Annotated in this window: 50 protein-coding genes, 1 tRNA gene and 2 pseudogenes (1 of these 53 running past the window's edge); 37 read left to right on the top strand and 16 right to left on the bottom strand. The window is 72.9% G+C overall.

Annotated features, from left to right (window positions below; all coding sequences use genetic code 11):
• From ACZ6S8_RS18545 to ACZ6S8_RS18515, 7 genes are all read left to right on the top strand, one after another.
• Window positions 1-45, top strand: partial view of a hypothetical protein gene (locus ACZ6S8_RS18545; protein ID WP_107084747.1) — the 3' portion only. It extends 114 nt beyond the left edge of the window; the window shows 45 of its 159 coding nt (coding positions 115-159); the start codon falls outside the window, past its left edge; the stop codon is at window positions 43-45.
• A gap of 23 nt (window positions 46-68) precedes the next feature.
• Entirely contained in the window at window positions 69-389 is a 321-nt protein-coding gene (locus tag ACZ6S8_RS18540; RefSeq protein WP_469456950.1) for a hypothetical protein, read from the top strand.
• 90 nt (window positions 390-479) lie between these two features.
• Entirely contained in the window at window positions 480-662 is a 183-nt protein-coding gene (locus tag ACZ6S8_RS18535; protein ID WP_469456948.1) for a hypothetical protein, read from the top strand.
• Window positions 662-889, top strand: a complete 228-nt coding sequence (locus ACZ6S8_RS18530) for a hypothetical protein (protein ID WP_469456946.1) — start codon at window positions 662-664, stop codon at window positions 887-889. Before ACZ6S8_RS18535 ends, ACZ6S8_RS18530 begins: the two co-directional genes overlap by 1 nt.
• A complete protein-coding gene (gene repSA / locus ACZ6S8_RS18525) occupies window positions 886-2,262 on the top strand; it encodes a replication initiator protein RepSA (RefSeq protein WP_469456944.1) in 1,377 nt (458 codons plus the stop codon). Before ACZ6S8_RS18530 ends, repSA begins: the two co-directional genes overlap by 4 nt.
• Window positions 2,255-2,467 (top strand): excisionase family DNA-binding protein, encoded by a 213-nt coding sequence (locus ACZ6S8_RS18520; protein ID WP_469456942.1) that lies wholly within the window; start codon window positions 2,255-2,257, stop codon window positions 2,465-2,467. Before repSA ends, ACZ6S8_RS18520 begins: the two co-directional genes overlap by 8 nt.
• Window positions 2,467-3,612: a tyrosine-type recombinase/integrase gene (locus ACZ6S8_RS18515; protein ID WP_266352708.1), complete on the top strand. Its 1,146-nt coding sequence runs from the start codon at window positions 2,467-2,469 to the stop codon at window positions 3,610-3,612. Before ACZ6S8_RS18520 ends, ACZ6S8_RS18515 begins: the two co-directional genes overlap by 1 nt.
• Window positions 3,613-3,663: 51 nt before the next feature.
• Here the strand turns inward: ACZ6S8_RS18515 and ACZ6S8_RS18510 are convergent.
• Window positions 3,664-3,737 (bottom strand) — tRNA-Gly (locus tag ACZ6S8_RS18510).
• 480 nt (window positions 3,738-4,217) lie between these two features.
• Here ACZ6S8_RS18510 and dcd point away from each other — a divergent pair.
• Together dcd and ACZ6S8_RS18500 are read left to right on the top strand one after the other, a co-directional pair.
• Entirely contained in the window at window positions 4,218-4,805 is a 588-nt protein-coding gene (gene dcd, locus ACZ6S8_RS18505) for a dCTP deaminase (protein WP_469456939.1), read from the top strand.
• Window positions 4,802-5,299 carry a phosphoribosyltransferase gene (locus ACZ6S8_RS18500; RefSeq protein WP_267721079.1) on the top strand — a complete coding sequence of 166 codons (498 nt, stop codon included), beginning with the start codon at window positions 4,802-4,804 and terminating at the stop codon, window positions 5,297-5,299. Before dcd ends, ACZ6S8_RS18500 begins: the two co-directional genes overlap by 4 nt.
• A 103-nt stretch (window positions 5,300-5,402) precedes the next feature.
• On the opposite strand, the gene ACZ6S8_RS18495 is transcribed toward ACZ6S8_RS18500, so the two are convergent.
• The 3 genes from ACZ6S8_RS18495 to ACZ6S8_RS18485 all read right to left on the bottom strand — a co-directional run bounded on the left by ACZ6S8_RS18495 (window position 5,403) and on the right by ACZ6S8_RS18485 (window position 9,880).
• A complete protein-coding gene (locus tag ACZ6S8_RS18495) occupies window positions 5,403-6,311 on the bottom strand; it encodes a Yip1 family protein (RefSeq protein WP_469456936.1) in 909 nt (302 codons plus the stop codon).
• Window positions 6,312-6,566: 255 nt separating this feature from the next.
• Window positions 6,567-9,239 (bottom strand): heterodisulfide reductase-related iron-sulfur binding cluster, encoded by a 2,673-nt coding sequence (locus ACZ6S8_RS18490; protein ID WP_469456934.1) that lies wholly within the window; start codon window positions 9,237-9,239, stop codon window positions 6,567-6,569.
• A 110-nt stretch (window positions 9,240-9,349) separates the two neighbouring features.
• On the bottom strand, window positions 9,350-9,880 hold the full coding sequence (locus ACZ6S8_RS18485) for a sugar transferase (RefSeq protein ID WP_469456932.1): 531 nt from the start codon (window positions 9,878-9,880) through the stop codon (window positions 9,350-9,352).
• A gap of 462 nt (window positions 9,881-10,342) precedes the next feature.
• Between ACZ6S8_RS18485 and dnaK the strand changes: the two genes are divergently transcribed.
• Genes dnaK through ACZ6S8_RS18465 form a run of 4 tightly spaced genes read left to right on the top strand, consistent with a single transcriptional unit; the run spans window position 10,343 to window position 14,563 of the window.
• Window positions 10,343-12,190: a molecular chaperone DnaK gene (gene dnaK / locus ACZ6S8_RS18480; protein ID WP_469456930.1), complete on the top strand. Its 1,848-nt coding sequence runs from the start codon at window positions 10,343-10,345 to the stop codon at window positions 12,188-12,190.
• Entirely contained in the window at window positions 12,190-12,873 is a 684-nt protein-coding gene (grpE, locus tag ACZ6S8_RS18475) for a nucleotide exchange factor GrpE (protein WP_469456928.1), read from the top strand. The genes dnaK and grpE overlap by 1 nt, the downstream gene beginning before the upstream one ends.
• Window positions 12,874-12,912: 39 nt before the next feature.
• Window positions 12,913-14,109: a molecular chaperone DnaJ gene (gene dnaJ / locus ACZ6S8_RS18470; RefSeq protein WP_469456926.1), complete on the top strand. Its 1,197-nt coding sequence runs from the start codon at window positions 12,913-12,915 to the stop codon at window positions 14,107-14,109.
• A 1-nt stretch (window position 14,110) separates the two neighbouring features.
• On the top strand, window positions 14,111-14,563 hold the full coding sequence (locus ACZ6S8_RS18465; RefSeq protein WP_469456924.1) for a heat shock protein transcriptional repressor HspR: 453 nt from the start codon (window positions 14,111-14,113) through the stop codon (window positions 14,561-14,563).
• 89 nt (window positions 14,564-14,652) lie between these two features.
• On the opposite strand, the gene ACZ6S8_RS18460 is transcribed toward ACZ6S8_RS18465, so the two are convergent.
• Complete coding sequence (locus tag ACZ6S8_RS18460; RefSeq protein ID WP_383916379.1) at window positions 14,653-15,645, bottom strand: helix-turn-helix transcriptional regulator; 993 nt, start codon at window positions 15,643-15,645, stop codon at window positions 14,653-14,655.
• A gap of 144 nt (window positions 15,646-15,789) precedes the next feature.
• Here ACZ6S8_RS18460 and ACZ6S8_RS18455 point away from each other — a divergent pair, with 144 nt between their 5' ends.
• Window positions 15,790-16,098 (top strand): 5'-nucleotidase, encoded by a 309-nt coding sequence (locus ACZ6S8_RS18455; protein WP_469456922.1) that lies wholly within the window; start codon window positions 15,790-15,792, stop codon window positions 16,096-16,098.
• A complete protein-coding gene (locus ACZ6S8_RS18450; RefSeq protein ID WP_351275361.1) occupies window positions 16,095-16,409 on the top strand; it encodes a (2Fe-2S)-binding protein in 315 nt (104 codons plus the stop codon). Before ACZ6S8_RS18455 ends, ACZ6S8_RS18450 begins: the two co-directional genes overlap by 4 nt.
• A 133-nt stretch (window positions 16,410-16,542) precedes the next feature.
• Here the strand turns inward: ACZ6S8_RS18450 and ACZ6S8_RS18445 are convergent, their stop codons facing one another.
• Window positions 16,543-16,956 carry a pyridoxamine 5'-phosphate oxidase family protein gene (locus ACZ6S8_RS18445; protein ID WP_469456919.1) on the bottom strand — a complete coding sequence of 138 codons (414 nt, stop codon included), beginning with the start codon at window positions 16,954-16,956 and terminating at the stop codon, window positions 16,543-16,545.
• 147 nt (window positions 16,957-17,103) lie between these two features.
• Between ACZ6S8_RS18445 and clpB the strand changes: the two genes are divergently transcribed.
• Both clpB and ACZ6S8_RS18435 read left to right on the top strand, forming a co-directional pair.
• A complete protein-coding gene (gene clpB / locus ACZ6S8_RS18440; protein ID WP_469456917.1) occupies window positions 17,104-19,704 on the top strand; it encodes an ATP-dependent chaperone ClpB in 2,601 nt (866 codons plus the stop codon).
• 120 nt (window positions 19,705-19,824) lie between these two features.
• Window positions 19,825-20,370 carry a type III secretion system chaperone family protein gene (locus tag ACZ6S8_RS18435; RefSeq protein ID WP_469456915.1) on the top strand — a complete coding sequence of 182 codons (546 nt, stop codon included), beginning with the start codon at window positions 19,825-19,827 and terminating at the stop codon, window positions 20,368-20,370.
• Window positions 20,371-20,380: 10 nt separating this feature from the next.
• On the opposite strand, the gene ACZ6S8_RS18430 is transcribed toward ACZ6S8_RS18435, so the two are convergent.
• The 3 genes from ACZ6S8_RS18430 to ACZ6S8_RS18420 form a co-directional block, all read right to left on the bottom strand.
• Window positions 20,381-21,571, bottom strand: a complete 1,191-nt coding sequence (locus tag ACZ6S8_RS18430; RefSeq protein ID WP_469456913.1) for a glycosyltransferase family 39 protein — start codon at window positions 21,569-21,571, stop codon at window positions 20,381-20,383.
• A 163-nt stretch (window positions 21,572-21,734) separates the two neighbouring features.
• Complete coding sequence (locus ACZ6S8_RS18425; protein WP_469456911.1) at window positions 21,735-22,916, bottom strand: pyridoxal phosphate-dependent aminotransferase; 1,182 nt, start codon at window positions 22,914-22,916, stop codon at window positions 21,735-21,737.
• Window positions 22,917-22,991: 75 nt separating this feature from the next.
• On the bottom strand, window positions 22,992-23,429 hold the full coding sequence (locus ACZ6S8_RS18420) for a hypothetical protein (RefSeq protein ID WP_469456909.1): 438 nt from the start codon (window positions 23,427-23,429) through the stop codon (window positions 22,992-22,994).
• A 241-nt stretch (window positions 23,430-23,670) separates the two neighbouring features.
• On the opposite strand from ACZ6S8_RS18420, the gene ACZ6S8_RS18415 reads away from it, so the two are divergent.
• The 6 genes from ACZ6S8_RS18415 (at window position 23,671) to fbaA (ending at window position 29,691) form a co-directional block, all read left to right on the top strand.
• Window positions 23,671-24,225, top strand: coding sequence for a DUF2617 family protein (locus tag ACZ6S8_RS18415; RefSeq protein WP_469456907.1), 555 nt, complete (start codon window positions 23,671-23,673; stop codon window positions 24,223-24,225).
• A 168-nt stretch (window positions 24,226-24,393) separates the two neighbouring features.
• A complete protein-coding gene (locus ACZ6S8_RS18410; protein ID WP_469456905.1) occupies window positions 24,394-26,037 on the top strand; it encodes a polyamine aminopropyltransferase in 1,644 nt (547 codons plus the stop codon).
• A 33-nt stretch (window positions 26,038-26,070) separates the two neighbouring features.
• The gene (locus ACZ6S8_RS18405) at window positions 26,071-26,973 is read left to right on the top strand and encodes an SRPBCC domain-containing protein (RefSeq protein ID WP_469456903.1); all 903 of its coding nucleotides are present in this window, start codon (window positions 26,071-26,073) and stop codon (window positions 26,971-26,973) included.
• A 27-nt stretch (window positions 26,974-27,000) separates the two neighbouring features.
• On the top strand, window positions 27,001-27,786 hold the full coding sequence (locus ACZ6S8_RS18400) for an aldose epimerase family protein (RefSeq protein WP_469456901.1): 786 nt from the start codon (window positions 27,001-27,003) through the stop codon (window positions 27,784-27,786).
• A gap of 30 nt (window positions 27,787-27,816) precedes the next feature.
• Window positions 27,817-28,356: an orotate phosphoribosyltransferase gene (gene pyrE / locus ACZ6S8_RS18395; RefSeq protein ID WP_469456899.1), complete on the top strand. Its 540-nt coding sequence runs from the start codon at window positions 27,817-27,819 to the stop codon at window positions 28,354-28,356.
• Window positions 28,357-28,668: 312 nt separating this feature from the next.
• Window positions 28,669-29,691 carry a class II fructose-bisphosphate aldolase gene (gene fbaA / locus ACZ6S8_RS18390; RefSeq protein WP_383916419.1) on the top strand — a complete coding sequence of 341 codons (1,023 nt, stop codon included), beginning with the start codon at window positions 28,669-28,671 and terminating at the stop codon, window positions 29,689-29,691.
• 193 nt (window positions 29,692-29,884) lie between these two features.
• Here fbaA and ACZ6S8_RS18385 read toward each other — a convergent pair whose 3' ends face one another.
• The gene (locus tag ACZ6S8_RS18385) at window positions 29,885-30,880 is read right to left on the bottom strand and encodes a ScbA/BarX family gamma-butyrolactone biosynthesis protein (RefSeq protein WP_469456896.1); all 996 of its coding nucleotides are present in this window, start codon (window positions 30,878-30,880) and stop codon (window positions 29,885-29,887) included.
• Between the two features lie 377 nt (window positions 30,881-31,257).
• Between ACZ6S8_RS18385 and ACZ6S8_RS18380 the strand changes: the two genes are divergently transcribed.
• The 4 genes from ACZ6S8_RS18380 (at window position 31,258) to ACZ6S8_RS18365 (ending at window position 34,927) form a co-directional block, all read left to right on the top strand.
• Entirely contained in the window at window positions 31,258-31,986 is a 729-nt protein-coding gene (locus ACZ6S8_RS18380) for an HAD family phosphatase (RefSeq protein WP_469456895.1), read from the top strand.
• A 106-nt stretch (window positions 31,987-32,092) separates the two neighbouring features.
• Complete coding sequence (locus tag ACZ6S8_RS18375) at window positions 32,093-32,884, top strand: SDR family NAD(P)-dependent oxidoreductase (RefSeq protein ID WP_469456894.1); 792 nt, start codon at window positions 32,093-32,095, stop codon at window positions 32,882-32,884.
• A gap of 182 nt (window positions 32,885-33,066) precedes the next feature.
• Window positions 33,067-33,792 carry a ScbR family autoregulator-binding transcription factor gene (locus ACZ6S8_RS18370; RefSeq protein ID WP_469456892.1) on the top strand — a complete coding sequence of 242 codons (726 nt, stop codon included), beginning with the start codon at window positions 33,067-33,069 and terminating at the stop codon, window positions 33,790-33,792.
• Window positions 33,793-34,141: 349 nt separating this feature from the next.
• On the top strand, window positions 34,142-34,927 hold the full coding sequence (locus ACZ6S8_RS18365) for an AfsR/SARP family transcriptional regulator (protein ID WP_469456890.1): 786 nt from the start codon (window positions 34,142-34,144) through the stop codon (window positions 34,925-34,927).
• A gap of 25 nt (window positions 34,928-34,952) precedes the next feature.
• Here ACZ6S8_RS18365 and ACZ6S8_RS18360 read toward each other — a convergent pair whose 3' ends face one another.
• Window positions 34,953-35,360 carry a RidA family protein gene (locus ACZ6S8_RS18360; RefSeq protein ID WP_469457002.1) on the bottom strand — a complete coding sequence of 136 codons (408 nt, stop codon included), beginning with the start codon at window positions 35,358-35,360 and terminating at the stop codon, window positions 34,953-34,955.
• Between the two features lie 105 nt (window positions 35,361-35,465).
• On the opposite strand from ACZ6S8_RS18360, the gene ACZ6S8_RS18355 reads away from it, so the two are divergent.
• Window positions 35,466-35,846 (top strand): winged helix-turn-helix transcriptional regulator, encoded by a 381-nt coding sequence (locus ACZ6S8_RS18355; RefSeq protein WP_469456888.1) that lies wholly within the window; start codon window positions 35,466-35,468, stop codon window positions 35,844-35,846.
• A gap of 15 nt (window positions 35,847-35,861) precedes the next feature.
• On the opposite strand, the pseudogene ACZ6S8_RS18350 reads toward ACZ6S8_RS18355, so the two are convergent.
• Window positions 35,862-36,446: pseudogene (locus ACZ6S8_RS18350) on the bottom strand (FAD/NAD(P)-binding protein); the annotation flags it as partial.
• A 194-nt stretch (window positions 36,447-36,640) separates the two neighbouring features.
• Here ACZ6S8_RS18350 and ACZ6S8_RS18345 point away from each other — a divergent pair.
• Complete coding sequence (locus ACZ6S8_RS18345) at window positions 36,641-36,787, top strand: hypothetical protein (RefSeq protein ID WP_469456886.1); 147 nt, start codon at window positions 36,641-36,643, stop codon at window positions 36,785-36,787.
• Between the two features lie 146 nt (window positions 36,788-36,933).
• Window positions 36,934-37,377, top strand: a pseudogene (locus ACZ6S8_RS18340) (transaldolase family protein); the annotation flags it as partial.
• 472 nt (window positions 37,378-37,849) lie between these two features.
• Here the strand turns inward: ACZ6S8_RS18340 and ACZ6S8_RS18335 are convergent.
• Window positions 37,850-38,800, bottom strand: a complete 951-nt coding sequence (locus tag ACZ6S8_RS18335) for a methyltransferase domain-containing protein (RefSeq protein ID WP_469456884.1) — start codon at window positions 38,798-38,800, stop codon at window positions 37,850-37,852.
• Window positions 38,801-39,056: 256 nt separating this feature from the next.
• Here ACZ6S8_RS18335 and ACZ6S8_RS18330 point away from each other — a divergent pair, with 256 nt between their 5' ends.
• Window positions 39,057-41,084, top strand: a complete 2,028-nt coding sequence (locus ACZ6S8_RS18330) for a GAF domain-containing protein (RefSeq protein ID WP_469456882.1) — start codon at window positions 39,057-39,059, stop codon at window positions 41,082-41,084.
• A gap of 129 nt (window positions 41,085-41,213) precedes the next feature.
• Here ACZ6S8_RS18330 and ACZ6S8_RS18325 read toward each other — a convergent pair whose 3' ends face one another.
• On the bottom strand, window positions 41,214-42,467 hold the full coding sequence (locus tag ACZ6S8_RS18325) for an IS701 family transposase (protein ID WP_469457000.1): 1,254 nt from the start codon (window positions 42,465-42,467) through the stop codon (window positions 41,214-41,216).
• Window positions 42,468-42,821: 354 nt separating this feature from the next.
• Between ACZ6S8_RS18325 and trpC the strand changes: the two genes are divergently transcribed.
• The 5 genes from trpC to ACZ6S8_RS18300 all read left to right on the top strand — a co-directional run bounded on the left by trpC (window position 42,822) and on the right by ACZ6S8_RS18300 (window position 47,707).
• Entirely contained in the window at window positions 42,822-43,766 is a 945-nt protein-coding gene (trpC, locus tag ACZ6S8_RS18320) for an indole-3-glycerol phosphate synthase TrpC (protein WP_469456880.1), read from the top strand.
• 118 nt (window positions 43,767-43,884) lie between these two features.
• Window positions 43,885-44,298, top strand: coding sequence for a DUF3151 domain-containing protein (locus ACZ6S8_RS18315; protein ID WP_469456877.1), 414 nt, complete (start codon window positions 43,885-43,887; stop codon window positions 44,296-44,298).
• A 190-nt stretch (window positions 44,299-44,488) separates the two neighbouring features.
• Complete coding sequence (locus tag ACZ6S8_RS18310) at window positions 44,489-45,334, top strand: tryptophan 2,3-dioxygenase family protein (protein ID WP_469456876.1); 846 nt, start codon at window positions 44,489-44,491, stop codon at window positions 45,332-45,334.
• On the top strand, window positions 45,327-46,607 hold the full coding sequence (kynU, locus tag ACZ6S8_RS18305; protein ID WP_469456874.1) for a kynureninase: 1,281 nt from the start codon (window positions 45,327-45,329) through the stop codon (window positions 46,605-46,607). Before ACZ6S8_RS18310 ends, kynU begins: the two co-directional genes overlap by 8 nt.
• A gap of 221 nt (window positions 46,608-46,828) precedes the next feature.
• Complete coding sequence (locus ACZ6S8_RS18300; protein ID WP_469456873.1) at window positions 46,829-47,707, top strand: alpha/beta hydrolase; 879 nt, start codon at window positions 46,829-46,831, stop codon at window positions 47,705-47,707.
• A gap of 77 nt (window positions 47,708-47,784) precedes the next feature.
• Here ACZ6S8_RS18300 and ACZ6S8_RS18295 read toward each other — a convergent pair whose 3' ends face one another.
• Complete coding sequence (locus tag ACZ6S8_RS18295) at window positions 47,785-51,777, bottom strand: hypothetical protein (RefSeq protein WP_469456871.1); 3,993 nt, start codon at window positions 51,775-51,777, stop codon at window positions 47,785-47,787.
• A 232-nt stretch (window positions 51,778-52,009) separates the two neighbouring features.
• Between ACZ6S8_RS18295 and ACZ6S8_RS18290 the strand changes: the two genes are divergently transcribed.
• Window positions 52,010-53,635, top strand: coding sequence for a hypothetical protein (locus tag ACZ6S8_RS18290; RefSeq protein ID WP_469456869.1), 1,626 nt, complete (start codon window positions 52,010-52,012; stop codon window positions 53,633-53,635).
• Between the two features lie 78 nt (window positions 53,636-53,713).
• Here the strand turns inward: ACZ6S8_RS18290 and ACZ6S8_RS18285 are convergent, their stop codons facing one another.
• Window positions 53,714-55,021: a hypothetical protein gene (locus tag ACZ6S8_RS18285; protein ID WP_469456868.1), complete on the bottom strand. Its 1,308-nt coding sequence runs from the start codon at window positions 55,019-55,021 to the stop codon at window positions 53,714-53,716.
• Window positions 55,022-55,451: the final 430 nt, after the last annotated feature.

Genomic DNA, 55,451 nt, shown 5'->3' with positions numbered 1-55,451 from the left:
GACAGCTTCCTCGCCCCCGCCATCGACACCGCGATCAACAAGTAACCCGCCCCGGAAGGAGAACAGCCGTGTTCAAGCCCAAGTACCCCAGCCCCGACACGTACACCCCGGCGACCATCCGTCCCGCCCCGGCGCCCACCGAGTACGTGGTGCCCGCGCCGGTCCCGGTCCCCGCCAAGGCTCCGACCGCCCTCGGCGGCCTGGTCCAGAACTCGCCCGGAACCGCGCTCGCCCTCGCCGCCGGCGGAGTCGCCGGAGTCCTGGCCCTGGCCTCCGTAGCCGTCTCGCTGCTCTTGGCCGTCGCCGTCACCGCGGTCGCCCTGTCCGTCAGCGCCGTCGTCCTGCTGTTCCTCGTCCGAGCCCTGCGCCAGGAGTTCAAGAGCCGTTGACCGGCCCCGGGACGGCCTCAACCGCCAAGTTTCCGCCGTCCCGGCGCCGTACTCCTGCCCGAACCGAACGATCCGGAAGGAAGCACCATCATGAACCAGCACGACCACACCCCGCGGCAGGTCTGCCCGCACTGCGACGGTTTCCCCGCCGTCGCCGTCACCCTTGGCGGCCGCGACCACACCGGTGCCCGGCGCACCATCACCGCGCACTGCTTCGCCTGCCAGGGCACTGGCACGGTCCTCGGCACCAAGCGCGCGGGGGTGACCGCGTAATGGGGATCTTCACCCGCCGGACCTACGGAGACGACCCGTACGACCGCGACATGGACCAGGTGTACGACCGCCTCACCGGCGAGGCCCGCCACCAGGAGCGCGTCACAGAAGCCCACTCGGTCCACGACTCCCGGCGATCCTCCAGCACGCGGAAGAGCCACAGTCAGCCTGCGTCCGGACCCACGTCCCGCGACGCCAACACCCCGAAGCGGGGGCGACACTCGTGACCCAGTCCGCGACCGTCGCGGACCTGGACCCCGGCCTCCTCGGCGACATGCTGAGGGTGGCCGGGGCTCCCGGTTATGCCCGCTGGGAAGACCAGATCCGCCGGACCGGCGGCTGCTCCGACCCCATCCACATCACCGGCTGGACCGTCGCCAAGGACAAGATCACCGGCGAGACCCTGCACCGATACTCCACCGCCGACGAACCCGGCGCCCGCCTCCGCATCGCCTGCGGAAACCGACGCGCCTCTCGCTGCCCCGCCTGCGCCTGGACGTACTCCGGCGACACCTACCACCTGATCCGCGCCGGACTCGCCGGAGACGACCGCCGCGACATCCCCGCCACCGTCCGCGAACACCCCCGCGTCTTCGCCACCCTCACCGCCCCGTCTTTCGGCCCGGTCCACAACCGCCCCGTCGGCCGCCCCTGCCGCTGCGGCAAGCACCACCAGGAGGACGCCGCCGAGCTCGGCACCGCACTCGACCCCGCCACCTACGACTACGCCGCCGCTGTCCTCTTCAACAACCACGCCGGACAGCTCTGGCAGCGCTTCACGACCCGCCTGCGCCGTGAGATCGCCGCGTACGCGGGACTGACCCAACGCGAGCTGAAGGAGGGAGCCCGGATCTCCTACGGCAAGGTCGCCGAGTTCCAGAAACGCGGCGCCATCCACTTCCACGCCGTCATCCGCATCGACGGCCCCGCCGGCCCGACCAGCCCGCCGCCCTCCTGGGCCAGAACCGAACTCCTCGACCGCTCGATCCGCGCGGCCGTCGCCCACACCTACACCTCGGTGTCCGTCCCTGCCGCCGCCGACCAGCCCGCCCGTACGTTCCGCTGGGGCACGCAGCTCGACGTACGCCCCATCAAGGCCTTCGGGGACGGCTCCGACATCACAGAGCAGGCGGTCGCCTCGTACGTGGCCAAGTACGCGACGAAGGCGGCAGAGAACACCGGCTCCCTCGACCGCCGCATCGGCAACCGCGAAGCCCTCGTCCTCCTCGACGTCCCCGACCACACCGCGCGCCTGATCGGTGCCTGCCTCGACCTGGACCTGCTGTACCCGGACCGCCGCCTCGCCGCTTGGTCGCACATGCTCGGCTTCCGCGGCCACTTCTCCACCAAGTCGCGCCAGTACTCCACCACGCTCGGCGCCCTCCGCCAGACCCGCGCCGACTACCGCGTCGCCCAGGAACGCGAAGCCCGCGGCCTGGACGATGTCGAGCCGGACACGGTGCTCGTCCTCGCCTCCTGGCAGTACGCCGGCCACGGACACAGCCCGGGGGAGTCGGTACTCGCCGCCACCATCGCCCGGGACATTCAGCTGAACCGTCAGACCGCCCGCGAAGCCCTGCAAGGAGAGCAGCATGAATGAGCGTTTCCTCAGCGTCGTCCAGGTCGCCGAACTGCTCGGCACCACCGTGCGGTTCCCGCGGCGCCTGGTCGCCGAGCGGCGCATCCGGTACGTGAAGGTCGGCACGCACGTGCGGATCCCGGAGAGCGCGGTGCAGGACTACATCAGCGCGAACACCGTCGATCCTCGCCGGTTGCAGCGCTCGCGCTTCCGGAGGGCGGCCTGATGGGTAACCGCAAGGGCAAGAAGCGCACGTTCGGCGCCATTCGGAAGCTGCCGTCCGGGCGGTTCCAGGCCCGGTATCCCGGACCCGACGGGGTCATGCGCCCGGCGCCCGAGACCTTCGCTACCTCGCGGGACGCGGACGACTGGCTCGCGGAGCAGCAGACCGAGATCAAGAAGGGGGATTGGCGGGACCCTGACGCCGGTGCCGTCAACTTCCGGGAGTACGCGCTCCAGTGGGTGGAGGAGCGAGGGCTCGCCGCCACGACCGATGAGCTGTACCGGCGGCTCCTGCGGCTGCATCTCCTGCCGGCCTTCGAGGAGTACGACCTCGACGAGATCACCCCGCCCCGGGTGCGGACCTGGCGGGCCGAGCGACTCAAGGAGACCGGGGCCACCACCGTGGCGAAGGCGTACCGACTCCTCAAGGCGATCATGGAGACCGCTGCCGACGACGAGTTGATCCGCCGCAACCCCTGCCGGATCAAGGGCGCGGGCAAGGAGTCGCCCGCTGAGCGGCAGACCGCCACCGTGGAGCAGGTCGACGCGCTCGCCCGGGAGCTGGGCCGGCGCTGGCGGCTGCTCGTCTACATCGCCGCATACGGTCCCGCCCGGCCCGAGGAGCAGGCGGCCCTGCGGCGGCATGACGTCGACCTCGTCAACAACGGAGTCTGGGTGCGCTCCGCCGAGCCTGAGCTGAACACCGGCAAGCGGGCTCCCGGCGAGACCAAGTCCGAGGCAGGCAAGCGGTTCATCGTCCTGCCGGACTTCATGAAGGGTGATCTCAAGCTCCACATGTATCTCTACGCGGAGCAAAAGCCGGACGGGCTGCTCTTCGTGGGGGAGCGGGGCGGGCCCTTTCGGCGGACGACCTTTGGACGGAAGTGGAAGAAGGCCCGGAAGAAAGTGGGACTGCCTGATGGGTTCACGCTCTACGACCTTCGTCACACCGGGCACACGCTCTCGACGCAGTCCGGGGCGACGCTGAAGGACACGATGGTGCGGGCCGGCCAGTCCTCCGAGAAGGCCGCCATGATCTACCAGCACTCCAACCTGGAGCGGCAGCGGGAAGTCGCCGCCGGGATCGACGCCCGGGTGCAGGCCATGCGTGCCAAGGCATCTGGCACGGATCTGGCACGCGAGGGGTAGAGAGGTCTAGGCAACACAAAAGCCCCAGGTCGATGACCTGGGGCTTCGTTATGGAGCGGATGACGGGAATCGAACCCGCGCTATAAGCTTGGGAAGCTCATGTTCTACCATTAAACTACATCCGCATAACGGGCCAGTTGCCTGGATCCGTCTCGTTCGTCACTCTACCCCATCGTCGACCCCCGGTGAATTTGCCGCGGGGTCGTTGTCGTGCCCCGCGGGTACGGGGGCGTGTGGGGGCGGGAGTTGGGGCGTACCGTGTGGGGGCGGAGCGGCGGCTGGAGCAGGTCGCGAACATCCCCTAATGTGGCGATTCGTCGCAGTACGCAGTACAGCTCGTTGGGGAAAGGGACTCGATGGAGCACACCGTCGTCCGTTGTGCCGAAGGGCACGTTTTCAGTACCGCCTCGTTTCCGCTGCAGCACCTCGGTGCCGGCCGGATCGGGCCGGGGCGGCTGCTGCGGTGTCCGCGGTGTGCGCGGCTGAGGCAGTCCGTGCCCGTGGGCGGGGGCGCCGGCAAGCGGTAGCCGTGGGGGACGTACGGCCGGGCGCGCGGGTACCGCTCCGATTGGGGGAGGTCCGCGCGCTCTGCGTATCCTCGGGACGTGCTTCTCTCTGACAAAGACATCCGGGCCGAGATCGACAGCGGACGGGTCCGCATCGACCCGTTCGACGAGTCGATGGTGCAGCCCTCCAGCATCGATGTACGTCTCGACCGGTTCTTCCGGGTCTTCGAGAACCACCGTTACGCCCACATCGACCCCGCCGTCGAGCAGTCCGACCTGACCCGGCTGGTCGAGCCCGAGGGCGACGAGGCGTTCATCCTGCATCCGGGCGAGTTCGTCCTCGCCTCGACGTACGAGGTCATCTCGCTGCCCGACGACATCGCCTCCCGTCTGGAGGGGAAGTCCAGCCTGGGCCGCCTCGGCCTGGTGACGCACTCGACCGCGGGGTTCATCGACCCCGGCTTCTCGGGTCACGTGACCCTGGAGCTGTCGAACCTCGCGACCCTGCCGATCAAGCTCTGGCCGGGCATGAAGATCGGGCAGCTGTGCCTGTTCCAGCTCAGCTCGTCCGCGGAGTTCCCCTACGGCAGCGACCGGTACGGGTCCAGATACCAGGGGCAGCGCGGGCCCACCGCCTCGCGCTCCTTCCAGAACTTCCACCGCACCCAGGTGAGGCACGACGCATGAGCGAAGTACGCGAGAACCTCAACTACGAGGGGTTCGGCCGCGCCGTCCGCGAGCTGGCGCAGACCATCGCCGACGACGGCTACGAGCCCGACATCATCCTGAGCATCGCGCGCGGCGGGGTGTTCGTCGCCGGCGGGCTGGCGTACGCGCTCGACTGCAAGAACATCCACCTCGTGAACGTGGAGTTCTACACCGGCGTCGGGACCACGCTGGAGATGCCGGTCATGCTGGCGCCCGTGCCCGAGGCGATCGACTTCACGAACAAGAAGGTCCTGATCGCCGACGACGTCGCCGACACCGGGAAGACGCTCAAGCTGGTGCACGACTTCTGCCTGGGGCACGTCGCCGAAGTGCGCTCCGCGGTCGTCTACGAGAAGTCCCACTCGCTCGTGAAGTGCGAGTACGTGTGGAAGAAGACCGACGAGTGGATCAACTTCCCCTGGTCGGTCGAGCCGCCCGTGGTCAAGCGCGAGGGCCAGGTCCTCGACGCCTGATCCGGACCGGAAACGGCTTCGTACGGACGAAGGGCCCGCCGCGCAGGTGACTGCGCGGCGGGCCCTTCGGCTTGTTCGGCGGGGTGGTCGGCCCGGTCGGCCGTTACAGCGTGCCGAGCTTGATGATCGACAGCAGTGCGATGAGCTGGATCGCGGACGCGCCCAGCGCCTTCGGCCACGGCAGGTCGTGGGACTTGCTGATCAGCGAGGTGAACAGGGCGCCGGCCGCGACCCAGGTGGCCCAGCCGAGGACCTGCACGACCATGTTGTCGCCACCGAGGAACACGGCGAACAGCAGGCGCGGCGCGTCCGTGATGGACATCACCAGCATCGACAGGCCCACGGTGGGCTGCCAGGAGCCGTCCCCGCCCATCTGGCGGGCCAGGGTGTGCGTCACCGCGCCCAGGATCAGCCCGCAGATCACGAAGGCGGCGCCGGTGCTGAGGACGATCGGGATGGCCGAGCCGAGGGGCGCCTTGATGGCGTCCTCACGGGCGTTGTCGAAGCCGAACACCGCGAGCATCCCGTAGAGGAAGGTCACGGTCAGCGCGGGGCCCCAGACGGCGAAGTCGCGCATCTGGAGGAACGTCTGCCCCGGGCGGGTCGCGATGCCGCGGAGCAGTTCCTTCCACGGCAGCCGCGGGCCGGACGGCACCGCGGCCGAGCCGGCCTGGTAGGTCGCGCCCTGGCCGTACGGGTCCTCGCCGATGGAGAACGCACGGGTGTGCCCCGGGTTGTCGTTCCCGTACGCCGGCCCGGGCGCGGGGACGCCGGGCGAGCCGGGAGCTCCGTGGCCGTACGGGGGGCGCCCCTGCGGGTGCTGACCGTACGGGTCGAAGTACTCGGGCTCGCCCTGGTCCCCCGGGGCCTGTGAGGGCCACTGCTGCTGCGGGGGGTAGGGCTGCTGGCCGTACGGCGGCGGCGGTTGCTGCTGACCGTACGGCTGCTGCTGCGGGGGTTGTTGCGGGGTGCGGTTGTTGTCCCTGCCGCGTCCGATCCTGAATCCAGCCACGTGATCGAACGTACCTGGTCCCGCGGGTTCCGGTGGACGGGCGGCCGGAACACGCGGCCTTTGCGGCTGACCTGTGACATCCCCTAGGGGATCCCCGGGGGGTTGTCCCCACCCCCGCGCGATGTCCGGTGTGGGGCGAAATCGCCGTGGGGCCGTGCCGGTCGTACGGCTGCACCGGCCGTGCCGCGGAATGCGCGACGGCCGGCCCCCCCCCGGGTGGGGGGACCGGCCGTCGCGGTGGGCGGCTGCGGGCGGTTACTTGCCGCTCTCCGCCGTCTGGGGCTTGCCTTCGGCCTCGGGCTCGGCGCCGGGCTCCTCGGCCTTGGCCTCGGCCTCGGGCTTCGGCGCGGCCTTGGCCTCGGGCTCAGGCTTCGGCGCGGCCTCGGCGGCGGACGCCGCTTCGGCCTTCGGCTCGGCCTTCGGCTCGGCCTCGGCGGGCGCCGGGGCGGGAGCCGGGGTGGGCTCCGCCTTCGGCTCCGCCTCGGTGGCGACCGGCTCGGCCTTGGCCACCGGCTCGGCCTTGGCCGCCGGGGCCGGCTCCGCAGCGGGCTCCGCCGCTGCCTTCGGCTCCGCCTTGACGGCGACCGTCGTCACAGCGGCCGCGGCCGCAGGCGCCTCCGCCTTCGCGGCAGGCTCCGGCTTCGTGGCGGGCTCCGCCTTCGCGGCCGCCACCGGCTCCGGCTCGGGCTCGACCACAGGATCGGGCTCGGGCTCGGGCTCCGGGGTCCTCACCGACTCCAGCAGCAGCTGCGCCACGTCCACGACCTGCACGGACTCCTTGGCCTGGCCGTCGTTCTTCTTGCCGTTGACCGAGTCCGTCAGCATCACCAGGCAGAACGGGCACGCGGTCGAGACGATGTCCGGGTTGAGGGACAGGGCCTCGTCGACGCGCTCGTTGTTGATGCGCTTGCCGATCCGCTCCTCCATCCACATCCGCGCGCCACCGGCGCCGCAGCAGAAGCCCCGCTCCTTGTGGCGGTGCATCTCCTGCTGGCGCAGGCCCGGAACGGACGACATGATCTCGCGCGGCGGCGTGTAGATCTTGTTGTGCCGGCCCAGGTAGCACGGGTCGTGGTACGTGATCAGACCCTCGACCGGCGTCACCGGCGTCAGCCGGCCCTCGTCGATCAGGTGCTGGAGCAGCTGCGTGTGGTGGATGACCTCGTACTCGCCGCCCAGCTGCGGGTACTCGTTCGCGATGGTGTTGAAGCAGTGCGGGCAGGTCGAGACGATCCGCTTCGCCGACTTCGGCTTCTTCGTCGACGGGTCCTCGTCGTCCTCGCCGAAGGCCATGTTCAGCATGGCCACGTTCTCCTGGCCCAGCTGCTGGAACAGCGGCTCGTTGCCCAGGCGGCGCGGCGAGTCACCCGTGCACTTCTCGTCGCCGCCCATGATCGCGAACTTGACGCCCGCGATGTTCAGCAGCTCCGCGAAGGCCTTCGTCGTCTTCTTGGCCCGGTCCTCCAGCGCGCCCGCGCAGCCGACCCAGTACAGGTAGTCGAACTCCGAGAGGTCCTCCGCGTCCTTCCCGATGATCGGGACCTCGAAGTCGACCTCCTTCGTCCACTCGACGCGCTGCTTCTTGGCCAGGCCCCAGGGGTTGCCCTTCTTCTCCAGGTTCTTGAGCATCGTGCCCGCCTCCGACGGGAACGCGCTCTCGATCATCACCTGGTAGCGCCGCATGTCGACGATGTGGTCGATGTGCTCGATGTCGACCGGGCACTGCTCCACGCACGCGCCGCAGGTCGTGCAGGACCACAGCACGTCCGGGTCGATGACGCCGTTCTCCTCGGCCGTCCCGATCAGCGGGCGCTCGGCCTCGGCGAGGGCGGCCGCGGGGACGTCCTTCAGCTGCTCCGCCGTGGCCTTCTCGTTGCCCTCCATGTCCTTGCCGCCGCCCGCGAGCAGGTACGGGGCCTTGGCGTGCGCGTGGTCGCGCAGCGACATGATCAGGAGCTTCGGGGACAGCGGCTTGCCGGTGTTCCAGGCGGGGCACTGCGACTGGCAGCGGCCGCACTCGGTGCAGGTGGAGAAGTCGAGGATGCCCTTCCAGGAGAACTGCTCGACCTGGGAGACGCCGAACACGTCGTCCTCGCCCGGGTCCTCGAAGTCGATCTCCTTGCCGCCGCTCGTCATCGGCTTGAGCTCGCCGAGCGCGACCGCGCCGTCGGCGTTCCGCTTGAACCAGATGTTCGGGAAGCCGAGGAAGCGGTGCCAGGCGACACCCATGTTGGTGTTGAGCGAGACGACGATCATCCAGACCAGCGACGTGCCGATCTTGATCATCGCGGTGAAGTAGATGGCGTTCTGCAGGGTGCCGAGCGAGAGCCCCTTGAAGGCCAGCACCAGCGGGTACGACACGAAGTACGCCGGGTCGTACGAGTCCACGTGGTGGATCGCGCCCTCGAGGCCGCGCAGGGCCAGGATCGCGAGGCCGATCGTCAGGATGATGTACTCGACGAAGTACGCCTGCCAGGCCTTCGAGCCGGTGAAGCGGGACTTGCGGCCGGCGCGCGACGGCAGGTTCAGCAGCCGGATCGCGATGAGCACGACGATGCCGACGACCGTCATCAGGCCGATGAACTCGATGTACATCTCGAACGGCAGGAAGCCGCCGATGACCGGCAGCGTCCAGTCGGCCTGGAAGAGCTGGCCGTACGCCTGCGCCAGCGTGGGCGGCAGGGTCAGGAAGCCGATCGCGACGAACCAGTGCGCGAAGCCGACGATGCCCCAGCGGTTCATCCGGCTGTGGCCGAGGAACTCCCGGGCCAGGGTGAGCGTTCGTGCCTTCGGGTCGTCCGTACGGCTGCCCGCCGGTACGGGCTGGCCGATCTTCACGAACCGGTAGATCTGCGCCACGGCTCGTGCGAGCAGCGCGACGCCGACCACGGTCAGGACCAGCGACACGATGATCGCGGCGAGTTGCATGGAAGGGCTCCTCGGGCGGGGACTACTAAGCGGTAACTTATTGAGTCAAGGCTTGAGGTTACCCATTCCCCGCGCCGCAATGTAGGCGAGCGTGCGGTGATCTGTGTCGCTCAGGCATACCTCTGTCGGTAGGCCGCGCGAGGGGTCTGAGCGAGGATCGCGAGATCCATCCCCAGCCAATGGCTCTCCACATAGTGCCGGTCGAGCAGGGCCATCTCCTCCCAGGGCAGGTCGGAGCGCGCGCTCACCTGCCACAATCCGGTCATTCCGGGGCGTACGAGAAGCCGTTCGGGCTGATCCGTACGGGGTTCCGGGCGCGGGCCGACGAGCGACATCTCGCCGCGGAACACGTTGAGCAGCTGCGGGAGCCCGTCGAGGGCGCACCGCTCCACCGCGGCTCCGGCCCGCCCCGCGCCGGCCGTGCGCAGCCGGTACGTCAGGAACGGGCGGCCGGCGAGCCCCGCCGCGGGCTCCCGTACGAGGACCCGCCGGCCGTGCGCGGTCGCGAGCACGGCGGCGGCCAGGGCGAGCGGCACCGCGCACAGGGGCAGCAGGATCGCGGCCCCGATGAGGTCGAGCACCCGTTTCGCCGGCGGCCGGGCCGGCCGCGGGAGGGGGAGGGCGGCGAGCGTCAGAGGCATGCGGGAACGGTCCCGCACGGCGGCGGCGTGCCCGGCGCGCCGCGCGGCGGGCGGGGGCCGGACGGGTGCCCGGGCTGGGCCGTTCGGGTGGGACGCCGTCCCGGGCGGCCCCCCGCGGGCCCCGGCGGCGCAGGCTTCGGCAGGCGCGGGGAGCGCTCGCACCGTGCGGGGCGTGCGGGGCGTTCGCGGCGTACGGAGCGTACGGAGCGTACGGGGCGTACGGGGCGTTCCGGGCGTACATGTGGGCAGGCGCCGGGAGTCGCTGCCGCGCGTCCGCGCCGTGCGTCCTTCGGCAGGTGCCGGGCGTTCCGTGTCACGCGGCCCCGGTGGCGCCCGGTCCGGCGGTAGTTGCGCGTAAGGAAGGCCTAAAGGTTGAGTCGCCTCGACTCAGCTCTGTTGACGCACGCGCGACGATCATGCATGGTTGAGTCTGTTCCACTCAAGTCAGCTGGAGGAATCGAAATGGCACGTGCGGTCGGCATCGACCTGGGCACCACTAACTCCGTCGTCAGCGTTCTGGAAGGCGGCGAGCCCACCGTCATCACCAACGCCGAGGGCGCCAGGACCACGCCGTCCGTCGTCGCTTTCGCCAAGAACGGCGAGGTGCTCGTCGGCGAGGTCGCGAAGCGCCAGGCGGTCACGAACGTGGACCGGACCATCCGCTCCGTCAAGCGCCACATGGGCACTGACTGGAAGATCAACCTGGATGGCAAGGACTTCAACCCGCAGCAGATGAGCGCCTTCATCCTGCAGAAGCTGAAGCGGGACGCCGAGGCCTACCTGGGCGAGAAGGTCACGGACGCGGTCATCACCGTCCCGGCCTACTTCAACGACTCCGAGCGTCAGGCGACGAAGGAAGCCGGCGAGATCGCGGGCCTGAACGTCCTGCGCATCGTCAACGAGCCGACGGCCGCCGCCCTGGCCTACGGCCTCGACAAGGACGACCAGACCATCCTGGTCTTCGACCTCGGTGGCGGCACCTTCGACGTGTCGCTCCTCGAGATCGGCGACGGCGTCGTCGAGGTCAAGGCGACCAACGGCGACAACCACCTCGGTGGCGACGACTGGGACCAGCGCGTCGTCGACTACCTCGTGAAGCAGTTCCAGAACGGCCACGGCGTCGACCTGTCCAAGGACAAGATGGCGCTCCAGCGCCTGCGCGAGGCCGCCGAGAAGGCGAAGATCGAGCTGTCCTCCTCCACGGAGACCTCGATCAACCTGCCCTACATCACGGCCTCCGCCGAGGGCCCGCTGCACCTGGACGAGAAGCTCACGCGCGCCCAGTTCCAGCAGCTCACCTCGGACCTCCTGGACCGCTGCAAGACCCCGTTCCACAACGTCATCAAGGACGCCGGCATCCAGCTGTCCGAGATCGACCACGTGGTCCTGGTCGGCGGCTCCACCCGCATGCCGGCCGTCGCCGAGCTCGTCAAGGAGCTCACCGGCGGTCAGGACGCCAACAAGGGCGTCAACCCGGACGAGGTCGTCGCCATCGGCGCGACCCTCCAGGCGGGCGTGCTCAAGGGTGAGGTCAAGGACGTCCTGCTCCTCGACGTGACCCCGCTGTCCCTCGGTATCGAAACCAAGGGCGGCATCATGACCAAGCTCATCGAGCGCAACACCACGATCCCGACCAAGCGGTCCGAGATCTTCACGACGGCCGAGGACAACCAGCCGTCCGTGCAGATCCAGGTCTACCAGGGCGAGCGCGAGATCGCGGCGTACAACAAGAAGCTCGGCATGTTCGAGCTGACCGGCCTGCCGCCGGCCCCGCGTGGCGTCCCGCAGATCGAGGTCTCCTTCGACATCGACGCGAACGGCATCATGCACGTCACGGCCAAGGACCTCGGCACGGGCAAGGAGCAGAAGATGACCGTCACCGGCGGCTCTTCGCTCGGCAAGGACGAGGTCGACCGCATGCGCCAGGAGGCGGAGCAGTACGCGGACGAGGACCTGCGCCGCAAGGAGGCCGCCGAGTCCCGCAACCAGGGCGAGCAGCTCGTCTACCAGACGGAGAAGTTCGTCAAGGACAACGAGGACAAGGTCCCGGCCGACGTCAAGACCGAGGTCGAGACGGCCGTCTCCGAGCTCAAGGAGACCCTCAAGGGCGAGGACACGGCCGAGATCCGCACCGCGACGGAGAAGCTCGCCGCGGTCAGCCAGAAGCTGGGCCAGGCGATCTACGCCGACGCGCAGGGCGCCCAGGGCGCGGCCGGCGCCGCCGGTGACGCGGGCCAGGCCAAGGCCGACGACGACGTCGTCGACGCCGAGATCGTCGACGACGAGAAGCCGAAGGGTGGTGCTGCCTGATGTCGGAGGAGACCCCGGGGTTCGACGAGAAGCCCGAAGTCCCCGTCGACGGCACGCCCGACGAGCCGGAGGCCGCCGACTCCGCCAAGGAGGAGGAGGCGGCCCCGGCTCCGGCCGGGGACGACGCACAGGCCGCCGGCCAGGAAACCGCGCTGCTGGCGCAGCTGGACCAGGCCCGTACGGCGCTCTCCGAGCGCACCGCGGACCTCCAGCGGCTCCAGGCCGAGTACCAGAACTACCGTCGCCGGGTGGACCGGGACCGGATCACCGTCAAGGAGGTCGCGGTCGCGTCCCTCCTGAGCGAACTGCTCCCGACCCTGGACGACGTCGGCCGGGCGCGGGAGCATGGCGAGCTGGTCGGCGGCTTCAAGTCGGTGGCCGAATCGCTGGAGACCGTCGCCGCCAAGATGGGCCTCCAGCAGTTCGGCAAGGAGGGCGAGCCCTTCGACCCGACGATCCACGAGGCCCTGATGCACTCGTACGCGCCGGACGTCACCGAGACGACCTGCGTGGCGATCCTGCAGCCGGGCTACCGGATCGGCGAGCGTACGATCCGTCCCGCACGGGTCGCGGTGGCCGAGCCCCAGCCGGGCGCGACCCCGAAGTCCGCGGGCTCCGACTCCGCGGACGCGGAGGGCGAAGCGCCGTCGGACAAGGACGCGGATGCCCCCGACAAGGGCTGATGCACCACACGTAGAGGCACGAGAGGAGGGACACCGGGGATGAACACGAAGGACTTCGTCGAGAAGGACTACTACAAGGTCCTCGGTGTCCCGAAGGACGCCACCGAGGCCGAGATCAAGAAGGCGTACCGGAAGCTCGCCCGCGAGTTCCACCCGGACGCCAACAAGGGCGACGCCTCGGCCGAGGAGCGCTTCAAGGAGATCTCCGAGGCGAACGACATCCTCGGCGACCCGAAGAAGCGCAAGGAGTACGACGAGGCCCGTTCCCTGTTCGGCAACGGGGGCTTCCGTCCCGGTCCGGGCGGGGGCGGCGGCTCGTTCAACTTCGACCTCGGCGACCTCTTCGGCGGTCAGCAGCCGCAGCAGGGCGGCCCGGGCGGCGGCTTCGGCGGCGGTCTGGGCGACGTGTTCGGCGGCCTGTTCAACCGCGGCGGAGCCGGCGCCGGCGCCGGTACGGGCACCCGTACCCAGCCGCGCCGGGGCCAGGACATCGAGTCGGAGGTCACCCTCTCCTTCACGGAGGCGGTGGACGGGGCCACGGTCCCGCTCCGGATGTCCTCGCAGGCCCCCTGCAAGGCCTGTTCGGGCACCGGCGACAAGAACGGCACCCCCAGGGTGTGCCCGACCTGCGTCGGCACCGGCCAGGTCTCGCGGGGCAGCGGCGGCGGTTTCTCCCTGACCGACCCCTGCGCGGACTGCAAGGGCCGCGGCCTGATCGCGGAACACGCCTGCGACATCTGCAAGGGCAGCGGGCGCGCCCGCAGCTCCCGCACCATGCAGGTGCGGATCCCGGCGGGCGTCTCCGACGGCCAGCGGATCCGGCTGCGGGGCAAGGGCGCGCCGGGCGAGCGCGGCGGTCCCGGCGGCGACCTCTACGTCGTCGTGCACGTCGACGCGCACCCGGTGTTCGGCCGCAAGGACGACAACCTGACGGTGACCGTCCCGGTGACCTTCGCCGAGGCGGCCCTGGGCGCCGACATCAAGGTCCCGACCCTGAACGGCCCCTCGGTGACGCTGAAGCTGCCGCCGGGCACGCCGGGCGGCCGCACCATGCGGGCGCGCGGCAAGGGGGCGGTCCGCAAGGACGGCACCCGCGGCGACCTGCTGGTGACGGTCGAGGTGGCCGTCCCCGCGGAGCTGTCGGACGAGGCGCGCGAGGCGCTGGAGAAGTACCGCGAGGCGACCGGGTCGGAGGACCCGCGCTCCGCGCTGTTCGAGTCCGCGAAGGGAGCATGACATGGACGGCCGCCGCAGGAATCCCTATCAACTGACCGACGAGACCCCGGTCTACGTGATCTCGGTGGCCGCCCAGCTCTCGGGTCTGCATCCGCAGACCCTGCGGCAGTACGACCGGCTCGGCCTGGTCTCCCCGGACCGCACGGCGGGCCGCGGCCGGCGCTATTCGGCCCGGGACATCGAACTGCTCCGCACGGTGCAGGCGCTGTCCCAGGACGAGGGCATCAACCTGGCCGGCATCAAGCGGATCATCGAGCTGGAGAACCAGGTCACCGCGCTCCAGCAGCGCGTGGCCGAGCTCGCCGCCGCGGTGGACGGCGCGGCGGCCGCGCTGCAGGCCCGCGAGGCCCAGGTGCACGCCTCGTACCGGCGCGACCTGGTCCCGTACCAGGCTCCGCAGCCGGGCAGCGCCCTGGTGGTGTGGCGTCCGACGCCGAAGCGTCCGCTGGACTGACGCACGCCGTACGCGAAGGCCCCGACCGGAACGTTCCGGTCGGGGCCTTCGCGCGTGCGGGAAGGGCCGCGGCGGCCCTTCCCGGCCCGTCACAGCGGGGGCCGGCCGGCGGGGCCCGAGACGCGGCCGAGGATGCCCGACTGGGCGATCAGGTAGCCCAGCTGCGCGCGGCTGCCGCTGCCCAGGGCGGTGGCCAGTTTGGCGATGTGCGCGCGGCAGGTGCGGACGTTCATGCCGAGGCGGCGGGCGATGGCCTCGTCCACGTGCCCCTCGACGAGGAGCTGGGCGATGGAGCGCTGCACGCCGGAGATCCCCGAGGGCGTCGGGTCGTACGGGATCTGCTCGTTGAGGGGGGTGGCCCGCCGCCACAGCTGTTCGAAGACGCGGACCAGGTAGCGCACGAGGGCCGGGTGGCGTAGCTCCAGGGCGATCTGCTGGTCGTCGCTGGCCGGTATGAAAGCGACCGATTCGTCGCAGATGATCAACCGCTCGACCAGCTCTTCGAGTGTCCGGATCTCGACCTTGCCGCTGGCCATCCGGTCGACGTAGGCCATGGTGCCCCGGCTGTGCCGGACGGTGTGCTGGTACAGGGTGCGCATGCTCACGCCGCGCCGGATCAGCGGCTGGTCGCGCTCGATCGCCTGGTTGAGTATGTTCTCGGAACGCCCGCCGCCCGGCTGGATGGTGAGCATCTCCGCCTGGCACTCGGCGGTGGCGACGTTGAGCGCCGCGTTGATCCTGTTGAATCCCTCCAGCACGGTGATCGCGTGCGTCGGCGCCGGCGTGAGCGCGCTGATGGCCATGAATGGCTCAAACGCTTCGGCGAGCTCGATGGAGGAGCGCCTGCGGTGCAGGATCTCCCGTTCCAGCGGGTGGAGACGTTGCGCCAATGCGACCGAGGGTGGAACCGGGCGGAGCCAGTTGTCGTCGTCCGGGTCAGGGTGCAGCAGCGCGAATTCCAGCAGGCAGGGCACCTGCTCGACCTCCTCGCGGGCGATCCGGCCGGAGCTGAGCGCGCTCGCGTACAGCTCCGCCCCCACGTCGCACAGGTCCGTCACCGCATGGGGATGTGTCTGGTTCATGCGCATAATCGGCAAATCTCCCACCCCCAGGGTCCTGCATGTACAGGAACATGATGCATCGCCACGGTGGCAATGGCGTGGCTCGATCAGTCATCGTCTGAGATGCGGGGGAGAGGAATCCATCAAGTGAGGACAACGTCGACCATGTACAAGAAATTGCTTCGCTCGGTGGCTGCCATTGCTCTCTCTACGGCTGCTGCTGTCGGTGGAATCTCGCTCGCGGACAGCGGCTGGGGCAGCGCGCCCGCCGACAGCGGCTGGGGGGCCGGTGTCACCAGTGATGACAGCGGCTGGGGAACACCCGGCAAGAGCGACAGCGGCTGGGGAAGCGTCCGGGCCGACAGCGGTTGGGGACCGTCGTCGCCCAAGGACGACAGCGGCTGGGGCATCGCGCCGACCGGCGCGCAGTCCGACAGCGGCTGGGGTGTGGGTGGGAAGACGTCGGACGCATGACCCCCGACGACCGCGGGTTCCGCCGCGAAATGGCCTCTGCCTACCGTTCCGGATGGCAGTTCATCGACCTTGCCACCGCGATCCCGTACTCCGGGGACTCGCTGATGGTCACCCTGTTCGGACAGCCGATCGTCGTCGTGCGCGAGGAGGACGAGGACGTACGTGCCTACCGTTGCCTGCGCCGCCCGAGGGGCGCGCCGCAGCCGGTCCGCTGCGAGGTGCGCTACGGAATGGTCTTCGTCAATCTTGATCAGCGCGATCACCAGCTCTTCGAACCCGACATCACCACTGCCACCCCCCGCAGTGCCTGAAGCGATTCCCCCGTCGTTGCAGATCGCTCAGGCGCTACCCCCACACAACGGCGCCATCGTGGACCTGACCACGATGGCGCCGTTGTGATGTCCGCGTCCAGTGCCCGACCGGACAAGTTGAAAGTTGTGCGGCTCAGGCCCGCCCCATGGCCCGGTCCAGGGCGATCTCGATGACCACGCGGTCCGGATTGGGCGAGGGGACCCGCCCGTAGCGCACCGCGTAGCGCGCCACCGCGTCGGCGACCGACTCCTCGTCCGTACGGACCAGCGCGCGTCCTTCCAGGGTCGCCCAGCGGCGCCCCTCCATCTGGCAGACCGCCACCCTCGTCCCGCCCGGCTCCGCGGCGGTGGCCACCAGGATGTTGCGAACCTTCCTGCTGTGCCGGTTGCTGATCACCCGGGCCAGGCCGGCCTCCGGGTCGTACGTCACGCCCACCGGCACCACGTGGGGGGATCCGTCGGGGCGGTGGGTGGTGAGCGTGCAGACGTGCCGTTCCCGCCAGAAGGCGAGGTACTCGGGCGTCGGGTTGAGTACGTCGTGGGACATGGGCCGAAGGGTACGTCCCCGCGGGCCGGGGCCGTGGAGTGCCCGAACGAGTACCGTTCTCCACCTTGAGTGGAATAGACTCAACTTTGCATACGCTGACTCTGTCAGAGTGAGTGGGTTACCCCTTGGGGGAGAGGAGAGGACGCAGTGGAAGCCGAGCTGACCAACAAGAGCCGTGACGCGCTGAACGCGGCCACCGGCCGGGCCGTCAAGGACGGCCACGCCGACCTGACCCCCGCGCACCTGCTGCTGGCCCTGCTCGCCGGCGAGGACAACGAGAACGTCGTCGACCTGCTCGTGGCCACCGACGCCGACCTGGTGGCCGTACGGACCGCGGCCGAACGGCTGCTCGCCGCCCTGCCCAGCGTCACCGGCTCCACGGTCGCGCCGCCGCAGCCCACCCGCGAGCTGCTCGCCGTACTGGCGGAGGCCGACGCGCAGGCCGGCAAGCTCGGCGACGAGTACCTCTCCACCGAACACCTCCTCATCGGCACGGCCGCCAAGGGCGGCGCCGCCGGTGAGGCACTTTCCAGCCAGGGCGCGAGCGCGAAGAAGCTGCTGGCCGCCTTCCAGAACGCACGAGGAGGACGGCGGGTGACCACCCCCGATCCCGAGGGCCAGTACAAGGCCCTGGAGAAGTTCGGCACCGACTTCACGGCGGCCGCCCGCGAGGGCAAGCTCGACCCGGTCATCGGCCGGGACCAGGAGATCCGGCGCGTCGTCCAGGTGCTCTCGCGCCGTACGAAGAACAACCCGGTGCTCATCGGCGAGCCCGGCGTCGGCAAGACGGCCGTCGTCGAAGGACTGGCCCAGCGCATCGTCAAGGGCGACGTCCCCGAGTCGCTGAAGAACAAGCGGCTGGTCTCCCTGGACCTCGGCGCGATGGTCGCGGGCGCCAAGTACCGCGGCGAGTTCGAGGAGCGGCTCAAGACCGTCCTCGCCGAGATCAAGTCGAGCGACGGCCAGATCATCACCTTCATCGACGAGCTGCACACCGTCGTCGGCGCGGGCGCCGGCGGGGACTCCGCCATGGACGCGGGCAACATGCTCAAGCCCATGCTGGCCCGCGGCGAGCTGCGCATGGTCGGCGCGACCACCCTCGACGAGTACCGCGAGCGGATCGAGAAGGACCCGGCGCTGGAGCGGCGCTTCCAGCAGGTGCTGGTCGCCGAGCCGTCCGTCGAGGACACGATCGCCATCCTGCGCGGGCTCAAGGGCCGCTACGAGGCCCACCACAAGGTCGTCATCAACGACAGCGCCCTGGTCGCGGCCGCCACCCTGTCCGACCGGTACATCACCTCCCGCTTCCTGCCCGACAAGGCCATCGACCTCGTCGACGAGGCGGCGTCCCGGCTGCGCATGGAGATCGACTCCTCGCCGCTGGAGATCGACGAGCTCCAGCGCTCCGTGGACCGCCTGCGGATGGAGGAGCTGGCCCTCAAGAACGAATCCGACCCCGCCTCCCGCGAGCGCCTGGAGCGGCTCCGCAAGGACCTGGCGGACAAGGAGGAGGACCTGCGCGGCCTGACCGCCCGCTGGGAGAAGGAGAAGCAGTCCCTCAACCGGGTCGGCGAGCTCAAGGAACGCCTGGACGACCTGCGCGGCCAGGCCGAGCGCGCCCAGCGCGACGGCGACTTCGACTCCGCCTCCCAGCTGCTCTACGGCGAGATCCCCGGCCTGGAGCGCGAGCTGGCCGAGGCCACCGAGGAGGAGGCCGAGGCGTCCAAGACCGGCACCGCCAAGGACAGCATGGTCAAGGACGAGGTGGGGCCCGACGACATCGCCGACGTGGTCGGCGCCTGGACCGGCATCCCGGCCGGCCGCCTGCTGGAGGGCGAGACGCAGAAGCTGCTCCGCATGGAGGACGAGCTGGGCCGCCGCCTGATCGGCCAGGGCGAGGCCGTGCGGGCCGTCTCGGACGCCGTGCGCCGCACCCGGGCCGGGATCGCCGACCCCGACCGTCCGACCGGCTCGTTCCTCTTCCTGGGCCCGACCGGCGTGGGCAAGACGGAGCTGGCCAAGGCGCTCGCGGACTTCCTCTTCGACGACGAGCGGGCCATGATCCGCATCGACATGTCGGAGTACGGCGAGAAGCACAGCGTGGCCCGCCTCGTCGGCGCCCCGCCCGGCTACGTCGGCTACGAGGAGGGCGGCCAGCTCACCGAGGCCGTCCGCCGCCGCCCGTACAGCGTGGTGCTGCTCGACGAGGTCGAGAAGGCCCACCCGGAGGTCTTCGACGTCCTGCTCCAGGTCCTCGACGACGGCCGCCTCACGGACGGCCAGGGCCGGACCGTGGACTTCCGCAACACCATCCTGATCCTGACCTCCAACCTGGGCAGCCAGTTCCTGATGGACCCGGCCACCCCGGTGGAGCAGAAGAAGGAACAGGTCCTGACCGTGGTGCGGAGCTCCTTCAAGCCGGAGTTCCTCAACCGCCTCGACGACCTCGTGGTCTTCTCCGCGCTCAGCGGCGACGAGCTGGCGCACATCGCCCGGCTCCAGATCGGCCGCCTGGCCAAGCGGCTCGCCGACCGGCGCCTGACCCTCGACGTCACCCCCGAGGCCCTGGCCTGGCTGGCCGACAAGGGCAACGACCCGGCGTACGGAGCCCGGCCGCTGCGCCGCCTGATCCAGACGGCGATCGGCGACCGCCTCGCGAAGGAGATCCTCTCCGGCGAGGTCCGCGACGGCGACACCGTACGGGTCGACGTGGCCGGCGAGGGCCTGCTGGTGGGCAAGGTGCTCTGAGGCCCGCTCCCGCCCCCGGGGGTTCCCGTGTCCGCCCGGAGCGGATCGGGCGCCCGGGGGTGGACACGGAGTGGGCGCGATGGGGGAGGATGCAGGTATCCGCACGAAGGGAAAATCACGGTGAGCATCGACCCGGCCTCGATTCCGAACTTCGGAGGGCAGCAGCCCGATCCGCAGGCCACAGGACCGGCGGGCCCCGTCGTCCCCGACCAGGATCTCGTCAAGCAGCTGCTGGAACAGATGGAGCTCAAGTACGTCGTCGACGACGAGGGCGACCTCGCGGCGCCGTGGGAGGAGTTCCGCACGTACTTCATGTTCCGCGGCGAGGACGAGCAGCAGGTCTTCTCGGTGCGGACCTTCTACGACCGCCCGCACAAGATCGAGGAGAAGCCGCAGCTGCTCGAGTCGATCGACGACTGGAACCGCCGCACCCTGTGGCCGAAGGTCTACAGCCACACCCACGACGACGGCTCCGTCCGTCTGATCGGTGAGGCGCAGATGCTGATCGGCACCGGCGTGAACCTGGAGCACTTCGTGTCCTCCACGGTCAGCTGGGTCCGCGCGTCCATCGAGTTCGACAAGTGGCTCGTCGAGCAGCTCGGCCTGGAGAAGGACGTCGACTCCGCCGAGGGCGACGAGGACAAGAACGGCGACGCCGGCAACTAGCCGTCGCCCGTCACAGCGGTACGCGCGCCACGAGCAGCAGGTAGAGCCCGTAGCCGCAGGAGAGCCCGGCCAGCCCCGCGGTCACCACGACCGAGGTGCGCGGCCGGGCTCTCGCCATCGCGGCGGCCACCGGCAGCAGCAGGGGGAACGCCGGGAGCAGGAAGCGGGGCTTCGACTCGAAGAAGCCCGCCCCGCCGAAGGCCATCAGCAGCAGCACCCCGGTGTACGCGAGCAGCGGCAGCGGCGTGCGGTCCAGCAGCAGGAGCACCGCCAGCAGGCCCGCCGCGGCCAGCAGTACCACGGTCACGGTGGTGGCGAGCGGCACGTGCCCGCCGGTCAGCACCCGCTCCGCGGACCGCAGCGCCCCGGCGCCGAAGTCGAAGCGCGAGCCCCAGTGCCGCTGCACCGCGAAGTAGCCGCCGAGGGGGTCGCCCCTGCGGGCCCCGACGGCGAGGACGTACGCCGCCCAGCCCGCGGGCGCCAGCAGCGCGGCCGCCCACACCGCGGGCGCGCGGGACCCGCGTACGGCGACCGCGTACAGCGCGGCGGCGCACACGGCGGCCGCGACGGCCAGGCCCGTGGGCCGGGTCAGCCCGGCCAGCGCGGCGAGACCCGCGGCCCACAGCCAGCGGTCGCGCAGGAGGGCGTACAGGGCCCATGCGGCGAACGCGGCGAGCAGGGCCTCGGTATAGGCGAGGGTCAGCACCACGGCGTGCGGGAGGGCCGCCCACAGCCCCACGAGGAGCAGCCCGGCGCGGGCGCCGAGGAGCCGCTCCCCGACCCGGTAGACCCCGACGGCGGCCGCGGCGGCGGCGACCCACGCGACGAGGAGCGCGGCGGGCGCGGGCCCGCCGGGCAGGACGGCCGAGACGAGCCGGATCAGCGCCGGGTAGAGCGGGAAGAAGGCGGTGTCGCTCTGGACGGCCCCGGTGCCGGTGACGGCGTCGGGCCACATCAGGGTGCGGCCGTAGCCGCGGGCGGCTATCGCGAGGTACCAGCCGGAGTCCCAGGACCTGCCGAGCACCGCCAAGGGATCGCGCCCGGCCCACCAGGAGCCGAGGGCGACCGCGAGCACGCCGGCCCCGCGGACGGCGGCGAACACCCCGAGCGCGAGCACGGACGCCGGCGCGGCGGCCCGGACGGCGCGCAGCGCGCGGATCTCCAGCGCGGACGCGGACACCGCGGCTCGGCCCGTTGCCATGTGTCCCGACTTTCCGGCTCGTCGTGCGTGCGCTCATCCGATGACGAGGGCTACGGGCACCACCAAGGCCGTCAGCTTCACACCGGCCCCGCTCACCCCGCAACCACCCGCGGAGACGGGCCTCCCGGCGGGCGGCGCGACGGTGCGGGAGCGCGGGGGCGGCTCAGAGGCGGCGCAGGCGCTCCGCGGCCTCCCGGAGCACCTCGGTCTTCTTGCAGAAGGCCCAGCGGACCTGGGTGCGGCCGGCCTGCCGGTCGTCGTAGAAGACCTGGTTGGGGATGGCGACGACCCCGCAGCGCTCGGGGAGGGCGCGGCAGAAGGCCAGGCCGTCCTTCTCGCCGAGCGGGGTGATGTCGGTGGTGACGAAGTACGTGCCTTGCGGACGGAAGACCTCGAACCCGGCGGCGGCCAGGCCGTCGGAGAGGATGTCCCGCTTGGCGGCCAGGTCGGCGCGGAACCCGTCGTAGTAGGCGTCCGGCAGGGCGAGGGCCTCGGCGATGGCGTACTGGAAGGGGCCCGACGCGACGTACGTGAGGAACTGCTTCGCGGAGCGGACCGCCGCGACGAGTTCCGGCGCGGCGGTGACCCAGCCGACCTTCCAGCCGGTGAACGAGAACGTCTTGCCGGCGGAGGAGATGGAGACGGTGCGCCCGCGCATGCCGGGCAGGCCCGCCAGCGGGACGTGGGCGCCCTCGAAGACCAGGTGCTCGTACACCTCGTCGGTGACGACCAGGAGGTCGCGCTCGACGGCCAGTTCGGCGACCGCCGCCAGTTCGGCGGGGGTGAGCACCGTGCCCGTCGGATTGTGCGGGGTGTTGAGCAGGATCAGGCGGGTGCGCGGGGTCACGGCCGCGCGCAGCTCGTCCAGGTCCAGTGTGAAGGCTCCCGCGTGGGGGCGCAGGGTGACGGGGACGCGTACCGCGCCGGCCATGGCGATGCAGGCGGCGTACGAGTCGTAGAACGGTTCCAGGGCGATGACCTCGTCGCCCGGTTCGAGGAGGGCCAGGAGGGTGGCGGCGATGGCCTCGGTGGCGCCCGCCGTGACCAGGACCTCGCTGTCGGGGTCGTAGTCGAGCCCGTAGAAGCGCTGTTGGTGGGCGGCGATCGCGGTGCGCAGCTCGGGGACGCCGGGGCCGGGCGGGTACTGGTTGCCGAGGCCGGTGAGGACCGCGCGGGAGGCCGCCTCGGCGATCTGCGCGGGGCCGTCGGTGTCGGGGAAGCCCTGGCCGAGGTTGATCGACCCGGTGCGGGCGGCGAGCGCCGACATCTCCGCGAAGATCGTGGTCCCGAAGGCCGCCAGGCGGCGGTTCAGGAAGGGGCGGTTGCTGCTCACGGGTGCGGTCATGGGCGCCATCCTGCGGGCAACCTCTGGACTTGCTCAAGTGCGCTTTGGGCCGTGGGGCCGGTGGGAATCCCCCTGTCACGCGGGACGCGGGGATCCCGTTCCCCCGGGAAGACCGGGGCGTGAGAGAGGGGCGGGCACCATGTTCGTCTTCGGAATCATCCTTCTTGTCGTCATCGTCATCGTCGTCGCCGTCACCGTGACCCTGGCGATCCGGGCCGTCAAGCGCGCCGTCACGTCCGCCGCCGCCGGGGGCTCCGGCAGCGGGAGCGGCGGCGGGAGCAGCAGCAGCTGGTGGGCGGGCGGGAGCGGCTCGTCACACTCGTGTTCGAGCGGATCGTCCTCGTGCGGGTCCTCGTCGTCCTCGTGCGGGTCCTCGTCGTCCTGCGGAGGATCGTCGTCCTCCTGCGGCGGCGGGGGCTGCGGTTCCAGCTGAGACGGGGCGGCGGAGGCCGCGCGGGCGAGGGCGCGCGGGGGGCCGGGAACCCCTCGGGCGCCCTTCCTTTCGCCCTGCACGGCGACGCGCGGGACGCAACTCGTTGAACACGTGAACTGTGTAGCCCCCGGGGGGATGTAAACCCCGTCAAGTTGGGTAAAACCGCTGTGAGTGCCGTGCCTTTCATGATTCCCTCGGTTGAGTAGACCAGTCCTCGGACCTCCCTGGACTTCCTCTGGACCCGTGCCGGTGTCCCCCCACCCGTTGACTACCGCTGGCGGGCCCCGGCCCCTCTCCCTCGCGCGTTTGCGGAGCCGACTCATGCTCACGACCCTCCAGACCTCATACACCGACACGCGTGCCTCCGACCTCGCCTGGGCCCTGGGGCGGGACCGGCTGCCCGCCCTGGCCGTACTGAATCTCGAACTGGATGGCGCAAAGGTTGAGTTGCGCCTGCTGGGGGCCTCCCATCAGGTGCTTCTGGAGGAGGGCGAGGTGCTCTGCTCGGAGACGGTCGCCTGCATGCCGGGCAGCAGTACGCCGCTGCCGCTCGGCGTGGCCAAGCGGGTGGGCGACTGGGAGTACGAGTTCGCCGCACGCGTCGAGACCCTGTCCCGGGGCTCCTTCGAGGGGCGGGCGCAGGAGCTGCTCGCGCTGGTCGCCGACCACCCGAACGGGCTAGCGGGCACCTTTCCGGGCAGTCCGCACGCCTTCACGGCCCTGCTCGCGCAGCGCCACGAGGGGCAGGTGCGGTGGCGGACCTGGCACGCGTACCCCCAGGAGGGTCAACTCGTGGCGACCCGGACCCGGGTCGGCGTACGGATGGGTGCGGCCGCCGCGGCCGCGGCCGCGGCGGAGAGCCCGGTCCTGCGGTAGCGCCGCGGTCCGGCGCGGGCTCGCAGCGGGCTTCCGCCGTCCGGCGCGGGGCGGCGCTCGCGGGGCGCGGACGGGGCGGCGCGGTTACGCCAACTGGCCGAATCGGTACGCCACTTACACCCATGTGGGTGACAGGGTGTGGGTGGGCCGTAACGTACGGTTCGCTTCATGATCGACCGTTCCGTCCCGCGCCGGGTGCTCCCGGCCCCGGAGCCGCGGGGCGCGGCGACCGTCCAGGCAGCCCTGCCCGTGGGGCCCCGGACCGGCCGACTCCTCGTCCTGGCCACCGTGTTCGTCTGCGCCGCCTGCGGGCTCGTGTACGAACTGGAGCTGCTCGCCCTCGGGACCTACCTCATCGGCGACTCCGTCACCCAGGCGTCCGTCGTGCTGTCCGTCATGGTCTTCGCGATGGGCGTCGGTTCCCTGCTCGCCAAGCGGTTCCGCCACCGGCCCGCGTTCGGCTTCGGAGCCATCGAGGCCGCGCTCGCGCTCCTCGGCGGGCTCTCGGCCATGGCGCTGTACGCGAGCTTCGCCTGGCTGGGCGAGTCCCGGCCCGCCCTCGTCGCCTTCTCCTTCGCCATCGGCGTGCTCATCGGCGCGGAGATCCCGCTGCTGATGGTCCTGATCCAGCGCATCCGCAGACAGGACGCGGGCGGCGCCGTCGCCGACCTCTTCGCCGCCGACTACGTCGGCGCCCTGGTCGGCGGCCTCGCCTTCCCGTTCCTGCTGCTGCCGCTGTTCGGCCAGCTCACCGGCGCCCTGCTCACCGGCACCGTGAACGTGGTCGCGGGCGGCGGGCTCGTGCTGTGGCTGTTCCGCCGGGACCTGAGCCGGCGCTCCCGCTGGATCCTGATCGCCGTGAACGCGACCGTCCTGGCCGTCCTCGGCTGCGCGACCGTCCTCGCCGACGACTTCGAGCGGGTCGCCCGGCGGGCCGTGTACGGCGCGGAGGTCCGCGTCGCCGTCCAGACCGGGGTGCAGGAACTCGTGCTGACCGGGCCGCCGACCGGCTCGCCGCGCTCCCTCGACCTGTACCTCGACGGGCGGCTGCGCGTCAGCGGGTACGACGAGTACCGCTACCACGAGGCGCTCGTCCACCCCGCGATGACCGGCCCGCACGGCCGGGTCCTGGTGCTCGGCGGCGGCGACGGGCTGGCCGCCCGCGAGGTGCTCCGCTACCGCGACGTCGACTCCGTCACCGTCGTCGAGCTCGACCCGGGCGTGGTCGGCCTCGCCCGCACCGATCCGATGCTCTCCGCGCTCAACGCCGGGGTGTACGCGGACCCGCGCCTCGGCGTCGTGCACCAGGACGCCTTCGGCTGGCTGCGGCAGCCGGGCGCCCGGGACCGGTTCGACGTCATCGTCTCCGACCTCCCCGACCCGGGCATCACGCCCAGCACGAAGCTGTACTCGCAGGAGTTCTACGGGCTGGCCGCGCGGGCCCTGCGCCCCGGCGGGCGCCTCGCCGTGCACGCCGGGCCGATGGCCGCGCGGCCGCGCTCGTACTGGACCGTCGAGTCCACCCTGCGCGCGGCCGGCCTGCAGACCGCCCCCTACAGCGCGGGCGGGCGGCTCTCCGGCTTCGCCGCCGGACCCGACCGCACCCCGCGGATCCTGGGGGCCGCACCGCCGCAGGACTGGGGCTTCGTCCTCGCCGCCCGCGAGGAGGTGCCCGCGCTGCGCGTCGACCGCGACACGCCGGGGCTGCGCTCGCTGTCGACGCGCTCCCTCCAGGACGCCGCGCGCGACACGGAGCGGACCCGGGTGCCCGGACTGCCGCCGTCGACGCTGCCGCACCCGCGGTATTCGTGACCCGGCGCGGGTCTCGTCGGTAGGCTCGGCCGCATGGAGCATCAGGTGTTCGTTCCGGTACCGCCCGACGACCTCCGCGCCGTACTGCGTGACCCCGCCCGGGTCGCCCGGTGCGTACCGGGACTCCAGCAGGACGCCGACGCCGCGTCGGGGCCGCTCTCGGGCCGCCTCAAGGTCAGGGTCGGCGGGCACACCGTGACCTACCGCGGCGCCCTGGTCGTCACCGAGCGGACCCCCGGGCGCTTCACCGCCGACGGCGAGGGCACCGAGGTCCGGGGCCACGGCACCGTCGCGTTCGGGCTGGAGCTGCGGCTGGCCCGGGTGGACGGCGGGACCCGGGTGGAGTTCAGCGTCGAGGGCACCGCCGACGGGCGCGCGGCCGCGTTCACCCCCGAGGCCACCGCCACCGCCGTACGGCGGCTGCTGGACCGGACCGCCGAGCAGCTGGCCACGGTCGCGGCCGAGCCGGCGGGCGGTGCGGAGCCGGCCGACGGGGCGAAGCCGGCCGACGGGGCCGGGGCCGCCGGCCGGTCCGGGCCGGGACGGGCCGCCGACGACGCCGATCCCGTCGCCGAGGGCGAGGCCGGCGAGGACGCCGCCGGCGCCGCCGACGCCGGCGAGGAGATCACCGAGGTCACGGCGTCCGTGTTCGAGACCGAGGTGCCGACGCCGTCCCCGGACCCCTTCCTGGCCTCCGGGCCGGCCGAGCTGGACGGGGCGCCGCGGCCCCCGGCCGAGGCCGCCCACGCCCGCCGGACCATGATCGGCCGCAGCGCCGAGGAAGTGGACCACGCGCCGCCGCGGGGCCGCTACGCGCCCGTTCCCGCGCCCACCGCCAACACGGCCGGTGAGAGCCTGCGCTGGCTGGCCCCGGCCGCCGCCCTCGCCGTGGCGTCGGCGGTCGTGCTCGGCCGGGCGCTGCGCCGCCGACGCTGACGACCGGCCCGCACTAGGGTCGGCGGCATGAGTACGCAACTGAGCGCCGGTGGCGCCGAGGTGACCGTCGACCAGGAGAACGGCTGCCGGATCAGCAGCCTGCGCATCGACGGGACGGAACTGCTGCGCCAAGGCCCGCACTACGGCTCCTTCCCGATGGTCCCGTGGTGCGGGCGGACCGAGAACGGCCGCTTCCAGGACGGGGCGACCGTCCACCAGCTCCCGGTCAACCACCCCCCGCACGCCATCCACGGCTTCGGCCGCGACGCGGCCTGGAGCCGCGCCCGCTCCGGCCCCGCGGACGCCGTGTTCACGTACGACCTCGCCGACCCGTGGCCCTACCCCGGCCGCGTCACCCAGATCGTCGAGCTGTCCGAGAGCGCGATGACCCTCACCCTCGGCATCGAGACGTACGGGGACTCCTTCCCGGCGCAGGCCGGCTGGCACCCCTGGTTCCACCGCAACCTCGGCACCGGCAAGGACGTGCGCGTCGACTTCACCGCCGGATGGCAGGAGGAGCGGGGCGAGGACCACCTCCCCACCGGCAACCGCATCGACCCGCTGCCGGGACCGTGGGACGACTGCTTCGGGATGCCGGACGGGGTCGACGTCACCCTCACCTGGCCCGGCGCGCTGGAGCTGAGGGTCACCAGCCGCACCGAGTGGGTGGTCGTCTACGACGAGGAGCCCGAGGCCGTCTGCGTGGAGCCGCAGTCCGGTCCGCCGAACGGGCTGAACAGCCTGCCGCGCCTGGTCACCCCCGTGGACCCGCTGGAAATCTCCACCACGTGGGCCTGGCGGCGGCTCGGCTAGAGCCGAACGGGGGCGTCTAAGCTCAGGGCCATGACTGACGTACACGATGCGCTTCTGCAGCAGATCAAGGACAAGGCCGTCGTGCACGGCAAGGTGACCCTCTCCTCCGGCCGTGAGGCCGACTACTACATCGACCTCCGCCGGATCACCCTCGACGGCGAGGCGGCCCCCCTGGTCGGTCAGGTCATGCTCGACCTGACCGCCGAGCTCGACTTCGACTGCGTCGGCGGCCTGACCCTGGGCGCCGACCCGGTCGCGACCTCGATGCTGCACGCCTCCGCCGCGCGCGGCGGGCGCCTGGACGCCTTCGTCGTCCGCAAGGCGCAGAAGGCGCACGGCATGCAGCGCCGCATCGAGGGCACCGACGTGAAGGGCAAGCGCTGCCTGGTCGTCGAGGACACCTCGACGACCGGCGGATCCCCGCTGACCGCCGTCGAGGCGGTCCGGGAGGCCGGCGGCGAGGTCGTCGCCGTCGCCACGATCGTCGACCGCGGTGCGGCCGACGCCATCGCGGCCGCGGGCCTGCCGTACCTCACCGGCTACCGCCTCGGGGACCTCGGCCTGTCGTAGCGGTGCCGGGCTGCCGGTCCGCCGGTCCGCGGGGTCGGCCCGTGGTCCCGCGGACCGGAGCGTTCCGGCCTGCGGGACCGCACCCGCAACTGGTGACGAAGGTCCCCGGAAGTCCCTGAGCGGGCTCTGACCTGCGGTTTCATGGGCTGCCGGGATGTTTCACGTGAAACATCCCGGCACGTTCTGCCCACCCGGTGAGACCGGCGGGGTGGAGTGTCGCGCGGAGTCTGGAAAGATAGGCGCGACGATGACGTCGCCCCCAGGTCAGGGCCCGCAATAAGCACACTCCCCGCACATCCAAGGAGCGGACAGATGCCCATCGCAACCCCCGAGGTCTACAACGAGATGCTCGACCGGGCGAAGGCAGGCAAGTTCGCCTACCCGGCCATCAACGTGACCTCCTCCCAGACCCTGCACGCCGCGCTGCGCGGCTTCGCGGAGGCCGAGAGCGACGGCATCATCCAGATCTCCACCGGTGGTGCGGAGTTCCTGGGTGGCCAGTACAACAAGGACATGGTCACGGGCGCCGTCGCCCTGGCGGAGTTCGCGCACATCGTGGCCGCGAAGTACGACATCACGGTCGCGCTGCACACGGACCACTGCCCCAAGGACAAGCTGGACGGCTACGTACGTCCGCTCATCGAGGTCTCCGCCGAGCGCGTGGCCCGCGGTCTGAACCCGCTCTTCCAGTCGCACATGTGGGACGGCTCCGCCGAGACCCTGGCCGACAACCTGGCCATCGGCCAGGAGCTGCTGGCCAAGGCCGCCGCCGCGAAGATCATCCTTGAGGTCGAGATCACCCCGACCGGCGGCGAGGAGGACGGCGTCAGCCACGAGATCAACGACGAGCTGTACACCACCGTCGACGACGCGCTGCGCACCGCAGAGGCCCTGGGCCTGGGCGAGAAGGGCCGCTACCTGCTGGCCGCCTCCTTCGGCAACGTGCACGGCGTCTACAAGCCGGGCAACGTCGTCCTGCGTCCCGAGCTCCTCAAGGACCTCCAGGCCGGTGTCGGCGAGAAGTACGGCAAGTCCTCGCCGTTCGACTTCGTCTTCCACGGCGGTTCGGGCTCCACGGCCGAGGAGATCGCCACCGCGCTGGAGAACGGCGTCGTGAAGATGAACCTCGACACCGACACCCAGTACGCCTTCACCCGCCCGGTCGTGGACCACATGTTCCGCAACTACGACGCGGTGCTGAAGGTCGACGGCGAGGTCGGCACGAAGTCCAAGTACGACCCCCGTACCTGGGGCAAGGCCGCCGAGGCGGGCATGGCCGTGCGCGTCACCGAGGCGTGCGCGAACCTGCGCTCCACGGGTACCCGGCTGAAGTAGCGGTACCGCTCCACCTGGCAGGACACACCAAGGGTCTGCCGGTCCCCCCGGACCGGCAGACCCTTGGGTCGTTGACGGGGCATGCCCGCCCGGCGCGTCCGTCGCGCCGGGCGGTCCGCCCCGCCCGCTCGTTCGCCCCGCCCGTTCCTCCGCCCCGTGGCCGTGGCGGTTCCGTACGGGGACGCGGGGCCCGTCAGCGCATCGGCGGTTCGGCGTCGACCGGCTCGGTGCCCACGAAGGCCTCGAAGACCTGCTCGCCGTCCTGGACGCCGGTCACCCGGACCGACCGGGTTCCCGCGTCGCCCAGTTCGGTCGGGGTGGGCTCCGCGTGGATCCACAGGGGGCTGCCGAACTCGGCGTAGCGCTGGTAGCTGCTCATGACGGAGACCGGAAGCAGGTCGCCCCCGCCGCCGAGGGCCAGCGCGGCCTGCCGGGCGGCCTCCAGGAGGACCATGCCGGGCAGGTGGTCGCCGGTGTGGTCGAAGAGCACCGGGTGGCGGGTGTCGTAGCGCAGCTGCCAGACCCCGGGGCGGGGGGCGTCGGCGAGCACCACGTCGAACGGGGAGAGCCGGCCGACGGCGGCGGGCGCCAGCGGGGCGGGCGGCAGCGAGGCCACGGGCTCCTTGGCCAGCTGCTCGGCGCGCAGCCGCCGGTAGACCGCGGGGGAGGTGACGGTGTAGCCGACCTTGCCGGTGGCGACGACGCGGCCGTGCTGACGGACCACCACCTCGTAGCAGAGCGCGGTGAGCCGGCTGCCGCGGCGGCGTATCTCGGGGCAGGTGACCGTCAGGTCGAGGTCGGCGGGGGCGCTGCCGATCACGAGGTTCTCGGGAACGGTGGAGTACTCCAGCGACCACAGCAGGAACTGGTGGCCGAGGGGGACGCCGAAGGCCTCGTGGGCGAGGTACGAACCGACCTGCCGGATGGTCTCCGCGATGAGCATCGGGTCGTAGTGCGTGCCCCCGATGGGGGTGAAGAAGCAGTGCCCGCGCGGCCATTGGGCGGTGATGTGGAAGAGGTTCTCCGCGGGGCGGCACATGCCGGTGAGGAAGACCTCGGCGAAGGCCGCACGGTGGACGAGCGCTCTCGGAACCGTGGTGGCCGGCCCGTCGTCCGACCTGGCAGGGCAGATGCAGCTCGCGGTCGAGGCCGAAGTGATGAAGTCCATCGGTTCCAGAGTCGTGATCATGAAGTCCCTCGTCATCATGGCCGGATACAACAAACTTCTAACGCCAGCAAAGTACGTACTTCAGGGTTTGATTAACTCTCAGATGATTACCCGAGGAACACCCGCCCGTCCGTACAGAGTGACGCAGGCCATAGCCCGATCCGGCACCCGGGTGGCTGGATTGTGAAGATTACCCAGGTCAGGCCTAGTTTCTGATGTGGTCTACGCCATAGGGGCCGAAGGGTCCCGGGCCGTACGGCGGAACCGGCATCCGGTATCTTTCTCAACGCGCGGCAGCCCGCGTACTGGTAGGTATTTTTCGGGGGGCCCGCCAGGTGCGCGGGCCACACCTGCCCGAAAACAGCCGGTGCCGGCCTCCCCCGCACGATCGGAGCGCCATGCAGCCCCTGCGGCACTTGCGGCTCGCCGCCCTGAACATCGACGGCGTCCTCCTCAACGACACCTTCAGCCCGGTCATCCACGGGTTCGTCACCCGGCGCGGCGGGACCTACGACGGCGAAGTGGAACGCGGGATCTTCTCCCAGCCCCGCTCGGTGGCGGCGCCGGCCATGGGCCGCGCGGCCGGGGTGGACTGGGCGCCGGAGAAGGTGCTGGAGGTCTACTTCGAGGAGCGGGCGGCCCACGTGGCCCGCCATCCGGTGCACGTGCTGCCCGGCGCCGAGGAACTGCTGCACCGGCTGCGGGGCCTGGGTCTGCGCACCGTTTGCTACGGAGGCCTCGACAAAGTGCACTTCGACCGGTACCTCGGCCACCTCGCGCACCTCTTCGACGGCCCCGGGTACGTCAGCACGGACTCCTTCCGCCCGGGGGTGCACGAGATCGCCGCCGACGTGTTCGGCCTCGACCACGGGCGGACGCTGTTCGTGGACGACGTGGCACGGGTCGCCGAGGCGGCGCTGGACCTCGGGGCGTCGTTCATCGGGCATCCGAGCGCCTTCGAACACGGCTTCCAGGGACGGCAGATGCGCGAGGCCGGCGTGCGCCACCTCGTCGGCTCGCTCGGCGAGATCGACGAGCGGCTGCTGCGGACGGTGGACGCGGAGGCCGCGGAGGCCGCGGGCGCGGCGGGCCGGGCGAATGCCGTGGGCGCGGCGGGCCGGGCCTGAGCCGGCCGGCGCGCGGCGGAGGTCGGAACGCGGCGCGCACCGTGGACGCGGGAACAGGGCACGGGCGCAGCGCACGGGCCGGGACGTACGGATGAAGGGACGCGGCATGCAGGGGCTGGGACAGGAACACGGGCAGCGGCAGGGGCTGCTGGAGGGGAAGGTCGCGCTGATCACCGGGGCGAGCAGCGGCATCGGCGCCGCCGCCGCCCGGGTCTTCGCGCGGGAGGGCGCGAGCGTCGTGCTCGTCGCCCGGCGCGAGGAACTCCTCCGGGACCTCGTCGCGGAGCTGACGGAGCAGGGCGCGCGGGCGCGCTACGCGGTGGCGGACGTGACCGTGCGCGCCGACGCCGAGGTGGCCGTGGCCCTGGCGGTCGAGACCTTCGGCCGGCTCGACTGCGCGTTCAACAACGCCGGTTGGGGGGCCGGACGGACCCCGCTGCACGAGATGGACGACGAGCTGTACCAGCGGATCATGCGGGTCAACGTGGACGGGGTGTGGAACTTCCTGCGCCCGGAGATCGCCGCGATGCTGGAGACCGGCGGCGGGTCGATCGTCAACAACAGCAGCGTCGGGGGTCTGCTGGCCACCCCGGTGGCGGCGCCGTACGTCGCGGCCAAGCACGCGGTCATCGGCCTCACCAAGGCGGCCGCGGCCGAGTACGCGGCCCGGGGCATCCGGGTCAACGCGGTGGCGCCGGGCACCACGCGGACCGAGGTGGTCCAGGACTGGTTCGCCGCGGTGCCGGGGATCGAGGCCCAGCTGCACGCCGGCACGCCCCAGCCGCGGACGGCGGAGCCCGCCGAAATCGCCGAGGCCGCCGCCTGGTTGTGCAGCGATAGGGCGTCGTTCGTCACAGGAGTCACGATGCCTGTGGACGGCGGCTTCGTGATGGTGTGAAACTGCACGGGCAGGAACGTACCCGGGGGCATGTAAAGATACCGGGTGCTGGGGATGGCGGGTGAGGACGGTTCACCCGCTGGCTGCCGGGGGAACTCTGAGCGCAGCGGCATGACCGACGGGGGCAGGAGAGGGCTCGGCACATGAGGACAGAACGACCCCAGGTCAAGCAGGATCGCGCGGTGCGTACCCGACAGGCGATCCTCCAGGCGGCCGCGGTGGTGTTCGAGGAGCGCGGGTACGAGGCGGCGAAGCTCTCCGACATCGTCAACATCGCCCGGGTGACCAAGGGCGCGCTCTACTTCCACTTCGACTCCAAGGAGCACCTCGCGCAGGCGGTGATCGACGCCCAGGTGGCGTCCGCCCCGAACGCGGCGCCCCAGGAGTACAAGGTGCAGGAGTTCGTCGACATCGGCATGATCTTCTCGCACCGGCTGCGGCACGACTCGTTGATGCGGGCCAGCGCCCGGCTCACCCTCGACCAGACCACGCTGAGCCTGGACCGGGCATCGCCGTACGCGGCGTGGATCGAGCTGCACGTGTCCCTGATGACCGAGGCCAAGGCCCGCGGCGAGCTGATGCCGACGGTCGATCCGGTCGTGCCGTCGCAGCTGATCGTCGGGTCCTACGCGGGCCTGAACATGATGTCGCAGATGCTGGACCTGGACCTGGACGAGCAGGTGTCGGCGCTCTACACGCACGTGATGCCCAACGTCGTGGTGCCGTCGCTGGCGATCCGGCTGGACACGGCGCCGGGCCGGGGGGCGCGGGCGCTCTACGGCCCGCAGGGCACGCACCCGTGTACCTACGGGTGCGCCTCGGGAGTTCCCGTCCTCGCGACGGGGGGAGGGGAACCCGGCCCGCGGGTGGTCGCGGAGGCCGGTGCCGGAGCCGTCGCCGGAGCCTGACGGACCGGTGGCGGCGGCCGGCCCGGCCGGGCGCGCCCGCGCCTGAGGGCCGGGCGGAAGCCCCGGACGAGGGGACCCCGCGCGAGGGGGTGTCCCGTCCGGGGCTTCCGCATGTCCGAGCGCACCCGCGGCTGCGTGGCCGGCTGCGTGTCCGGCCGTGTCCGGGGCGGAACCGTGGCGGAACCGGGTTGGTTCGGCGTGGCTTCGGCGCGGGTTCGGGGGCCGTTCGGGGGCGGTTCGGGAGGAGTTGGACAGATACAGGTTGCTAAAAAATCCTCCCCGGTATTATTTTTCACTGGCACGGCGTCGCCAACGCCGCCGCGTCCGGTCTGCTCTGGGGGAGAGAACTGTGGACATCGACGTACTCGGAGGGCTCCGCGTCAGCGAGAACGGGGTGCCCGTCGTGGCACCCACGCTGGCGGCCCGGCACGTGCTCGCCGTCCTCGCGGCCCACGCCAACCAGGTGGTTCCCGTGTCCGTACTGGCCGACGAGCTGGCCGGCCGGGTACCGCCCGAGCACGCCCGGGCCGTCGCGCACTCCGCGGTGCGCGTCCTGCGGGACGGTCTGGCCGCCGCGCTGGACGCCGGCCCGCACGCGGCGCGGACCGCGGACGGCGTCCTTCCGTCGGTGCCCGGCGGGTATCTTCTCGACACCGGCGGCGGCCGCTGCGACCTCGACGAGTTCGAACGCGGCGCGGGCGCCGGCTACCGGGCCATGGCCCGCGGCGACTTCGAGACCGCGGCCCGCCGGTTGCGCGGCGCGCTGGACCTGTGGACCGGCCCGGCCTTCGCGGGGATCGAGGCGGGCGGCTGGCTCGGCGCCCGCATCGCGGCCCTGGAGGAGTCCCGCCTCGCGGTCCTCGGGCAGTGGGTGGAGGCCGGACTGGCCCTGGGCCGCCACCGCGAGCTGCACACCGAACTCTCCGCCCTGCTCGCCCGGCACAGCGGCCGCGAGCAGCTCGATGAGCCGTACCTGGCGGCCCTGCGCCGGACCGGCCGGCGCGTCGGGTCCCTGCGCCACCTGCACTCCCTGGCCGCCGCGCTCGACACGGACCACGACCGCGGTCCCGCGGCGGCCGTACGGGCCCTGCGCCGGGCCGTGCTGCTGGGCCCGGCCGGCGCCCGGTGCGCCTGAGGGCCGCCCGCAACGGCCGGGGTGCTCAGTCGAGGACCGCGGTGGCCTCGACCTCCACCAGGTGCTCGGGGACGTCCAGCGCCGCGACGCCCACCAGCGTGCCCGGCGGTACCGGGGTGCCGCCCAGCTTCGCGGCGGCGCGGGCGACCCCCTCCTGGAAGAGGGGCATCTTGTCGGGGGTCCAGTCGACGACGTAGACGGTCAGTTTCGCCACGTCGTCGAAGGAGCCGCCCGCACCGGCCAGGGCGGTGGCGACGTTGAGGTAGCACTGCTCGACCTGGGCCGCGAGGTCGCCCGCGCCGACCGTCGCCCCCCGGGCGTCCCAGGCGACCTGCCCGGCGACGAAGACCAGCTTCGAGCCGGTCGCGATCGACACCTGCCGGTAGGCGCCGACCTCCGGCAGTCCCTCGGGGTTCACCAGGGTGATGGCCATGCTGTCCGCCTCCGTGTGCGTCGTAGTCACTTGTAGTTACTCGGGAACCGTAGGAGAGTGCCCGCTGACATGGAAGAACGCACTTTTCGGTGACGGGGGAACCCGATGGTGACCAAGCAGTTCAGCGGCTCGCCGGACGACGCGGACCTGACGCGCGCCGACTCGCTGGCGCGGGAGATCTTCTCGGACGTCGCCAACAAGTGGGCGTTCCTGATCATCGACGTGCTGGGCGAGCGGACACTGCGCTTCACCGAGGTGCGGGACGAGATCGAGGGCATCAGCCACAAGATGCTCACCCAGAACCTGCGCATGCTGGAGCGCAACGGCCTGGCGGAGCGGAAGGTCCACCCCACCGTGCCGCCGCGGGTCGAGTACACCCTCACCGAGCCGGGCCGCGCCCTGCGCGAGACCGTCCACAGGATGTGCGACTGGACCCACCGGTACCTCGGCCACATCGAGGCCGCCCGCCGCGGCTTCGGCGCCTGACGGGCCGAGGGCCAGGACGACCCGGTCGAGCCCGTCGAGACGGGTCCCGTCGTCGAGCCGGACGCTCCGGGGGCCGCCGGACGGGCCGGTGACCGCCACCGCGCGGGCGCGGTGCACCTCGACGGTGACGTGGGCGGGGGCGTCCCGCATCAGGCGCTCGAACGCGTCGCGCAGGTACGCGCCGTGCAGGGCGGCCGTGGGGCGGGTGGCGGGGCCGAGGCGGCGGGCCTCCTCCAGCGTCCACGGGTCGTGCTCACCCTCTTCGGCCGAGGCGGCCAGGGACCGGGCCCACGCGTAGAGGTTCGGGCCGGCCATCGCCGTGCCCGCTTCCGCTTCCGCTTGCGTTTGCGCTTCCGCTTCCGCTTCCGCTTCCGCGTAGACGGTGATCCGCGACGCGGAGACGGCCATGCGCGGTGCGCTGCCGGACCGCCCCGCGAACCGGTCGGGGTCCCCGCCGGGGACGGCCGGGTCGACCACGTGGACGACCAGGGAGCGGTGGCGCGCGGGGCCGTGCTCCCGGGCGAGCAGCCGCACCAGGACCGGGAGGCCGCGGGAGCCCGCTCCGACCAGGCACAACGCGGTGGGAGAGGAAGGGTTCATGCGGGGGCTCCGTTCCGCGGAGGGGCAGTGGGGCCGCGTGCGGCATCGCCGGAAGGGTGCTTTTCCGTTCGCGTCACCGTCAAAGCCGTGTCCGATGGTCCGTCAGGTCCGGGCTTACCGCGGGTTACCGGAGGAGGTGACGGACTTGCCCGCCCGGGAGTGCCGCCCGCTCCGGTCCGTCGCACAATCCGGACATGCGCACTCCCCCCGTCGACCGGTCCGGCACCGCGGTGGCCGCACCGTACGGCGGGTCGCCGGGCGGCGCGCTCCCCGGTGGCAACCGCGCCGAACGGCGCTTCTGCCAGGGGCCGTTCGCCGCAACCCTCGTCCCGGCCGGCTGAGCGCGGTGGGAGACCCCGGCCCGGCGACGGGCGACGGCGTCCTGGACCGCCTCGCGGCCGAGGGCGTGCACGCCTGGCTGGACGGGACCGGCGGGGCGGCCGGTCCGTACGCGGCCCCCGGTCGCGCTCCGCTCGCGGCCGCCGGGATGCGCGGAGTGCGCGGGGTGCTGTGCGAGGTGGACACCGTCCTGGAGGTCCTGCTCCGCACGGATCGGGCGTACGGAGCCCCCCGTCCCCGCCCCCGTCCTCGTCCCCGCCCCCGCCCCGGCCCCGGCGAGCCGGTCGAGGTGCTGCTCGCCGCGCAGGCCCGTACGGCCTGCGACGTGCTGCTGCGCCGGTACGCCGCCGGCCGCGGGGCGGACGGCCTGGTCGCGGTGCCGCTCGCGCCCTGGCACCGGGGCGCCGACGCGCAGGTGGCGGCCGCCCGGGGGCTCGTGCGCCGCGTCGGGCGGCCCAACGTCCTGGTCGGCGTACGGGCCACCCCGGACGGCCTGGCCGCGGTCGTGCGCTGCCTCGGCGAGGGGCTGGGGGTCTACTGCGGGCCGGTGTTCGGCACCGCGGCGTACGAGGCCGTGCTGGAGGCCTGGCTGACCGGTCTCGGCCGGGCGCACCGGGCGGGCCTGGACCTGGCCCGGATCGCCTTCGTCTCGGGGTCGCGGCTCACCGGGCCGCCGCGGGCCGCCGCCGACACGGCCCGGCTGCTGTACGCCTGCGCCGACCTGCGGTACGACGACCCGCGCTGGCCCGCCCTGGTCGCGGCGGGCGCCCGCCCGCACCGGCTGCTGTGGACGGGGTTCGACCCGGCGACGGCGGCCGCCGTCGTGCCGGGCCTCGTGGGCTGGGGCACCGGAGTGGCGCTGTCCGGCGCCGCGCTGGCCGCCGTCGTACGGGACGTGGTGCTGCGCGGGGAGACGCTCGGCGGGGCGGGTCCGGACGCGCCCCGCGAACTGGCCCTGGCCCGGGGGGCCGTGGCCGTGGCCGAAGCGGCCGGGGCGGCGGCCCGCGACGAGCGGCGGCGGGCCGCCGTGTGGTCGCGGGCCCGTGCGCTGGCGGCCCGCCGGATCAGGACCGCGGCAGGGTCGCCGTCCCCGGAGCCGACCGCGGACCCGTTCCCGGTGCCGAACGCGGACTCGTTCCCGGTGCCGACCGCGGAGCCTGCGTGGGGGCCGCCGTACGCGCAGCCCCGTCCCGGCGCGGTACCGGCGCCGCGGCCACGGTGATCTCGAACAGCAGGTGCTCCACCATCCCGACGCCCTCCCGGACCCGGCGGCTGCGCAGCACCCGCAGGTCCCGGCCGCACGATTCGGCGAGGTTCCACAGCCCGGGCACGTCCCCGCGGTCGCTGAAGTGCAGCAGCGCCGCCCCGCCGGGCACGGTCCACCGGGGCGCCTCGGTCAGGTAGCGGCGGTGCGCGGCGTACCCCGGGTCGGTGGCCCGGCCGTGGGCCTGGCGGTAGCCGGCCGGCCCCGGTCCCGAAGCGGAGTGCCAGTACACGGTGGAGAACCGCTCGTCGGCGCCGAGCCCGGAGAAGAAGTCCCCCTCGACGGCGCGCACCCGGTCCGTCACCCCGTGCCGGGCGGCGTTGAGGGCGGTGTTGCGCACGGCCCGCGGGCTGGTGTCCGTACCGACGACGCGGTGGCATCCGGCGAGGGCCGCGGAGACGGCGATGACGCCCGTACCGCTGCCCACCTCAAGGAAGGATCCGGAGCGCGGGGCCGTCAGGGGGTCTCCGAAGCCGAGCATCCGCATCGCCACGCCGGTGGAGCGGGAGTGCGGCGGCGCGGGCACGCCGGGCAGCCGGTCCCACGTACGGCCGCGCAGGGCGAAGGTGCCGGGCCCGCCGGGTACGGGTGCGTCCGGGCGGCCGGGTGCGGGGGCGTCCGGGGCGCCGGATGCGTCGGCCGCGTCCGGGGACGGGCCTTCGGCCGCCGTCCGCGCCGTCCGGCCGCCAGCCGCCGCCCACGACGGACGACCGCGCTCCGGTGACCGCCCGTACTCCGCGGTGCCTGTCATGACGCTCCCTACCCCCGTGGCGTCTCGCGCCCCTCGTTCCTACCGGGGCCAGCCTTCCGGCTGCCCCCGGACGGCGAGAAGGTGACCCGGCGACACTCCTGGCGGCTGCGGCGGTTGCGGGACCACCCCGTGGCCGTCGCGCGGCCACCGGGCGGTCGTCCGCGGCCCCGCGGGATCCGCTTGACCCCTCGCCACCCGGAACCTAGGTTCGGGGTCATCTGGCCTGAAAGCACTGGTCAGCCGGGGGGAGACAGAGATGGATCGGGACATAGGCGCCGCTGCCGGGCCGGGGGACGGTGGGGCGCTGGCCGTACTGGAGCTGCTCGCGGGGGACGCCCCGCAGGCCCGGTTCGACGCCCTGCTGGACGAGGCCCGCAGGGCGGGCGCGGGCGGGGCGGAACTCGCCGGGCTGACCCGGGCGCTGGAGCTGGCGCGCGCCGTGCGGACCGGCGTCGGCGCGCAGCGGGAGCCCGGCCGTCGGGAGCCGCACGGCCGTCAGGAGGAGGGCGGCCGTCGGCGGGAGGCGGCGCACACCGCGTTGGCGGACACCGCGCACGACCTCACCCTTCCGTACGACCTCGACGCCCTGCTGCGGGTCGTCGCCCGCCGGGCGAGCCGGCTGCTCGGCCTCGACGTGGCCTGGGTGTCGCTGGACCGCCCGGACGGCACGGCGTACGTCCGGGTCTCCGAGGGCGGGACCACCGCGCTCGTCGCCGGCCTGGACCTGGGCGCCCGTACCGGTCTGGGCGGCATGGCGCAGGTCCGGCGCGCGCCCGTGTGGACCGCCGACTACCCGGCCGACGGGGCCGTTCCGCGCGGGCCCGCCGTCGACGAGGCGGTGCGGGCCGAGGGGCTGCGCGCGGTCGTCGCGGTACCGCTGCGGGCCGGCGACTCGACCCTGGGCGCCCTGTACGGCGCCGCCCGCACCGCGCGCCGCTTCACCCCGGACGAGACCGGGCTGCTGCTGTCGCTCGCGGACCTGGCGGCCGTCGCCGTCGACCGGGCCGGGAGGCTGGAGCGGGCCCGCGCGGAGGTCGGGGAGCTGGAGCGGTTCGGGTCCCGCACCAACACGGCGCTGACCCGCGTGCGTTACCTGTGGGAGTGCCACGCCCGGCTGGCCGGGCTGGTCCTGGACGGGGCGGGCCTGTCGACGCTGGCCCGGGCCACCGCGGACGCGCTCGACGGCGTCCTGCAGGTGCGGGACCCCGGTGGCCGTCCGCTGGTCTCCACCGGGCCGCTGCCCGCGGCCCTCGACGAGGAGGCCGTGGCCAAGGCGGCGCTGGTGGTGCACACCGACCGGCGGCCGGTGGAACTGCCCGGCGACGTGTGGCTGGCCCCGGTGCTGGCCGGAGCCGAGGACCTCGGGGTCCTGGTGCTGCACGCCTCGGCCCCGCTCACCGCCGAGGACGTACGGCTGCTGCAGATGGCCGCGCAGACGGTGGCCGCGCTGGTCCTGATCCAGCGCGGTACGGCGGCCGCCGAGGGCCCGGTCCACGAGGAGCTCCTCCAGGACCTGCTGGACCGGACCGGCCGCTCCGACCGGTCCGACCGCTCCGACCGGCACCTGCTGGAGCGCACCCGGCGCCTGGGCGTGGAGCTGGAGCAGCCCCACGTGGTCGTGGTGGCCCGGCCGGAGGGCGGCGAGCTGGGCAAGGCGGTGGCCTGGGCGTCCTCGTACGCGTACCGGATGAACGGGCTCAAGGGCGTGCGCCGCGGCTGCATCGTGCTGGTGCTGCCCGGCTCCGACGCCTCGGCCGCCGCCCGGCAGGTGTCGGCCGAGCTGTCGCCGATGCTCGGGCACCCGGTGTCCACCGGGGCGGCCGGGCCCTCGGCGGGCGCGGGCGAGGTGGCCCGGGTGTACGCGGAGGCGGTGCGCTGCCTGGACGCCCTGACCGCGCTGGACGGGGCCGGGGGCACCGCCTCGCTGAGCGAACTGGGCTTCCTCGGGCTGCTGTTGTCGACCGACCACGACGTGGACGCGTTCATCGAATCGACCGTCGGGCCGGTCCTCGCGTACGACGCGACCCGCTTCACGGAGCTGACGCGCACCCTGGAGGCGTACTTCGACGCGGGGGGCAGTCCCACCCACGCCGCCGAGGCCCTGCACGTCCACGCCAACACCGTCTCCCGCCGCCTGGACCGGATCGCCGACCTGCTCGGCCCCCTGTGGCAGAAGCCCGACCGCGCCCTGGAGATCCAGATGGCGCTGCGGCTGCGCAAGGCCCGCGGGGTGCTGCACGACCGGCGTACGGAGGCGGACCGGCAGCGGACGGGCCCGGCGTAGGGCGCGGGCCCGGGCGGCTGTGGGCGTACGGACACCCGCGCACCGCCGGTCGGGCACCGCCGGTCGGGCACCGCCGGTCGGGCACCGCCGGTCGGGCACCGCCGGTCGGGCGGCGGTGGTGCGGGCGGGTCAGCGGCCCGGCCGCACCGGGTACGGCTGCTGCCGCGGCCCCTGCCCCTGCCGCTCCTGCCCGGCCAGCGCATGGGCGGCGTGGGCGACGGAGGCCATGGTGACGTGGCGGTGCCAGCCGTGGAGGGAACGGCCGGCGTAGTCGCGCAGCCCCACCTCCCGGCCGGAGTTCTGGGCGCTGTGCGCGACGCGGCGGGCCTGCTTGGTCATCCGCAGCAGCGGTCCCACGGGCGGCCGGGTCAGATCGGTGATCCACAGCTGGGACGGCAGCCTGCGCGGGTCGGTCCACTCGCCGATCAGCAGCAGCTGCCGGCGGCGGGCCGGCGAGGGGTCCGGCATCATCACGCGGACCGCCGCGGCCAGCGTGCTGCGGTGCGCCGGGGAACCGGCCGGGTCGGGCCATTCGACGGGCATCCGCAGGCCCTTGACGGACTGGAGGAGGTCCACGGCGCTGAGGGCGCCGGCGCCGTAGCCGGGCAGCGAGGGGTCGGTGACCAGGAGCCTGGCGGCCGGGCTGATCCGGGCGATGACGGGCACGCGGGCCTCGGCGAAGCGGTTCATGGTCAGCCGGGTGCCGATGTCCCGGATGTCGAGGACCACGGGGCGGACGGGCAGTCCGCTGCTCCGGACGGTCTCGATGACGCCGAGGGCGGCGCACTCCTCGTACGGGACGGGCTGCGCGGGCGCGTCCTCGGCGGCGGTGGGCCGGGCGGTGTTGGCCCGCACCCCCGCGTGGCCCTCGGCGTCGGGCAGGAACAGCCGCCAGCCGACGGGGGTGGCGACCTCGGGAGAGGCGAACCAGGTGCCGAAGGCCTGCTGGCCGCGGAACATCTGCCCCTGGTGCGGGTCGAAGCGGTGGCCCGCGCCCACCGAGTGCTCGCCGCCCTTGGGGATGGCCATCGGCTGGGCGACCCACGCGGCGAGCGGTCCGTCGGCCGCGAGCCGGTGGATCAGCGCGGTGCGGATCGGCTCCCAGTCCCAGGTGGAGCTGGAGATGAAGTGGTGCAGGCTCTGCTCCGCGGCGGGCCCCCCGACCTGCGCGGCGATGCCGCGGATCGACTTGCGTCCGCTGGTGGTGAGCAGGCCCCGTACGTACTGGAGGCCCTTCTCCCGCTGGTCGCGGCGGCGGAGCGAGGCGAACACCGTGGTGCACAGGTCCTCGGTCACCTCGTCGAGCGCCTCGCGGCGGACGCGGCCCGCTCGGCCCCCTTGCGCCCCCGCGGCGGTTCCTTCCTTCCGGACGATGGTGTTCATGACGGTGGTCACGACTTTGCCCCCCTTGGCTGAGTCTGCTGCGGTCCCACCGTCCACCGGCGGCCCGGTGGCGGGGGAGGTGTTCCGGCCACCTGGCTCGGGCCGGGGGGTGGTGTCGGGCCACCACCCCCGGGGTACGGAGGGCTTCCGGCGGGGGCGGACGGCCCGGTGCGCGGCGGCCGCGGTGGCCCGACCACCGCGGAGGTGACATACGGGGGGCGCGGACGTTGTCCGCGGGGGAGCGGAGGCCCGAGGATCGCGGCACGTGACACGTCGGCCGATCGCCCTGCCGTGCACGGGACGCGGGAGGACTTCCTTGAGCACGATCCGGGAGCGGGGACCCCGCCAGGAGCGGTGCGCGCGCCGCGGGCCGGTGCGATGAGCGCGGGCGGCGCGGGCGGCGCGGGCGGCACCGACCGTACGGGCGCCCCGGCCGGCCGGGGCGGCACCGGCGGCCGCGGCGCCACGGGCGCCCACGGCAGCGCGCGCAGGGCGCTCGCGGCCATCGTCGAGGGCGTCCGCGCGGACCTGACCGTACGTCAACTGCGGGTGCCGCTCGGCGATCTGAAGAGCCTGGCCGCCGTCGGGCCGCCGCCCGTGGACGCGGTGGCCGCCCTGCGCCGGCCCGGGGGCGTCCAGGTCATCGCCGAGATCAAGCGCGCCAGCCCGTCCGCCGGCCCGCTCGCCGGCGTCCCCGACCCGGCCGCGCTGGCCGCCGAGTACGAGGCGGGCGGCGCCGCGATGGTCAGCGTCCTCACCGAGGAGCGCCGCTTCCGCGGCTGCCTGGCCGACCTCGACGCGGTCCGTGCGCGGGTCTGCGTACCGGTCCTGCGCAAGGACTTCGTCGTCACCCCGTACCAGCTGTGGGAGGCCCGGGCCCACCAGGCCGACCTCGCGCTGCTGATCGTGGCGGCGCTGCCCGGGGCCGAGCTGGCCGTGCTGGTCCGGCTCGCCGAGGACATCGGGCTGACCCCGCTGGTCGAGGTCCGCACCGAGGAGGAGGTGGCCCGCGCGGTCGCCGCCGGGGCCCGCCTGATCGTGGTCAACGCCCGTGACCCGCACACCCTGGAGGTGGACCGCCGGACCTTCGCGAAGCTCGCCGCCGCGATCCCCGACGACGTCGTCCGGATCGCCGAGTCGGGGATCCGCGACCCCGGGGACGTGGCCGCGTACGCCGCCGAGGGCGCGGACGCCGTCCTGGTCGGCGAGGCGCTGGTGACCGCCCGCGCCCCCCGCCGTGCGGTGGCCGCCCTGGTCGCCGCGGGCGCCCGGCGCCGCCAAGGCGTGTTCGGGAGGTAGCGCCGGGTGCCCGAAGGGCGCCGCGAACCAGGCGGGACTTCCCGCGCACGCCCGGGGAGCCCCGCTGAGCGACCCGGTCGGCGGTACGTCCCCGTACGCGTTCCGCCAGACTGTGCGCATGTCCATTCACCAGAACCTCCTCGGGGGCCCCGCCCCCACCCACCTCCCCGACGAGCCGGGCCGCGAGGCCATCGCCGCCGGGACCCCCGCCGTCGAGGTGGCGGCCGCGCACCCCACCTCCTCGCTCGCCTGGGCGGTCCTCGCCGACGAGGCGTTCGCCGCGGGCAACACCGTCGAGTCGTACGCCTACGCCCGTACCGGCTACCACCGCGGCCTCGACGCCCTGCGCCGGGCCGGCTGGAAGGGCCACGGCCCGGTGCCGTGGGAGCACGAGCCGAACCGCGGCTTCCTGCGCGCCCTGGGCGCCCTGTCCCGCGCGGCCGAAGCGATCGGCGAGAAGGAGGAGCACGAGCGCTGCTCGACCTTCCTGCGCGACTCCTCCCCGACGGCGGCGGACGTCCTGGGCGCCTGAGCGTCCGGCGGCGGACCGCCCGCGCGGGCGCTCGGCGGCGGGTGGCGCGGGCACGTATGTATGACCTGCGTCACTCCACGCTGGAGCGCCGGCGCGGGCGCGTCCTATGATGCGGGCAGGGGACCGGGGCTCCACTCACCCAACGGAAGGAGCGGACCGCTACCCGGAAGCACGTGTCGAGGAGACAGCGATGTCGAAAACCCTTGATGCCTCCGGAGCCGGTTCGGACACCCCGAACCTCGACTTCGACGGCACCACCCCGTACGAGGACTACGTCCAGGCGGACGTCCTCACCCACCTCCAGCACCTCCGCTCGGACGACCCCGGCGAGATGGTCTTCCTGGTCACCACCCAGGTCATGGAGCTGTGGTTCACGGTCATCGTCCACGAGTGGGAGACCGCCGCGAAGGCCGTCCGCGAGGACCGGCTGCCGGTCGCGATGGACGCGCTGAAACGATCCCTCCGCGAGCTGGAGGCCCTCAACGCCTCCTGGCGCCCGCTCGCCCAGCTCACCCCCGGGCAGTTCAACGCCTACCGCTCCGCCCTCGGCGAGGGCTCCGGCTTCCAGTCGGCGATGTACCGCCGGATGGAGTTCCTGCTGGGCGACAAGTCCGCCTCCATGCTGGTCCCGCACCGCGGCGCCCCGCGCGTCCACGCGGAGCTGGAGAAGGCCCTGCACGAGCCCAGCCTGTACGACGAGGTCCTGCGCCTCCTGGCCCGCCGCGGCCTCCCGGTCCCGTCCGCCGTCCTGGACCGCGACCTCTCGCAGCGCTACGAGCCCTCGGCCGAGGTCGAGGCCGTCTGGACGGCCCTGTACGCCGACCCCGACGCCCACCCGGACCTGCACCGCCTCGGCGAGGTCATGACGGACGTCGCCGAGCTGGTCTGGCGCTGGCGCAACGACCACCTGGTGGCGACCCGCCGCGCGATGGGCGCGAAGACCGGCACGGGCGGTTCCGCCGGGGTGACCTGGCTGGAGAAGCGCGCGACGAAGAACGTCTTCCCGGAACTCTGGACGGCGCGCAGCCATGTCTGAGCCGACCGTGTCGCAGCCGACGGCCCCGAAGGGCCCCGCCCGCGTGGCCCACGTCCCCGCCACCGCACCCGCTCCGGCCCCCCACCCGGGGGACCTGGCGGCCCGCGCCGCGCTCCTGGACACCGCCGACGAACTCGGCGGGCTCCGGGACCGCTTCACCCTCCCCGACGGCCTCGTGTACCTGGACGGCAACTCCCTCGGAGCCCTGCCGTCCGCGGTGCCGGGGGCGTTGGCGGACGTCGCCCGGCGGCAGTGGGGCGAGCTCCTCATCCGCTCCTGGGACGACTCCGACTGGTGGACCGCTCCCGAACGGATCGGCGACAAGCTCGCCCCGCTCATCGGCGCGGCCCCCGGCCAGGTGGTGGTCGGCGACTCCACCAGCGTCAACCTGTTCAAGGCGCTCGTCGGGGCGGCCCGTCTCGCCGCCCCCGGCCGCACCACCCTGCTGGTCGACGCCGCCACCTTCCCCACCGACGGCTACATCGCCGCCTCGGCGGCCCGGATGACCGGCCTGACCGTCACCCCGGTGGACCCCACGCACGCGGCGGAGGCGATGGACGCGGACACCGCCGTCGTCCTCCTCAACCACGTCGACTACCGCACCGGACGGCTCCACGACCTGGCCGCGCTGACCGCGGCGGCCCGTGCCGCCGGGGCCGTCGTCGTCTGGGACCTGTGCCACTCCGCGGGCGCCCTGCCCGTCGGCCTCGACGAGAACGCGGTGGACCTGGCGGTCGGCTGCACGTACAAGTACCTCAACGGGGGCCCCGGTTCCCCCGCGTACCTCTACATCGCCGAACGCCACCAGGCCGCCTTCGACTCCCCGCTCCCCGGCTGGACCGGGCACGCCGACCCCTTCGCCATGACCCCGGGGTACGCCCCGGCCGGTGGCGCGCGGCGCGGCCGGGTCGGCACCCCGGACATCCTGTCCATGCTGGCCCTGGAGTCGGCGCTCGACGTCTGGGACGGCGTCTCCGTCGACGCCGTGCGGGCCAAGTCCCTCGCGCTGAGCGACTTCTTCCTCGAATGCGTGGCGGCGTACGTCCCGAGCGGCCGCGTCGAGTCGGTCACCCCGGTGCGGCACGCCCACCGCGGCAGCCAGGTGTCCCTGCGCGCCGAGAACGCCCGCGAGATCATGGCGGAGCTCATCTCCCGCGACGTCATCGGGGACTTCCGCGGTCCCGACCTCCTGCGCTTCGGCTTCACCCCGCTCTACGTCGGATTCGCCGACGTAGAGCGTGCCGCGCGCACCCTGGGTCACATTTTCGGGTGACCCGGTAGCGAAACGTCACCTCACGCGGCGGGGGGGGGGGGGGGGGCCCCCCCCCCCCCCCCCCCCCCCCCGGGGCGGGGGGGCCCCCCCCCCCCCCCCCCCCCGCCGTACATCCCCGCCCCCGCACGGAACGCGCCGTTCCAGACTGATACGGTCCCGCTCTGCCGGAACACCGGAACATCTGTCCCCGCTGCCCCACGCGTTACCGAGAGGTTGAGCCGATGACGGACCCCGCCGCAGTGGAACGGGACGCCGCCGAGGCCGCCTCGGCCTTCGCCCACCCGCCCGTCGCCCCGGACGCGACCGCCGCGTACGGGGACCACCCCGACCAGGTCGTCGACTTCTACGCCCCGCGCGGCGCGGGGCGCGGCCCGGTCCCGCTGGTGGTGCTCCTGCACGGCGGCGCCTGGCGGGCCCCGTACGACCGGCAGCACGTCACCCCCTTCGCCGACTTCCTGGCCCGGCGCGGCTTCGCCGTGGCCAACGTCGAGTACCGGCGCGGCAGTCCGGTCCCGCACCAGAACGCCGACGGCCCCGTCGCGGGGCGCTGGCCCGAGACCTTCGACGACGTCGCCGCCGCGCTCGACGCCCTCCCGGCCCTCGCGGCGGCCGCCCTCCCGGACGCCGACCTCCGCCGTACGGTCGTCACCGGCCACTCGGCCGGCGGCCACCTCGCGCTGTGGGCCGCGGCCCGGCACGTCCTGCCGGCGGGATCGCCGTGGCGGCTGCCGTCCGCGCCGATGCTGCGCGGCGTGGTGGCGCTGGCCCCCATCGCGGACTTCACGGTGGCGCAGGAGCTGGACGTGTGCGGCGGCGCTTCCGGCCAGTTCCTCGGCGGGGCGGCCCACTTCGCGGAGCGGCTGCCGCACGCGGACCCCTCGGCGCTGCTGCCGACCGGGATCGCCACGGCGCTGGTCCAGGGCCGGGACGACATCGTGGTCCCGGAGCGGGTGGCGGAGTCGTACGTGGCCGCGGCGGCGCGCGCGGGCGAGCTGGTCGGCCTGACGCTGCTGGACGGCGTCGGCCACTTCCCCCTGATCGACCCGGCGGCGGACGCGTGCGCGGTGGTCTCGGAGGAGATCGCCCAACTGGCCTGGTAGGGCCCGGCGGAGGGAACGCGGAGGGGCCCGACCGATCTGACGACCGGTCGGGCCCCTCGTCCGTACGCCCCGGGAACTCAGCCGGTGAAGTAACCGCTCACGTCGGCGATCACGTCGACGGCGCCGGCGTGGTTGTAGAACGTCACCCGGCCGTCCACCACCGGGACGACCACCAGGTTGGCGACGGTCTGGCCGCCCGTGAAGTTGAGGTTCGACACGTTGGGACGCGCGACCCCGTACGGGTGGACGATCAGGTGCCCCGACGAGGTCGGGTTGGTGACCGTGACGTTCAGGACGACGGCGGTCACGCCCTTCGCGGGCACTCCCGCGACACCGGCCACCTGGAGGCTGACGAGCTCCCGCTGGCCGATGGCGCCCTGACGGGCACCGGTGCCGTCGCGGGTGTCGAGCAGCCGGACCGGGCCGGCTGCCGCGAAGGTCGAGCCGGTGGCCGCGTAGTAGCCGGTGACGTCGGCGATGAGGTCGACGGAGCCGGCGTTGTTGCGCAGGTCGACCTTGCCGTTGACGACGGGGACCGTCACCAGGTTCGGCACGATCTGCCCGGCCGCGAAGTTGAGGTTCGACACCCCGGGAACGGCCTGGCCGTTCGGGTAGACGGTGACGTGCCCGGGCGTGGTCGGTTCGACGGCGGTCACGTTCATGACGACCGCGGTCACCCCGGTGGACGGGATGCCCTTCACACCGGCGACCTGAAGGGTGACGACCCCACCGGGTCCGACCCGCTGCTGCTTCGCACCCGTACCGTCGCGCGTGTCCAGGAACCGGGACGGTGTGATCGAGTTCAGCGCCGAGCCCACACCGGCCTTGTCGGTGTAGTAGCCGGTGACGTCGGCGACGAGGTCGACGGAGCCGGCGTTGTTGCGCAGGTCGACCTTGCCGTTGACGACGGGGACCGTCACCAGGTTGGGGACGATCTGACCGGCGGCGAAGTTGAGGTTCGACACCGTCGGCACCGGCTGCCCGTTCGGGTAGACGGTGACGTGCCCGGGCGTGGTCGGTTCGACGGCGGTCACGTTCATGACGACCGCGGTCACCCCGGTGGCCGGGACGCCCTTCACGCCGGCGACCTGGAGGGTGACGACCCCGCCGGGCCCGACCCGCTGCTGCTTCGCACCGGTGCCGTCGCGCGTGTCCAGGAACCGGGACGGACCGTGCGGCACGAACCGGCTGCCCTTCTGCACGGGCGCGGGGGCGGCGGTGACCGTGTAGGCCTTGGGGATGTAGCCCGGTGAGGGCACCCCGCTGGTGTAACCGGTGCCGTCGAGGAGCAGGTCGTAGTGCCCCGGCTTCATTCCGTTCGTGTCGACCGTGACATTCAGCCGCGTTCCGTCCACGTCGGCAGCGTCGACCTCCAGGGCGCGCACCGGGGAGCCGCTCTGGACCAGCTTGAGCTTGGTACCGAAGGTGAGCCCGGTACCACGGACGACGGCGCCGGTACGGGTGCCGGCGGGACTCGTCGACGGGCTGATGTTCGTCAGGGTCGGCACGGGCGGGGGCACACACCCCTCTGCACAGACACCTTGCAGGGAGAACTGAACCGGGGTCGGAGCCTGGCCGGCACTCAACAGGAAGATCGCCTGGCCCGCTTCGTCGGGGGGTGCTGCGCAGTGGAAATTGAACGGGCCGAACGACCGGAGGCACCCGTACCTGTGTTCGTCGGCCGTCCAGTCCGATGCGCTCAGGAGGTCCAGCCACGGCTTCTGGGAGTCGAAGCCGGTGGCGCTGGTGGTACCGGAGACGTCGAGGACCTGACCTGGCCGTAGGTCGATCACTGCGCAGTAGGCGGTGGAAGTCTCGGAGAGGGTGCCCTTCCGGGCCGGGAAGTCGCTGACGGATACACGGTTGGCACTGCACTCCGGCGCCCAGCCCGCAGCCGTGCCGACCCGCCAGGTGTCGAGTTTCGCGATGCCGGGGCCACTCCCGTACAGGGTGGAGGTGATGATCGCCCTGTACGACGTGGAGCCGCTCACCTGACATGAGACGGTGTCCTGGCGGCACAGGCTCCGGCCCTGACCATCGACGACGGTCAATGTGGCACCGTACTGATCCGGCACACCGGAAGTCCGTGAGGCGATCCGGAACTTGTCCGTGACGGCCGCATCGACGTGTACGCAGAAGGCGTCCAGCGCCGAGGTCAGATCGAGGGAGAGGGACGGGCCGCCCATCTTCGTCGACGCCGGGGCCGCGCAGCGTGCGGTCTCGGAGACGTCACGCCGGACGAGCTGCGTGGTGCCCGCTCCGCCCGAGCTTGAGATCACCGCTGTGTAGGGCACACCGGCAGCCAGGGGGCAGACGGCGGACGTGCTGGAGGAGGTGGTCTCGCAGATCACGTCACCTGCCGCGTCGGCCAGCTGGACCGTCGAGTGGATGCCGTCGTTCCGGGGACCGCGGTGGTCGATCATCTCGGCGGCGGAGTGCTTGTCGCCCGGCAGGCTCAAGCAGGTCATCTGGCCGACCGCGGGAGCCGGAATCTGCATGCCCCAGGGGCCGTTGTCGAACGCGGACTGTGGCCACGTCGTGCAGCCGGCCGTCTCACCTGTCCGGTGGAGCACCACCCCGTAGGGCGTGTACGGACCACCGCTCAGCACCGCGCGGAAGGGAGCGGTGCCGGTCAGTTTGCAGATGACGTTCCCCGGGCACTGCCGGGTACCGGTCGCGTCGTACACCTCCACACTGACGATTCCGTCGGTTCCGTCCGGAGGCGGTTTCAGGATGTAGACGCCTTTTCCCGTGGCGGTCGGCAGGGTCAGGCAGACCTTCTGCCCGGGTGCACCGAAGGACCCGCCGACCGGTCCGGCCACCAGGCCGTTGTCGTGGGTCGGGGTGCAGCCCCTCGTTTCTCTGGTGGAGTGGAAGGCGATGCCGAAGGCGGCGCCTTCCACTCCGCCGGAGGGGTCGGCCGACCAGGTGTAGTCCCCGGGGGCCAGGTCGCAGGTCTCGTAGACGCAGCCGGGCACGGTTTCGCCGGCCTCGGACACGAGCGGCCAGGAGGTCGGACGTGCGGATGAGGCGACTGCGGCGACTGTGTACCCGGCTGCACGCGCGACCCGCAGGATGCGACAGGGGACTGCCGAGGTCAGATCCGGGGCGGTCCCGAAGGCCTGGGGCTCGACGATGGGACAGCCTTGCGGCCCGGAGAGGCGGGCCACGAGGTAGTCGTAGGAGACCGCAAGCCCCGCGAGCTGGAGCACCGAGATCCGGAAGGGTCCGATGCCCGTGAGCTTGCAGACGAGCGGGTAGGCCCCTCGGCCCTTGGAGGTGCAGACCTCCTTGCCCGAGGCGTCGTACACGGTCTGCAGGACTTCGTAGCGGGAGCTGTAGGAGCGCAGTACGTCACCGGACGCGAGGTCCAGTGCGTAGCAGTCGCCCGCGGAGCCGGCCGGCAGCGAGCTCTGGAACACCTTCGGTGCGGCGAGACGGTGATCGGTGGCGCCGACGTTCCTGCACGCGGCGGAGGACAGCACCGGGGTGTAGGAGACCGAGACGCGGTTCGCCCGTTCGCTGCGGTCCGTGACCCGCACCGTGTATGTCCCGGCCAGAGGGGCGGGACAGCGGAGCGTTCTGTAGCTGCGGTGGACGCTCTCACAGGTCACGATGGTGCCGCCGGGCGCGATCAGCTGGGTTTCGGACCACTCGGTCGTGATGACCTGGAGCAGTACGAGGTCCTGTTGCCGCGGCAGGGCGAGGGCGAAGGAGGCCGTTTCGGACGGGTCGACGGTGCAGGTGACGACCTCGTGCGCCGTCAGGGTCGCGGGACAGGCCCCCGACGGGTCGCTCGCGCGCAGCGCGCGGGCCGCGGCCTCCGCGGCGGCCTTCGGGTCCGGCTTCGGCGCGGCCCCGGGGCCGGCCTTCGGTGCGGCGGCGTCCGCCTGCCCGGGGGCCGGCGCCGGCGCGGTCGCGGCGGGCGGTGCGGCGGTGGCGGCCTGCGCGGTGCCGGATGGGCCCGTGAGCGTGGCCAGCAGGGTGAGCAGCAGGGCGCCCGAGGCGGCGATCGCGCGACCCCGACCCTGTCCGTTCCGTACTTTTCTGCCGATCGGCAGCGAATGCATGAACCCCCCAGTTCTTGTGGCCCGACCCCGGTGACCTGCACGGGATGACGGGCAGCCGGAGTGTAACCCCCGCTGGGGACGGTGCTCGGGGCGGGAGGGAATTGCGCCAACTGCCCGGTTCTGCCGCGGAAATCGCGGATCGGACGGCGAAGATCTCTGTACGCTGACCCCTCTGTCCTGAGCATGTTCAAAAAATGGGGGGCCGGTGCGCAGTCGCCGTCTCGTAATATCCGTGGCCGTCATCGCGGCCACCATCGCCCTCGCGCCGGGCACGGCCCTCGCGGCCGATCCGGTGGCACCGGGAGTGAGCGCTCCCGTCCGTGACCTGGGGAAGGCGGCGGAGCAGAACGTCAAGACCTTCGAGAGTCCCGCCGAGCGTACGGTCCGGCGGGTCCTGCCCGGCGGGAAGGCCCGCGCCGCCGCTCCGCAGGCCGACGGGAACCCCGGCCTGGCCATCGTGCTGCGCGCGGCCAGCACGACCGCGCACGCGGTGGAGCTGGAGACCACGGTCATCAGCGCGGACGCCGCGCTCGAAGTCGTCGTCGAATGGGGCGACCAGGCCTCGGACGTGTCCGCCGCGTCCGGCTCGACCGTGGTGAAGAGCAGCCACACGTACGCGGAACTCGGCGAGTACCCCGTCAGGGTCACGGTGAAGGACCCGGCGAACGGGGCCGAGGTCGTCAACGAGTTCACGGTCATGACCGCGGGCTCCGACTTCGTCCCGCACTCCCCGACCCGGCTGCTGGACACCCGCGACGGCACCGGCGCGGCCAAGCGCGCGGTCGCGCCGTACGGTTCGACCCGGGTGAAGGTCGGCGGCAACGGGGGGATCCCGGAGGGGGTCACCGCGGTGGCCCTCAACGTGACCGTCACCAACACCCGCAGCGGCGGCCACATCACCGCCTTCGCCGAGGGCGCCGAGCGGCCGACCACGTCGAACCTCAACTTCGAGGCCGGCCAGACGGTCCCGAACCTGGTGATCGTGCCGGTGGGCAAGAACGGCTACGTCGAACTGGCCAACCGCGGACCGGAGTCCGTCGACCTGATCGCCGACGTCACCGGCTACTTCACGCGCACCGCGGCCGGCGGCTACACCCCGATGACACCGGTCCGCTTCGTGGACACCCGCGAGGGCCTCGGCACGGCGAAGGCCATGCTGCCGGGGCAGTCCGTCTTCGGGACCCGGATCGGCGGACTGCGCGGGGTCCCGCGGGGCATCAGCGCCGTGGCGCTGAACGTGACGGTGACCAACCCGAAGCAGGACGGGCACCTGACGGTCTTCCCGGGCGGCGGCAGCGTCCCGGCGACGTCCAACGTGAACTTCACCGCGGGCCAGACCGTGGCCAACTCGGTGATCGTGCCCGTGGGACCCGACGGCAGCATCAACGTCCGCAACGGCGCCTGGTCGCCGACGGACGTCGTCGTCGACGTGGTCGGGTACTACAGCACCGCCGGCAAGGGTGCCTTCATGCCGCTCAAGCCGGGCCGGCTGCTCGACACCCGTGACCCGAGCTGGCCCCACGGCCCGCTGGCCGCCCGCGGCTACATCCACGCGGGCCTGTCCGCCGACGAGCCGGGCATCTCCGGCTACGTGCTGAACAGCACGGTCACGAACACCACCGGCACCGGCTTCCTGTCGGTCGCCCCGGACCCGAACACGGTGAAGCAGTACGAGGACGGGACCGCCGTCTTCCCCGCGCGTCCGGGCTCCTCGACCCTGAACTGGACGGCGGGCAAGACCGTGCCGAACCTGGTCCAGGCGAGCTCCGGCACCAACGGCATCGTGGACTTCTGGAACCAGGGCTGGGCCGACGTCGACCTCGTCGTGGACCTCTTCGGCTACTACGAGACCTCGTAGCAACGGGACAGGCGCACGCGAAGGGCCCCGCCCGATCACCGGATCGGACGGGGCCCTCCGTGCGCGCACTGCGGGGCGTCAGGCGCCGCTGCTCCGGCGGCGGACGCCGAGCCAGGCGGCGGCGGAGCCGAGCGCGACGAGGGTCGCGGCGAGGCCGGCGTACAGGCCGGTACGGGAGTCCGAGCCGGTGTGCGCGAGGGCTCCGCCGGCCGGCGCGGCGGCGCTCACCGGGGCGGCGGACGCCGACGCCGACGCCGACGCCGTGGGCGTGGCCGGGGCTGTGGGCGTGGCCGACGGGGTGGTGGCGGGCGTGGTCGCCGGGCCGGTCGGCGTGGCCGGGGCGGTCGGGGTGGAGGTGGGCGGGGTCACGAGGACCGAGGCCGAGGCGTCGGCGAAGGGGTGGCCGTTGCCGGTGGCGAGGCCCACCGAGGCCGTCAGCGTGACCTTGGTGGCTTGCTTGAGCGGGGTCTTCGGACCGACGGACACCCGCAGCCGCGTCACGTGCTCCCCGGAGGCGGAGCCGAAGCCCTCGGCGATCCGGGGCAGCCGGTAGGTGCCGGAGCCGTCGGACGTCAGGTCCTTCCACTGCCCGCCGACCTGGGTGCTGATCCGCAGGTCTGCGGCGGTGTTCGAGACGGTCCCGGCCGCGACGCCCGCGGTCAGGTGGGTGGCGAGGGCGGAGGCGAAGGCCCCGTCACCGGTCTGCCGGTAGGTGAGCTTCAGCTCCCGGCACCGGTCGGCTCCGGCGCCCGGCTCGCACGGACCGCTCTCCTCCAGGCGGGTGTTCAGCTTCCCGGGGGTCATCGACGGGCTCGCCTTGAAGGTGTGCGCGTCCGGCTTGGCCACCTCGTCGGCGTGGCTGGTGGCGGTCAGCGCGAGGTCGCCGTTGTTCGTCGGGTAGTCCCGGCCGAGGCCGATCGTCACCTTCCACGTCAGCGCCGAGCCCGCGGGGACGTCGAATCCGGTGCCGGGCTTGCCCGCCGGGTGGAAGAGGCCCTGCCACCCGCCGTCCTGCTGCCCGACGAGGTACTGGGTCGCGGGGGCGTCGACCGGCTCGACCTTGTAGACCAGGTCCGCCTCCTGGAGCGGGCTGGCGCCGGCCGGGGCGGCGAGCAGCCACGGGTGGAAGGGGGCCGCCTTGTCCGAGGGGTTCTTCACGGTCAGCTCGAACGTCTGCGCCGCACCACCGCGCGTCAGCGGACCGGCCGGGGCCGGGGCGCCGATCTCCACCGTCAGCACGGGCTCGCCGTCCGCCGCCGACGCGGCGTACGCGGTCAGCGGCAGCAGGGCGGTACCGGCCACGGCTGCGACGACGACGCTGGCGGCCGCGGCGGAGCGGAGGGGGCGGCGGGCGGTGCGAGCGGTGCGAGCGGTGCGGGCGGACATGGTGGACTCCCCCAAGGAATCTACGAGGACGCGCCGCGGAACGGCAGCGTGCCGGGAGGGACGAACGGAAGGCGTGCGCGGAGGCGCGGAAGGGCGCAGTGGCGGGAACGAACGGTCGGGTACCGGCAGAGCGCGGGCCCCGGGGGAGTGGTGCGGATGTCGTTCCCGGCCGGCTGTGGAGCTGCCCGGCCGCTGCGCTGTGCCGATCCTCGCGCATGCGTGATCTTGGAACTATCGGTTCCGTGTCACCGCTTCGCAACAGCCGCGGGCGGCTGCCGGCAGCCTCCGTACCCGGCGAATTCCCCGGTCGGGCCGGTGTCCGGGAACGACGGAGGGGCGGGGGGCGCGGGGGGCGGGCCCCCCCCCCCGGGGGGGCCCGGGGACCGGTGGGGCGGGTGGGCCCCCGCAGGGAGAAGCAACCTGTTTTAAC

Source organism: Streptomyces sp. NPDC048461, from assembly GCF_055587105.1.
The sequence above is the reverse complement of the archived record's forward strand: the minus strand, read 5'-3'. Positions and strand labels throughout refer to the sequence as shown.

Bases quoted from the DNA above. Each gene is read 5' to 3' on its own strand.
- ACZ6S8_RS18535 (WP_469456948.1), top strand. From the start codon at position 480: ATGAACCAGCACGACCACACCCCGCGGCAGGTCTGCCCGCACTGCGAC.
- ACZ6S8_RS18530 (WP_469456946.1), top strand. From the start codon at position 662: ATGGGGATCTTCACCCGCCGGACCTACGGAGACGACCCGTACGACCGC.
- ACZ6S8_RS18520 (WP_469456942.1), top strand. From the start codon at position 2,255: ATGAATGAGCGTTTCCTCAGCGTCGTCCAGGTCGCCGAACTGCTCGGC.
- ACZ6S8_RS18515 (WP_266352708.1), top strand. From the start codon at position 2,467: ATGGGTAACCGCAAGGGCAAGAAGCGCACGTTCGGCGCCATTCGGAAG.
- ACZ6S8_RS18500 (WP_267721079.1), top strand. From the start codon at position 4,802: ATGAGCGAAGTACGCGAGAACCTCAACTACGAGGGGTTCGGCCGCGCC.
- ACZ6S8_RS18490 (WP_469456934.1), bottom strand. From the start codon at position 9,239: ATGCAACTCGCCGCGATCATCGTGTCGCTGGTCCTGACCGTGGTCGGC.
- ACZ6S8_RS18485 (WP_469456932.1), bottom strand. From the start codon at position 9,880: ATGCCTCTGACGCTCGCCGCCCTCCCCCTCCCGCGGCCGGCCCGGCCG.
- dnaK (WP_469456930.1), top strand. From the start codon at position 10,343: ATGGCACGTGCGGTCGGCATCGACCTGGGCACCACTAACTCCGTCGTC.
- grpE (WP_469456928.1), top strand. From the start codon at position 12,190: ATGTCGGAGGAGACCCCGGGGTTCGACGAGAAGCCCGAAGTCCCCGTC.
- dnaJ (WP_469456926.1), top strand. From the start codon at position 12,913: ATGAACACGAAGGACTTCGTCGAGAAGGACTACTACAAGGTCCTCGGT.
- ACZ6S8_RS18465 (WP_469456924.1), top strand. From the start codon at position 14,111: ATGGACGGCCGCCGCAGGAATCCCTATCAACTGACCGACGAGACCCCG.
- ACZ6S8_RS18460 (WP_383916379.1), bottom strand. From the start codon at position 15,645: ATGAACCAGACACATCCCCATGCGGTGACGGACCTGTGCGACGTGGGG.
- ACZ6S8_RS18455 (WP_469456922.1), top strand. From the start codon at position 15,790: ATGTACAAGAAATTGCTTCGCTCGGTGGCTGCCATTGCTCTCTCTACG.
- ACZ6S8_RS18450 (WP_351275361.1), top strand. From the start codon at position 16,095: ATGACCCCCGACGACCGCGGGTTCCGCCGCGAAATGGCCTCTGCCTAC.
- ACZ6S8_RS18445 (WP_469456919.1), bottom strand. From the start codon at position 16,956: ATGTCCCACGACGTACTCAACCCGACGCCCGAGTACCTCGCCTTCTGG.
- ACZ6S8_RS18430 (WP_469456913.1), bottom strand. From the start codon at position 21,571: ATGGCAACGGGCCGAGCCGCGGTGTCCGCGTCCGCGCTGGAGATCCGC.
- ACZ6S8_RS18425 (WP_469456911.1), bottom strand. From the start codon at position 22,916: ATGACCGCACCCGTGAGCAGCAACCGCCCCTTCCTGAACCGCCGCCTG.
- ACZ6S8_RS18415 (WP_469456907.1), top strand. From the start codon at position 23,671: ATGCTCACGACCCTCCAGACCTCATACACCGACACGCGTGCCTCCGAC.
- ACZ6S8_RS18410 (WP_469456905.1), top strand. From the start codon at position 24,394: ATGATCGACCGTTCCGTCCCGCGCCGGGTGCTCCCGGCCCCGGAGCCG.
- ACZ6S8_RS18405 (WP_469456903.1), top strand. From the start codon at position 26,071: ATGGAGCATCAGGTGTTCGTTCCGGTACCGCCCGACGACCTCCGCGCC.
- ACZ6S8_RS18400 (WP_469456901.1), top strand. From the start codon at position 27,001: ATGAGTACGCAACTGAGCGCCGGTGGCGCCGAGGTGACCGTCGACCAG.
- pyrE (WP_469456899.1), top strand. From the start codon at position 27,817: ATGACTGACGTACACGATGCGCTTCTGCAGCAGATCAAGGACAAGGCC.
- fbaA (WP_383916419.1), top strand. From the start codon at position 28,669: ATGCCCATCGCAACCCCCGAGGTCTACAACGAGATGCTCGACCGGGCG.
- ACZ6S8_RS18385 (WP_469456896.1), bottom strand. From the start codon at position 30,880: ATGATCACGACTCTGGAACCGATGGACTTCATCACTTCGGCCTCGACC.
- ACZ6S8_RS18380 (WP_469456895.1), top strand. From the start codon at position 31,258: ATGCAGCCCCTGCGGCACTTGCGGCTCGCCGCCCTGAACATCGACGGC.
- ACZ6S8_RS18375 (WP_469456894.1), top strand. From the start codon at position 32,093: ATGCAGGGGCTGGGACAGGAACACGGGCAGCGGCAGGGGCTGCTGGAG.
- ACZ6S8_RS18360 (WP_469457002.1), bottom strand. From the start codon at position 35,360: ATGGCCATCACCCTGGTGAACCCCGAGGGACTGCCGGAGGTCGGCGCC.
- ACZ6S8_RS18355 (WP_469456888.1), top strand. From the start codon at position 35,466: ATGGTGACCAAGCAGTTCAGCGGCTCGCCGGACGACGCGGACCTGACG.
- ACZ6S8_RS18345 (WP_469456886.1), top strand. From the start codon at position 36,641: ATGCGCACTCCCCCCGTCGACCGGTCCGGCACCGCGGTGGCCGCACCG.
- ACZ6S8_RS18335 (WP_469456884.1), bottom strand. From the start codon at position 38,800: ATGACAGGCACCGCGGAGTACGGGCGGTCACCGGAGCGCGGTCGTCCG.
- ACZ6S8_RS18330 (WP_469456882.1), top strand. From the start codon at position 39,057: ATGGATCGGGACATAGGCGCCGCTGCCGGGCCGGGGGACGGTGGGGCG.
- ACZ6S8_RS18325 (WP_469457000.1), bottom strand. From the start codon at position 42,467: ATGAACACCATCGTCCGGAAGGAAGGAACCGCCGCGGGGGCGCAAGGG.
- ACZ6S8_RS18315 (WP_469456877.1), top strand. From the start codon at position 43,885: ATGTCCATTCACCAGAACCTCCTCGGGGGCCCCGCCCCCACCCACCTC.
- ACZ6S8_RS18310 (WP_469456876.1), top strand. From the start codon at position 44,489: ATGTCGAAAACCCTTGATGCCTCCGGAGCCGGTTCGGACACCCCGAAC.
- kynU (WP_469456874.1), top strand. From the start codon at position 45,327: ATGTCTGAGCCGACCGTGTCGCAGCCGACGGCCCCGAAGGGCCCCGCC.
- ACZ6S8_RS18300 (WP_469456873.1), top strand. From the start codon at position 46,829: ATGACGGACCCCGCCGCAGTGGAACGGGACGCCGCCGAGGCCGCCTCG.
- ACZ6S8_RS18295 (WP_469456871.1), bottom strand. From the start codon at position 51,777: ATGCATTCGCTGCCGATCGGCAGAAAAGTACGGAACGGACAGGGTCGG.
- ACZ6S8_RS18285 (WP_469456868.1), bottom strand. From the start codon at position 55,021: ATGTCCGCCCGCACCGCTCGCACCGCTCGCACCGCCCGCCGCCCCCTC.